Source organism: Embleya sp. NPDC127516 (genome assembly GCF_044765325.1).
Taxonomy (GTDB): Bacteria; Actinomycetota; Actinomycetes; order Streptomycetales; family Streptomycetaceae; genus Embleya.
Window position 1 is genome coordinate 1 of record NZ_JBIWJT010000021.1, and the last position, 57,671, is coordinate 57,671.

Consider the following 57,671-nt stretch of genomic DNA (forward strand, 5'->3'; position numbering starts at 1 on the left):
GCCAACGCACCCAACGCGACACCACCATCGGCATCACGCTTGAAATAGATGTTGAAGAACGCCAGGAACCGATGCCAGGCCACACCCATACTCGGCTTGAGTCCGATGGTGATCGCCCACGTCATCGAGATGACGATCTTGACCGTGGCGACGATGAAGATCAGGTTCTCCAGCGTGCCGTCGGAGAGGTCCGCGAACGCGACCACCAACGGGTAGCTCACCCAGTAGCCCGGCTCGTACGCGTCGACTCCCGCCAGCGCGCCCTCCAGGCCACGCAGCATCATGATGCAGACGCCCACCGAGCCGACCACGAACTCGACGAAGTACGCCTGGCCGAACCTGGACCCGGCGAACCGGCTCTTGCGACCGGGCCGGCGCGGATGGGAGGACTGCCGGATCGCGATCAGCACCAGGATGCCGACGATGGTCATCAGGCCCATGAACTCGGTGAAGACCTCGAACACGTCCCAGTGCCCGAGACCCCACAGCGCGAATTTTGGCGAGAAGAGTTGGCCGTACGCGTTCACCAGGGTCAGGATCAGCGCGCCGAACCCGACCATGACGAACCAGTGCGCGGCACCGACGATGCCCCAACGGAGCATCCGGGTATGCCCGATGGTCTCGGTGAGCATCGTGCGCAGACGCGTGCCGGCCGCGTTGGTCCGGCCGCGCACGGGCTGCCCGAGTTTGACGAACGAGTAGATGTAGGCGGCGGTGCGCCCGAGTAGGGCGAACCCGATCACGCTGATCAGCAGCGAGATCACGATCCCTGCGAGTTGCATGCTGTTCGGCTCCTCCGGTGGGACGTCCCTTCCGGGGCGTGTATCGGCCGACTGGGCAAGGCCGCTCGGGCGCCCTACCCATTGGTAACTTGACCACTGCGTCGATGATATCGGCCCGCCCGACACCGCCGACCTCGCGGGTTTCGCCCGCTTCGCCCCGACCGCGCCGCACGTTCCGATCCGACCGGCCGGCTCGCCAGTTGTGTGACGCACCGTCAGATCAGTCAGCATGCATGCTGCCATGTCGGAGCGTCGAAATCCGCAACAGGTCCCGGCATCGCGCCGTCGTCATCCGGGCACGGGATCGAAACCCTCGGCGCTCAACCGAACTGCGAGCGTCACATGCGATGCGCGTCCTCGGTCGGGTCGTGCCGATCGGTTCGAATTCGGGTTCGCGCCGAACCTGCTCCCGGGCGGCTTCGACCGGCTCCACCAGCGGGTATGGACGTGCACCGGGCACCGACCTCGGCACCGTCCCCGCATGGCCGCTCGCAAACGCTTGACCTGGCGGTCACTCCGAGAAATCGTGAAAGTGCGGAGCGATTCGGGTACTTCGCTCCGGCTCGTCCGATCTTCACGAGAAAGGGTCCCGAATGGCCGTCTCTCCCCCCGCTGATTGGACCACCAGCAGTTATTCGCAGCATCAGAATTGTGTGCAGTGGCGCAGCCCGGATGACGGGGACATCCGTGTCGCCGACTCCAAGGCCGGCCCCGACGGGCGGCAGATCCCGGTGGCACGAACCGCCTGGACGGCGTTCGTGGACGGACTCAAGCGCGCTTGACCCGAGGCCGTCGCCCGGGCGGGGGCACCCGCGCACGGGTGCCTTCGCCCGGGGTTCGCGAACGCTGCCAGTTCGGGTTCGCGCGTACGGCGCGCCGCTACCAGGCTTGCGCGGCGCGCCGCTACGAGGCTTCGTGCGCGGCGCGCCACTCGGGGGCGAGGACCGACCAGATCTCGGTGTCCTGGCGCACGCCTCGGTAGGGGTAGTTCTGCCGCTGGACTCCTTCGCGGCTCATGCCCAGGCGCTTGGCCACGTTGATGCTCGGGGTGTTCTCGGCGGGCACCAACCACTCCACCCGGTGCATGCCGCGTTCCCGGATCGCCCAGTCGATGATCACCCGGGCCGCGCGAGTGGCCAGCCCGCGGCCGGCGACGGTCGGTTCCAGCCAGCAACCGGCCTCGCAGTTGCCCGCGGCCACGTCGAAGGTCGGGAACAGCACGCCGCCCACGAGGAGTCCGTCGACCCAGATGCCATACACCCGACCGGCGTCGGCGGCGGTCTTGTCCGCGTAGCCCTGGAGCCACTTCCGGGCGGAATCGAGGTCTGCCGCGACGTCGGGCAGGCCGACGTATCGACCGATGAAATCCCGGCCGCGGTCGATGTGGGCGAGGAACTCCTCGGCCCGCCAGGGCTCCAGCGGCCGCAACTCGGCTCCGTCGCCCAGGGATAGCGCGAACATTCCCGTCCTTCCGCAATGACCGTGCAGGATCGCCGATCGATCATGCGGATTCTAGGACGATCTTGGGTCGGCTCGGACGGTTTCCACACCACGGCGTCACCGCAGACCGGCGCGAGCGCGGTGTTCCACGACCACACCGCGGCCGGAAAGTTGAAGGCGGAGATGACGCCGACCACGCCCAGCGGGTGCCACGACTCGGACAGCCGATGCCCGGGCCGTTCCGAGGGCATGGTGCGCCCGTAGAGCTGCCGGGAGAGGCCGACCGCGAACTCGCAGACGTCGATCATCTCCTGTACCTCGCCGCGCACCTCGGTCCGGATCTTGCCCCCTCCAGGGTGATCGGCTCGGCCACGTCCTCCCGGTGTTCGGCGAGCAACTCGCCCAGGCGTTTCACCAGTGCCCCGCGCACCGGGCGCCGGTGTCGTACGCCAGGTCTCGTAGGCCCGCCGCGCGGCCGTGACGGCCTCGCTCACCTGCTCCGGCGTCGAGGAGACGAGCCTGCGCAGCACGCCACCGGTGATCGGGGTACGCACGACCACGTCCCCGGCGTCGGGTCCGGGCGCGGCCCCACAGCGACGCAGGCACGCGTCGGCCCGTGCCCGCTGCGCCTCGGTGTCGGGGAGGCGGGCAGCGGAATCGGGCATGTCGTCTCCTGCTCGGGGCCGCGGCCGGTCGCGGCGTCGCGGGTGTGCGGGAATCACGCCGGTGCGGAGGGTGGCACCGCCAACTCGGTGCGGGCCTCGGCGAGGGAGGTGTCCCGCTGCGCGGCGTAGAGGTCGATCGGGTCCTGTACGGGTCGGCCGATGGTCTCCGCCAGCCAGGGCCGGTCGTAGTGCGTGCCGGAGCGGGTGGCGTCCCGAGTGCCCGCGTCGGTCAGGTTGGATTGGAAGATTCCGGCGGCGGAGCGAGGCAGGAAGTCCTCGTACACGATCGGCTCGGCCTCGATCCAGCCCTCGTCCAGGAGTGCGGCGAGGTCCTGCGGCGGCTGCCGCTCCGTCGGGCGACGCTCCGGTGCCGTCGCCCGGTAGGTGAAGAACGCCTGCTCGTTCAGGGCCAGTTCGCGCTCGGTGCGGGGGAAGCGCGCGGTCCAGACCGCACGCGCGAGCTCGGCCCGGTCCACCGCCGTGACCCCGGCGGCCCGCCGGTCGGTCTCGGTCATCAGGTCGTCGTACAGCGCCCGGCCGGTCGTGGTGAGCGCGATGCCGCGGGCCTCGACCTCGCCGAAGCGGACCCGCAGTGTCCCGAACTCCGTGCCGCCGTCGGCGCTGCGGAACCGCCGCTTCTCCTCCAGGGCCCGGAAGGAGGTCTGCCGCAGCAGCACGTCGGGGCCGTCCCAGCGGGGTGGGCCCTGGATCTCGTCGATCATGGTGATCCCGCGCCGGCCCATCTCCGCGTAGAGCCGGTCGATGTCCAGCACCCGCGGCGTGAGGTGGTTGATGTGCGTACCGGTCACCCCGCCGATGTCCGCGGCCACCGCGGACACCCGGGCCAGTTCCCGGTACCAGGCTCCGTCGATCGGGTCGGAGGACAACCGGAAGGCGTCCACGGCCAGGGCGAGGAAACGTTCGGCCGGCTCCGGATCGAGCCCGCCGTCGCGCTCGGCCCGATCCGCGAGTTCCAGGAGCTCGGCGGGAAAGAGTTCACGCCGGGCGAGGAAGGCTTCCAGACGTGTCTGGAGATCCTCGTCGAAGAAGCGACGATCGGCGCTGGTGAGCAGGGAGGTGAAGACCCGGAAGGGATTGCGCGCCAACTCCGCCGGTTCGGTCGGCCGAAACGCGGTGGACACCACCGGTACCGAACTGCTGCTCGCCTCGCGCAGGTCGTAGAAGCCGACGGGACGCATCCCCATCGCGCCGAAGATCGCCGCGACCTGCCGCAGTTCGCCGGGTGTGCCGACCCGGATCGCCCCGTGCCGCTCCGCCGCGACCCGCTCCACGCCGCCGAGTCGACCGGCGTCGCCGTCGACCCGCGAGACGTCCTCGTTGATCTCCGCGACGGCGGCCGACAGCGTGGTGTAGGCCGGGACTTCGGTCCCGTACATGTCCGACAGACGGCGGGCGAAGGCGGCCCGCAAGCGCCAGGCGGGTACGGTCCCCATGAGTGCTCCTCGATCGGTCGGCGGCCGGAGCCGGGTCGGCGTCGAGGTCGAGACCTCGCGCCGTGGATCATTCGACCTCCCAGTCGTACCCACGCGCCGGGCGTGCGCACTCCCACCATCTCGCCGCCACGCCCGCCCCGGCGCACGCCGCGCCCGCGGGCCCGACCGTGGTGCGCCGTCCGGGCGAAGCGATCGCGACGCGGCGGCTTCGCGGCGGATGCACGGCGCCGACACTGCACGGATTTGACAAGACACGGAGTGTGCGCTCCTACGCAACGATGATTTGTCGCTTCAGCGATGACCAGACAATCACCGAAGACCTTCGAGCAAGCAAAAACTCGCGCATCATCGATCAATTTCGCTCTTCAACGACCCGATGCTCCTGATCGGGCATCCGTCCACACTTCGGCAGGGTCGCTCGCAAGGGTGATGGTTCTCCTCGTTGGGATGAATACCCGGGGGTCGGCGTGTGCCGGGCACGAAAGCCTCGTTATCCGCTCCGAAGCCGATCCGCGACCCACACGCTTCGACAAGCACCCCCGGGGCCGGCCTGCGCACGCACCGACTTCGGCGGTCGTACGAACCAGGAGCCGATCACGCCACGCACGTCGAAATCCGCATCCGGCCCCGCCCCGCACGACGAACCACGGTCCGCCGCCATCCGGGCGGGCCGCATCCGTCCACGCCCCGTCGTCCTCGCGGCCATCGCCCTCGGCGTCGCCGGCGTCGGCATCGCCGTCGCCTGGACCCGAGCCGCCGGCCAACCGGGATCGGCCACCCTCGCGCTCGTTCTCGCCGCCGTCTCCCTCGTCGTACTCGCGCGCTCCGACCTGGGATCGACGCCGCCGCGGCTGACCGTCCAGGGTTTCCTGGCCATCGCCGTGGGGACCGTGCAGACCCTGTCCTTCCCGCCCGCGGCCGCGCCCTCCCGCGCCCTGTTGTGGCCGCTGCTCGCCTTCCTCGCGATCGCCCTCGCCATCACCGTCGGCGTAGCGGTCCGGCAACTGACCGTCCTCGCCCGCTTCGAGGGCGCGTGCGCGCGCCGGGTGCGCACGGCCCTGGACACGTGGTTGATCGGCGCCTCGGTGGTCGCCCTGGGCCAAGCCCTCGCCCGGCACTGCGCCGCCGGCGAACACCGACACGAACCCACCACGGTGACGTGGGTGATGGTGGGGTGGTTGTGCGTCGACATGCTGCTGTTCTGCCTGGCGCCGGTACTGTGCGCCCGGCCCGTGCGGGGGCGCCGAGCCGCCGCGACCCTGGTCGCGCTCGTACCCGCCGTGGTGATCGGCGTCGAGGGCCTCGACGCGCTCGGGCACGCGACGGCCACCTGCACGGATCGGCTCTCGGCGGCGACCCGGATCGCCGGGATGCTGATGATCACGTTCGGGGCCTGCCTGTGCGCCGGCACCCGAACCGCGATCACCGTACGCTGCCGGGCGGCCACCGGTGCGCTGACCGTATGCGTCCCGGTGCTCGCCTGCGTGGCCATCGTCTGTGCCCACACGCTCGCCGGCCACCGACCCGACCGGTTCACCCTGGGCGTCGCCGGCTCCATCGTGGCCGCGTTGTGGATGCGCCAATGCCTGACCCACGCCCGCAACCTGCGACTCGCCGAGCAACTCGCCGCCCGCAGGCCGCACATCCCGCGCCAGACGACCCGGCGAACGCGCTGACGGGCACCGCCGCCGAGTCGCCCCGAACACTCCGGCGCAACCGCCCGGGGCCGCCCGGCACGCGCCGGGCCGACATCCGCCGCCGCGCCTCGGGCCGGTGCGCACCCGCGAACGTCGACTCGCGAGAATGGGCGACCATGGCACCGAAGATCGAACTGCTCCTGCCCACCGCTGCCGACGCTCGGCTGCGCACCGAGGTCCATCACGTCTTCCACGACGTCGCGCGCCTCGGCGGCGCGATCGGCTACCTGACACCGCCGGCCAAGCCCGCCACCGACGCCTGGCTCGAGGACGCCCTCGCCGCCGTCCGGGCCGGCGACGCCGCGTTCATCGTCGCCCTGGTGGATGGCGCCGTGCGGGCGACCGGCCTGTGGCGGCGCAGAGCAGAGCCGGTCTTCGCGCACACCGCCGAGGTGGAGAAGGTGATGGCACACCCGGCCGGCCGCGGCCTGGGCCTGGGGCGCCTGCTGATGACGGCCCTGATAGACAACGCGCGCCGGGCCGGGATCGAGACCCTCGCGCTGGGCGTCCGGGGCAACAACCACGGCGCGATCGAGTTGTACGAGGAGCTCGGCTTCACCGTCTGGGGTCGCCTGCCCAACGTCATCGAGATCGACAACGAGCGCTTCGACGACATCCGGATGGCCCTCTCCCTCGGCCACGGCCCCGACGTCGTGCTGCGCGGCTCCACGCCCGGCGGACCGGGCTCATCACCCCGGCGCCCGCTCACCCGCTGAGCGACCCGAGACCACTGTTCGGCCCCGCCCGACTCGGGACGCCGCCGACTCCGGCTCGTCGTCGGCGCCGCGGAAAGCGGCGATCGTGCCCGGTACCGCCAGCGCGGGCGCGATCTCCAGGATGACGTCGGAGAAAGCCCGGATGCGTGTGTCCGCGTCGTCGCGGGAACGCCAGACCAGGCCGTGCTCGATCGGCGGCATGTCGGGAGCCGGGACGAAGCGGATCTCGGGGTGTTGGTACAACATCGGCAGTTGTGCGTCACCGGGCACCATCGCCCGCCCGGCGGCGACCTGCGCCAGCGCTTGCGGATACGTGGCGCACGGTTCGCCGCGCCGCCCGATCACCCGCCCGGCGGGGGTCCGGCGGGGCGTATGGAAGTCGGCCCAGGATCCGGGGACCGAGTCGGCCATCGTGACGAACGCCTCCCCCGCCAGATCCTCGAACGAGAGCATGTCGCGTCCCGCGAGGCGATGCTTCGCCGGCAGTGCCATGTACCTGACGCTGCGCGTGATCACCGGGCCGATCGTCAGGTCGGGCTCGTCGACCGGCAGCGTGATCAGCAACAGGTCGGCGTCGCCGTCGCGCAGTTGTCCCACATGGTGGTGCAGGAGGGTCTCCACGACGTGCACCGCGCAGTCCGGGTTGCGCCGCTCGAAGACCTCTCGCGCGGCGGTCACGAAGCGCCCGGCCTGAATGCCCATGAACCCGACGGTGAGCGTGCCGGTGATGCCCCGCCCGGCGAGTTCGGCGCGGTCCATCGCGCGCTGGATGCCCTCGTACAGCGGCACCAGGTCGTCACGCAGCCCGCGTCCGACGGTGGTCAGCTCGACCCGCCGACTGGTGCGTTCGAACAGGGTGACGCCGAGGCGCCGCTCGATCTTCTTGATCGTGGTGCTCACCTGGGCAGTGGACACATACAGGCGCGTGGCGGTGCGCCCGAAGTGCAACTCCTCGGAAAGCGTCAGAAATATCTCCATCTCCGCGCGTTCCATCGTCCCCACCCATTCCCCGGATCCATCACCTGACGTAGACAATCCTCCCGCATCGTTCACACAGCCTGAACAATGGGGCACCGGTCGGGAGGCAGGGGCGGCCGACGGTCACGGTGCTCGCGCGTTCGGGGTGCCCACCCGGCTCGCCGACGCGCCTCGACTCGGGTACGGGTGGTGGCGATCGGTACGGCGCCGACCCGGTGGGCGATCGGTCGGCTTCCGAGCGCCGTGCGGTAGCGCCGGTTCGTCTCCACGAGTTCCAGGCGCACGATCATGTCGGCGATACAGGCCGAGAGTTCGTGCACGGCGCGCTCCGGCCGAGCGCGGCACGCCGCGCCGCAGCGCTCCGGGCCGGTTTGCCGGCGCGCTCGGGAGGAGCGCGTGGGCGGGCGCCCGATCGGCTCCGGGGCACGACCCGTCGCCGACCGGGCATCCTCGACTACGCGAGCAGGTCCTCGTGGTTGTGCACCACCAACCAGGCCTGGTCGAACCGTCGCGCCACCGCCGTGTTGCGGATGTGTTCGGGGGGCGGCGTCGAGCCGTCGGCGGCGGAAGCGAAGTCGACCCGCAGGGTGTAGCGGGCCAGCGCGGTGTCGCCCCAGACGTCGATCACCTCGTCGCTCGCGTGGATCCCGGTGACCACGGGCGCGTCCGGGCCGACCGGTCGCGCGGCACGGATCCGGTCCAGGTCGGCCCGGCCGAAGAGGAGTTCCGGCGCGGCCGAGTCCCAGATGGTGGCGTCGGGGTGGATGCGGGCGTCGATCCGCTCGCGGTCGCCGGCCGTGAAGCCGGCGTAGATGTCGAGCAGGGCGCTCCACACGGCGGCGCGGTCCTCGGCCGACCCTGCGGGTCGGTGCGTGTCGCGCGGGGCGGCGTCGGTCATGGCACGAGTGTCCTTTGCGTCGGGGGTGGGTCGGGTCGCGGACGCGGCGACGGGTGGGGGCCGGCGAGGTGTACCCCCCGGACCGCGTCCCGCGACGGTCAGGCCGCCAGGTCCTCGCGGACGATCCGGCCGCTTTGCATGACGAACGACAACCGGCCGAGCGCCGAGATGTCGTGCAGCGGGTCGCCGTCGACGGCGATCAGGTCGGCGGTGAAGCCGGGCGCGACCTGTCCCAGGCGGTCCTCGGCCTTCACCAGTCGCGCCGCGGTGGTGGACACCGACTGGAGCACGCGCAGGTTGTCCAGGCCGCCCCGGGCCATCAGGAACATCTCGTACACCGCCGCCGGCACGCCCTCGACCAGGTCGGCGGGCGGGATGTCGGTGCCGTTGACCAGTTGTACGCCGGCCGCGACCGCGCGGCGGAAGCTCTCCCGATGCGGTTCGATCGCGTTCTGCGCGTTGGCGATCGAGGCCTCCTCGAAGCGGTTCTCCCGCATCCAGCCCTCCGAGTTGGTTACGCACAACGTCGGGGTCACGAACGCGCGCCGGTCGGCGAGCAGCCGCGCCGTGTCGTCGTCGAGCGCGTACGCGTGCTCGAAGGAGCGCACGCCCTGGGCCAGGGCCGCGCGGATCGCGGCCGACTCGCCGGAGTGGGCGACCACGTACGCGTCGTGCTCGTGGGCGGCCCTGACCGTGGCGGCGATCTCCTCGTCGGTCATCTCGGCGTGTTCGAAGTCCTCCCCCTCGCGCGCCAGACCGGAGTTGATGAAGATCTTCAGGTGGTCGGCGCCGGCCGCCAGTTCGCCGAGCGCGGCGCGGTAGAAGCCGTCCGGGCCGCTCGCGTAGGAGCAGTCCGCGCCCTCGCCGTGCCCGTGCGGTGTGGACAACGCACGGCCGGCGCCGAAGATCCGCGGCGCTTGGATCCAGCCGCGCCGCTGCGCGTCGCGCAACACCAGGTCGATCTGGTTCTGCTCGTGCACGCAGCGCAGCGTGGTGATACCGGCCCGCAGCGCGTCGTGCGCGCGCTGGGCGGCGCGGAACGCGGTCAGACCGGGCGACTCGTCCTCGCGCGTGTCGGAGAACGGGAAGACCACCGACAGATGCGAATGGCAGGAGATCAGCCCCGGCAGCAGGTACCGGCCGCCCAGGTCGTGCGCGTTCGCGTTCGGCGGCAGTGCGGCGCGTACCTCGTCGATGGTCGCGTCCTCGACCCGCACGCTGCGGTCGCGAAGCACCTCGCCCGTGACCACGTCGACGATGTGACAGTTGGTCAGCCACATGAGTGCGCTCACCCGACTTTCTTGAGGTTCGGCGCCAGGACGGAGCACGCGGCGCGCCGGCGCGGAAGGAACTCGACCAGCACGGGTTCGTCGTCCGCGCAGGCGTCGACCGCGATCGGGCACCGGGGGTGGAATCGGCAGCCGGCCGGCGGGAAGGCCGGGTCGGGCACGTCGCCGGGCAGGTCCACGGGCAACTCGCCGCTGCCGTCGGCGCGCGGCACGGCCGCGATCAGCGCCTTGCTGTACGGGTGGCGCGGCTCGGTCCAGACCTGGTCGGTGGGGCCGCTCTCCACGACGGTGCCCAGGTACATCACCGCGACCGTGTCGGCGATCTGCCGCACGATGGAAAGGTCGTGCGAGATGAACAGCAGGCCCACATTGCGCTCGCGGGCCAGTTCGAGCAGCAGGTTGGCCACCGACGCCTGCGCGGAGGCGTCCAGCGCGGCGATCGGCTCGTCGGCGACGATGCAGGTGGGTTCGGCGGCGAGCACCCGGGCGATGGCGATGCGCTGGCGCTGGCCGCCGGAGAACTCGTGCGGGAAGCGATCGGCGAACTCGGCCGGCAGGCCGACCCGTTCGAGCAGTTCGCGGGCCACGCCGCGGCCCTTGTCGCGGGTGCCGCCGGCCAGGACCACCGCGTCGGAGATCTGTTCGCCGACCCGGCGGCGCGGGTTCAGCGACGCGTACGGGTCCTGGAAGACCATCTGGAGGCCGCGTTGCCTCGTCGGGCGCGAGCGCAGTCCGAGTGGGGCGACCGGGCGTCCGTCGAACTCGACGGCGCCCGAGGACGGCTTGAGCAGGCCGACCGCGGCCTTGCCCAGGGTCGACTTGCCACAGCCGGATTCGCCCACCAGGCCGACCACCTGCCCCGGTTGCACCCTCAGGCTCACTCCGGCCACGGCGCGCACGGCGGGCCGACCCGGCGAACGGTAGGACACGCTCACTTCGCGCAGCGTCAGCCCGATGTCCTTGGAGGTGACGGCGATGGTGGAGGTGAGGGAGGACAAGGTCATCGGCTATCCACCTTCGAAGCGGCGACGGCGAGCGGGTCGATCGGGCAGGCCCCGGCGTGGGTGGGGGTCAGCGCCAGCAGTCGCGGGCGCTCCTGTCGGCAACCGTCCACCGCGTGCGGGCAGCGCGGGTGGAACGCGCATCCGCCGGGCGCCTGACCCAGCTTGGGCGGCGCCCCGACGATCGGCACGAGCGCCGCGGTGCCGCCGTCGGGGTGCGGCAGCGCGTCCAACAGGCCCCGGGTGTACGGGTGTCGCGGCTCGCGCAACACGTCCGCGCGCGGCCCGCTCTCCACGATCCGGCCCGCGTACATCACGCTCACGCGGTCGGCGAGCGCGGACATCACACCGAGGTCGTGCGTGATGATCAGCACCGACAGGCCGTTCTCCCGGCGCAGCCGGTCCAGCAGGCGCAGAATGCCGGCCTGGACGGTGACGTCGAGCGCGGTGGTGGGCTCGTCGGCGAGCAGCAGCGCCGGGTCGCAGGCCAGCGCGATGGCGATGGCGATGCGCTGGCGCATGCCGCCGGAAAACTGGTGCGGATAGCGGCGCAGCGCCCGCTCGGGGTCGGGGATGCGCACCGTGGTGAGCAGTTCCACCGCACGGGCGTTGGCCGCGCGTTTGTCCAACTTCTTGTGGTGGCGCAGGTGTTCGGTGAGTTGTTTGCCGATGCTCAGCATCGGGTGCAGCGAGGTCATCGGGTCCTGGAAGACCATCGCCACCCGGTTGCCGCGCAGGTCGCGAACCTGACGCGGCGTCATGGTCAAGACGTCCTGGCCCTCGACGAGCATCCGCCCGCTCGCGCTGCCGCCCTGGGGCAGCAGTCCGAGCAGGGCGAGCGCGGTCATCGTCTTGCCGGAGCCGCTCTCGCCGGCCAGGCCGACGATCTCGCCGCGGCCCACGGTCAGGTCGACGCCGTCGATGGCGCGCAGTCGTTCGCCGTCGGGTCCGGGCAGTTCCACGACGAGGTCGCGGATCGCCAGGAGCGGTTCGTCGTCGGCGACCGGCGGGGTCGGGGTGTCGTTCATGTCCGTCACTTTCGGATCGCCCGTGCCGTACGCGGGTCCAGCGCGTCCCGCAGGGTGTCGCCCAGGAAGTTGAAGGCGAGCACCGAGAGCAGGATGGCCGCGCCGGGGAAGACCGCGACCCACCACGCGTCGAAGTTCGCCGAGCCGGCGTTGACCATCGCGCCCCACTCGGCGGCGGGCGGTTGTGCGCCCAGGCCCAGGAAGGACAGTCCGGACAGCAGCAGTACGGCGTTGCCCAGGTCGAGCGCGGCGAGCACGGCGACCGGGCCGGCCAGGTTGGGGCGCAGGTCCACGGCCAGCACCCGCCACCCGGAGGCGCCCAGGAGTCGGTCCGCCTGGACGAAATCGGATTGGCGCAGGGTCAGCACGAGTCCGCGGACCACGCGGGCGTAGGTGGGCCAGCTCACGATCACCACCGCGAGCACGGCGTTGGTGAGGTTGGGGCCCAAGGCCGCGACCACGGCCATGGCCAGGATGATCGCCGGGAAGGCGAGCACCAGGTCGGCGCAGCGCATCACGACCATGTCGATCCAGCCGCCGAAGTAGCCGGCGACCGCGCCGAGCACGGTGCCGATGACCATCGCGAGCACGACCAGCAGCAGTGCCAGCGGGAGCGAGATGCGGGTGCCGTGGATGACCCGGGAGAGGATGTCGCGGCCGAGTTGGTCGGTGCCGAACCAGTGTTCACCGGACGGCGACTGGTACTTGGGCCATTTCTGGGCGAGCGGGTCCTCGGGCGAGATCACCGACGCGAAGATCGCCGCGATCAGGAAGACGCCGATGATGACCAGGCCGGTGATGGCCAACGGGCTGCGCCACGGCGACTTGCCGGGGCGGCGCTTGCGTCGCGGGGCGGGGTCGTCCGTGCCGGTGCGGTCGGCTCCGAGCCGATCGCCGAGGAAGAGGCGCGTGGCGTTCACGAGAGGCGAATCCTCGGGTCGATGACCCCGTAGAGCAGGTCCACGAGGAGGTTGATCACGACGTACACGACCGCGACGAACAGGCAGACGCCCATGATGGACGGCAGGTCCAGGTTGAGCGCGCTCTTGTACGCGTACTGGCCCAGGCCCGGCCAGGACAGCACGTTCTCGACCAGGACGGTGCCGGCGAGCATGCCACCGAAGGTGAGCCCGGCAACGGTCAGGATCGAGGTGAGTGCGGGTCGCAGCACGTGCCGGCGGATCACGGTGGACTCGGGCAGGCCCTTGGCCCGGGCGGCGCGGACGTAGTCGTTGCCGAGGGCTTCCAGGACCGCGGCGCGGGTGAAGCGGGTGAGCACGCCGATGTTGAACGCGGCCAGCACGCACGCGGGCAGGATCAGCCGGGAGAAGGCCTCGCCGAAGGTGCCCGTGTCGCCGGTGAGCAGCGAGTCGAGCGTGTACAGGCCGGTGATGTCCTGGGGTGGGATGGCGCCGGGGGACAGTCGCCCGCCGGCCTGGATCCAGCCGAGTTTGAAGGAGAACAGGTAGAACGCGACCTGGGCGAGCCAGAACACCGGCATGGACACACCCGCGAGGCTGACGACGCGGATGATCCGGTCCGGCCAGCGGTTGCGGGTGACCGCCGCGACGATGCCCAGTCCGACGCCGATCACCAGCGCCAACACGATGGCCACCAGGGCGAGTTCGAGGCTGGCGGGGACCCGGTCGGCCAGGTCGTCCCAGACCGGTCGGTGGGTCTGCTGGGAGGTGCCCATGTCGCCGTGCAGCAGGTTGTTCAGGTAGGTGCCGTACTGGGAGGGCAGGGACTCGTCGAGCCCGTTCTTCGCCTTGAACGCGGCGACCGCGGCCGGGTCGTTCTGGGCGCGGTCGCCGAGGTTGGCGGCGACCGGGTCACCGGGCACGGAGTGGGTGAGCACGAAGGCCAGGATCGTGATGCCCACGCACAGCAGCAGACCGACGGACAGCCGCACCAGCACGAAGCGGGCGAAGGGATGGGAGCCGCGCGCGGCCCGGGGGCCGGCGGCCGCACCCTTGCGGGGTGCGGCCGTCCGGGGGGTGCCGCGCTCGACCGTGGGGTCAGCCGAGCTTGTCGACATCGATGTACCAGATCGGGTTGTAGTGCAGGTTCTTCACCGAGTTGTTCGCGGCGATCACCTGTGCGGGCTGGAGGAGCGGGATGAACGGGCCGGTCTTGTTCATCGCTTCCTGGAGCTGCTTGTAGAGCTGGACGCGTTCGGCGTCGGAGGTGGCGACCTTGGCCCGCTGGGCGAGGGCACTTACCTCGGCGTTGCCGTCCGCCTTCCAACCGGCGCGCTTGGCGACCAGTTCACCCGGGGTGAAGGCGAGGTAGTCGCTGGCGTCCGGGTAGTCGGCCTGCCACCACCAAAGGCCCATCGCCTCGGTGCCGTTGCGGTAGGAGTCCAGTGCGGTCTGGGTGGGGGCCGGCTTGAGGTTGACGGTGATGCCGACCTCCTTGAGGTTGGCCTGGACCCGCGCGCCGAGGTCGCCGAAGTTTATCCCGTTGATGGTCACGTCGGAGGCGTAGTACAGGTCGACGCTGGGGTTGTTCAGGCCGGCCCGGGCCAACGCGGCCTTGGCGCGCGGGACATCGCGCACGATCGCCTTGGCCGGGTCGAGCGCGCCGGTGAAGAAGCCGGGCACGATCCCGGCGGCCTGCGCGGAACCGGCGCCGGCCACGTCCAGCAGGCTCTTGTAGTCCACGCCGTAGCGCACCGCCTCCTGGAAGTCCTTGTTGGAGGTGGTCGGCGAGATGGCCGGGTTGTCGTTGGTGAACAGGAACGCGGTGGTGGGCGTGGGCTGTTGCAGCACCTGCGCCTGGCCCTTGACCTTGACCGCCTGGTCCGGCGACATGTCCAGGGAGACCTGGCTCTCACCGCTGAGCACGTTCAACTGCTGGGTGTTCGCGGGCACGTTGCGCACCACGACCTTGGCGTACTTGGGCTTGGCGCCCCAGTACTTGTCGTTGCGGGTGAGGATGACCTCACTGCTCACGTCGTACTTGGTGATCTTGTACGGACCGCTGCCCTGCGAGTCGGTGTTGAGGAACTGCTCGGCCTTGTCGCCCTGGTCGGCGCCGGCCGCGTCGGTGCCGCCGTGCGCGGCGACGGTCGTGGAGTTGACCACGCCGAGCGCGGGGGTGGCGATGCGGAACGGCAGCGCGGGGTCGGCGGCCTCGGTGGTCAGCACCACCGTGTGCTCGTCCTTGGCGGTCGCGGTGACGCCGTCGAGCAGGAAGGCCGGGTTGCCCTTGAGGTTCTTGACCCGGTTGAACGAGAACACCACGTCCTTGGCGGTCACCGGCGAGCCGTCGGAGAACTTGGCCTCCGGGCGCAGCGGGAAGGTGAACGTCTTGGCGTCCGGGGCGACCTCGTAGGACGCGGCGAGCAGCGGCACCGGCTTGGTCACGTCGCCGCCCGCGAAGGTCAGCAGCGTGTCGTACACGGGACGGGTGACCAGGATCCCGGTGGGCTCGAACGTGCGGCCGGGGTCGGCGGTCTTGAGACTGAACGAGGTGTCGACGACGAGCGTGCCGCCGCCCTCCGCGTCGCCGGACTGCTTCTTGGCTCCGCCGCACGCGGCGAGCATCAAAGCGGCGGCGACGGTGACCGCCAGTGGGGCGGCGGCCCGGCGTACGGCCTTGGCCCGGCGACTGTCCCCGATGGGGTGATTGCCCTGCATGGCGCACCTTCCTCGAGCCACCCGATCGGCCGATGACGGAACCGAGTGTTTGATCTGGCTGAACGGTGGGCTCGAAAGTAGGCGTGGCCGAGCGTGATGGTCAATGACTTTCTCGGCCGTCTCGAAATTTGGGACCAAAGATCCATTCAACGTGATCGCACGTCCACGTGGAGCGACGATTTTTCGCCTTGATAACGGTTTGATGACTGCTCAGAGCCCTCTCGGGACCTCGCGGGCGTCATCCGGCGCACCCGTCGGCGGCGTTCACCGCAGTGCCCGGCCGGCGGGATCCACCCGGTCCCACCCCGGTGGCCATCACCTGGACGACACCGTGATCTTGACGGGGAGTCAGCTTCGTGCCTATGTTCGCCCCGAAGCGTTCAACCACATTGAACACGTCATGAAGCACAAGCCAGGATCCGCGAGTCGAGGGTGCTCGGCACCGGAGCGAACGGGGATCGGACCATGCTGGGTGACCGACTGCGCGAGCTGCGCCAGGCGCACGACCTGACCTTGCGTCAGTTGGCCGTCCAAGCCGGTATCTCGGCGGGCATGCTCAGTCAACTGGAGAACGGCGCCGCGGAACCGAGCCTGAGCACCCTGCGCAAGCTCGCCCGCGTCTTCGACACCTCCATCGCGACCCTGTTCGACGATCCGGACGTACCGCGCGTGGCCGTGACCACGCGCGAGCAACGTATGCGGCTCGGCGCGGCCCGCCAGCACATCACCTATTCCAGGCTCACCCCCGGATCGGGCGATCTCGAAGTGCTGGAGGCCGACATCGAGCCAGGCCAGGCATCCTCCGACGAGCCGTACAGCCATCCCTCCACGGAATGCGCCACCGTGCTCGCCGGACGGCTCGACGTCGAGGTGGACGGCCGCGTCCACCACCTCGAGGAGGGTGACGCGATCACCTTCGACTCGCGTCTGCCGCACCGGTTCGTCAACTCCTCCGACGCACCCGCGCGGCTGCTCGTCGCGGTGACGCCGCCGATGCCGTAACCGGCACCGCGTCGCCCGGATCCCGCGTTTGTGCCCCGAAAGGACCCAGGGCATGGATCGCACCACCGTCGACTGGCACGGCTACATACCGGCCGTGACAACCCCCTTCACCTCCCAGGGCGACCTCGATCTCGCGGCCTGGGACGAGCAGTTGGAGTGGTTCGCCGCCGAAAGCGTCGACGGCGTGATCATCGCCGGCACCACCGGCGAGTGGTACACCCTCACCGCGACCGAACGCGCCGCCCTGTTCACCCGCGCGGCCCGCCGGGTACGCGGCCGCTACACGCTGCTCGGCGGTTGCAACGCCTACACCGCGTCCGCCGCGATCGGCCACGCCCGCGCCGCGCGGGCGGCCGGCCTCGACGGCATCCTGCTCACCCCGCCGCCGTACGTGGTGCCCAACCCGCGCGAGACCGCGGCCTTCTACCAGGACGTCTCCGCCGCCGTCGACATCCCGATCTGCGTGTACAACTGGCCCCGCGGCACCGGCCTGGACCTGGACACCGACACCCTGTGCGCGCTGGCCGAGGTGCCCAACGTGGTCGCGATCAAGAACTCCACGGGCGACTTCGGCGCCTTCGTCAAGGGCCTGATCGCGCTGCACGACCGGGTGCGCTACTTCGGCATCACCACCGACCAGGTCGGGCTGGCCCTGATGCGCGGCATCGGCGGCGACGGCCTGATGGGCGCCGGCGCCGTACTCGGCCGCGACCACGCGGCCTTCTTCACCCACCTCGCGGCCGGCGACGAGGCCGCCGCGCTGGCCGTCGGCGCCCGCGACCGGGTGCTGATGCGAGCCTGGTTCACCGCCGACTACGGACCCCGCTTCGGCAGCGCGCCCGCCATCCTCAAGCACGCGCTGACCCTGCGCGGGGTGCCCGCCGGTCACCCCCGCCGCCCGCTGCTGCCGCTGAGCGTCGCCGAGGCCGAACAGGTACGGACCACCGTCGCCGAACTCGGACTCCTGGCCTGATGGACCGCACCGAAGTCCTGGTCGTCGGCGGCGGGTTGCTCGGCTGCGCGCTGGCCTACCACCTCGCCCGCGCGGGTGCCGACGTGCGGGTGATCGAGAAGGATCAGCTCAACCGGCACGCCTCCGGCCAGAACGCGGGCAGCCTGCACTTCCAACTCGAGTACCGGATGATCCAACACGGCCCCGCGGTCGCCGCGCGCGCCGCCGAGGCCCTGCCGCTGCATCTGGACGCCATGCGCTCGTGGGCCGCTCTGGAGGACGAACTCGGCGAACCGTGCGGCGTGCGCCGCGGCGGCGGCCTGATGCTCGCCGAATCCCCCGAGGACATGGCCCTGCTCGCGCACAAGGCCCACCTGGAGCACGCCCACGGACTCGACGTCGAACTGCTCGACGCGCGCGCCACCCACGAACGTGCCCCCTACCTCTCCGACCGGGTGATCGGCGCCGCCTGGTGCCCCGGCGAGGGCAAGGCCGACCCACGCCTGGTCACCCACGCCTATGCCCGCGCCGCCCGCCGGCACGGCGCCCGGATCGACACCGGCGTACGGCTGACCGCTCTGCGCCACGACGGGCGGCGGTGGCTCGCCGAGAGCACCGGCGGTCGCCGACTGGCCGCGAACGCGGTCGTGGTCGCGGCCGGCGTGTGGACCGGCGAGGTCGCCGCGATGGCCGACATCCGCCTGCCCGTGGTACCCGTCGCGCTCACCATGACGGTCACCGCCGCCGCGCCGCCGCTGATCCCGCACCTGGTCCAGCACGCCGGCCGCCGACTCTCGCTCAAGCAGACCCGCGAGGGCAACATACTCATCGGCGGCGGCCGGGCCGCCAAGTTCGTCCAGCACGCCGGTGCCCTCGACCTCGACGCACGCCCGGAACTGCGCCTGGACTCGGTGTTCGCCGGCGCCGACGCCGCCCGGGTGGTGCCGGCCGTACAGCGCCTGCCGGTGCTGCGCGTGTGGTCGGGCGCCACCTCGCTGGCCCCCGACCAGCTCCCGCTGCTCGGCCCCGTCCCCCGTCGTCCCGACTTCTACGTCGCCACCGGCGGATCCGGATTCACCCTCGGCCCCACCTACAGCCGACTGCTCGCCGAGCAGGTGCTCACCGGCAGCACCGGTCTGCCCCTCGACGACTACTCCCCCGCACGGTTCGGAGCACTGAACTTTGTCTGACCACCCGGCGCAGGTGTCCATCACGCTCGACGGCCGGCCGCACACCGTGCCGTCCGGCCGCTCGCTGGCCGCCGCCCTGATCGCCACCGACCGACCCGTCACCCGCTACGACCGGGCCGGCCGCCCCCGCGCCCCCTACTGCGGGATGGGCGTGTGCTTCGACTGCGCCGTCACCGTCGACGGCACCCCGCTGGTCCGGGCCTGCCAGGAACCCGTCCGTTCGGGCATGCGCGTGGACACCGGCCGCGGGGTGCGCGCGGGCACGCCGGACGAGAGCGACACGGACACGCGGAACGAAAACAGCACCGGCACGCCGGACGAGAGCGACACGGACACGCGCGACGAAAGCAGCACCGGCACGCCGGACGAGAGCGACACGGACACGCGCGACGAAAGCGGCCATGCAGCCGTCATGGGTGCGCGGGACGACGGCGACACGAAGACGCGGGACGAAACCGGCCGCGACGCCCGCGCGGACACGCGTGGCGACGCCCGCCCCGAGGACGTGTGATGAGCACCGTCGAACCGCAGGTGTTGATCGTCGGTGCCGGTCCCGCCGGGCTCGCCGCCGCGGTCACCGCCGCCCACCATGGCGCACAGGTGCTGGTCGTCGACGAACAGGCCCGCCCCGGCGGGCAGATCTGGCGCCGACCCGACCCCGGAGCGGGCGGCCCCGACCCGCTCGCCGGTCCCGCCTACACCGCCGGCCGCACGCTGCTCGCCCGGGCCGCCGCCCATCCGCGGATCACCTTCGCGCACGACACCACCGCGTGGGGCGTCTTCGGCACGCGCACCACGCCCGACGGCTTCGCCGCGCCCCCCGGTACGCCCGTGCCCGAGGGTCCCCGGGTCGCCGTGCACGGCCCCGCCGGAGTGGAAATCCTGCTCCCCCGGGCGCTGTTGCTCACCGCCGGCGCCTACGACCTGCCCGTGCCCATGCCCGGCTGGACCCTCCCCGGCTTCTTCACCGTCGGCGGCATCCAGGCCCTGCTCAAGGGCCACCGCACGCTCGCCGGGCGCCGCATCGTGCTGGCCGGCGCGCACCCGCTGCTGCTGATCGCCGGCGCGCAATTGGTCCGGGCCGGCGCCGACGTCGCCGAAGTCGCCTTCGCTCAGGGTCTGCCCGGCCCCGCCGAGCTGACCCGCGCACTCGCCGCACTGCCCGGCAACCGGGCCAGGGTCACCGAAGGTACGACCGCCGTGCGCACCCTGCGGCAGGCCGGCGTACCGATCCGCACCCACACCCTGATCCTGCGCGCCGAGGGCGCGGACCACGTCACCGGCGCCGTATTGGCCCGGGTCGACCGGAACTGGCGGCCCATACCCGGCACGGAACGCACCGTCGCCTGCGACACGGTCGGCACCGGCTACGGCTTCGTCCCCTCCACCGAGCTGGCCCGCCAGGCCGGGTGTGCCGCGACCTGGAACGGCCCGGCCGGCGGCTGGGTCCTGGTCCACGACCACGCCATGCGCACCACGCTCCCGCACATCTGGGCCGCCGGCGAACTCACCGGCGTCGCCGGCGCCGAACACGCGGTCGCCACCGGCAAACGCGCCGCGCTGGACATCTGCCTCAGCCTCGGCATCCTCACCAATGCCGACCACGATCGGGAACTCAGCGCCGTGGACCGTGAATTGGCCACGACCATGCGAATGGCCAAGCTGCTGGAATCCACCTGCGCCCCCGACCGCGCCGCGCTGAACGCACTCGCCGACGACGACACGCCGCTGTGCCGCTGCGAGGAGGTGAGCTACGGGCAGATCCGCTGCACCATGCGGGACAACCCCGGCCTGGGCACCGCCGACGCGGTCAAACTTCTCACCCGCGCCGGCATGGGCCCCTGCCAGGGCCGCATGTGTGGCCCCGCCCTTGTCGAACTCCTGCACCAGGAAACCCACATCCCCCGGGAAACCCTCGGCCCCTTCACCGCACGCCCCCCGATCAAGCCCCTCCCGCTCGCCGCCCTCGCCGAGGCCCACGCCACCACCACCCGCACGGCCGCACCGCCGATCGACACCGACACCGACATGTCCTAGGCACCCCGGCGTCAGCCCTGGACCTCTCTGCCGGAGTCGGACCAGTTGTCGTGCAGGCGGTCCAGGTACGAACTCGCCTGTGAACCCGGCTTCACACCGCGTGCGAAGGCCGGCATGCCGGCCGGTCGAGATCGCGACGGCGAAGGGGACCACCGGCTGCTCGCCGTCGAGGAGGTTCGGGGTGACAGACCCGGCCCACGTGCCACAGTTGGGCGAAGATCCGGCTTCCGGCGGCATGCACGGCCCGCGTGGTCCGGCGCCACCCCTCGACCTGCGCCGGCTCGGTCAGCCCCGGAACGCCGGGGCCGCCCTTGCCGGGCCGGTGCGGCCGAATTCCCTCGCCGACGATCAGGCCCGCGCCGGCGCGCCGGGTGTAGTACTCGGTCGTGATCGGGGTGGGCACACCGGTGTCGTCGTCGGCCCGCGCGGGATCATCGGCGCCATCGCCGCGCGGCTGGGCAGGCGCAGCGCGGGGCCGCGACAGAGCGCCGGCAGCGGGGACTTCACGGTCCTCCTCACGGCGCGGTGAGCGGCTCGGCCCGGTAGGCGCGGTGCAGCAGATCCATGAAGGCCGGCGACCCGGGCAGGGACACGTCGCCGATGCGGAGCACCTCGACACCCGGCGTCCACGAGTTCATCACCACGGCCGCGGTCAGTGTCGGCAGGTCGGCGGGCGTGATCTCGCGGACCCGTTGCGGCACTCCGAGGCGATCCAGTTGCCGACGGACGATGGCCATCGTGGTCCCGCCCAGCACCTCGGCCTCGGGCCAGATCACCTCGGCACCATCCCAGAACGCCAGGTTCCAGATCGTCGCCTCGCCGAGCCGGCCCCGCCGGTCGACGAAGGCGGCGTCGTCGAAGCCGCGCGTGACGGCTCGGCGCAGGTAGTGGGTCTTGGCCACCTCGCCGACGTGCTTGATCTCCGGGAGCACCCGCTCGTACTCGACCACGTCCAGCGTCAACGGCCCCGTCGGGCCGGTCGCGGGCGGGTCGACACGGACCAGCACTTCGGGGTCCGCGTCGCTCCCGGTCGCGGTGAACTCCCCCACCGGCGAGTACATCGTGGCCGTCAGCGAGGCGTCGGCCGGACCGGCCGCCAGCGCCGCGCGCAGGTGGGACCGTACCCGATCGTCGGACAGCGCCCGCCCGAACAGCCTCGCCGAGGCGCTCCGCAGCCGGCTCAGGTGCAGGTCGAGGCCCCGGATCCGGCTTCCGCGGACCTGCATGGCGGTGAAGTGGGCGTAGCCGGCGAAGGCCAGCGGCGCGAGTTCCTCGGCGGTCGCCGGCCGGCCGTTGCGGTGTGCGACGGGGGTCGCACGCACCGGTGGTGTCGTGCCGCCGGGTGTCATGTGCCGGAGGGTCTCGTTCTGGGGTGTCGTCGTGGCGGACGGCGCGGTCGGGACGGTGTCGGTGCTCATCTGAAGTCTCCCCGCATCGTGGTCGGTCGCCCCCGCCGACGGCTCGCTCGGAGGGGGTGGCCACGAGCCTGCCGCACCTCGGCCGGGTCACCCAGAGCCCTGTTCGGCTTACGACCGGTGGTCCTACCACTGGCAGGGTCAGGCTCGCCCACCCTCGTGGTCCTACCACCGGAGATAATGGGCGGCATGAACGATCGGCCCGACAACACGGCGGCGGAGGCGGCGGATCTCGGCGGCGAGCCGATCGATCCGCGTGCCGAGATCAGCGAATTCCTGCGCAACCGCCGCTCCCGGCTGCGGCCGGAGGATGTCGGCCTGACCGGCTCGACCGGGCGGCACCGGCGCGTACCGGGACTGCGCCGCGAGGAGCTGGCCCAGTTGGCCGGCGTATCGGTGGCTTACCTCACCCGGCTCGAACAGGGCAAGGGCCACAACGTGTCGGAGGAGGTGTTGGACGCGGTCGCCCGCGCCCTGCGGCTGACCGACGCCGAGCACGCGCACCTGAACCACCTCGTCCACTGCCAGCGCCGCAAGCGCACCTCGCCGCCGGAACGGCAACAGGTGCGTCCAGCGCTGCGGGGGCTGCTGGCCTCGCTGGAGACGGTGCCCGCGTACGTGACCGGGCAGCGCACGGACATCCTCGCCTGGAACCCGATGGCGGCGGCCCTGTTCGGCGACTGGGACCGGTTGCCGGCCCGGGAGCGCAACTGGGCGCGGCTGGTGTTCCTGCGGCCGGACCAGCGCGGGTTGTTCGTGGATTGGGAGGCCAAGGCCGCCGATATCGTCGGCGCCCTGCGGTTGGACGCCGGCTGCCACCCGGACGATCCGCAACTGTCCGCGCTCGTGGGTGAACTCTCGGTCAAGAGCGAGGAGTTCCGCTCCCTCTGGGCCAGGCACGAGGTCAAGGAAAAACACCACGGCGCGATGCACCTGCGGCACCCGCTGGTCGGCGACCTGGCCCTGTCCTTCGAATCCCTGCGCCTGCCCGACGACACCGAGCAGTCGCTGACGATGTACCACGCCCGACCGACCTCGCCCACCGCGGAGAACCTGCGCCTGCTGGCCAGTTGGGGCGCGGACACGGCGACCAGTGAAGAACCGGCACCGCGCTCCTGATTCCCCGCGGACATCCCGAGCCGGAGCCGACCGCCCCGGCCGCGGTGTGCCGTGAGCCGTGAGCCGTGGGAACCGGCCACCAGGACCGCGCCGAAGGCCGACTACCGGAGTCCGACCGCCGGTGCCGTGCCGAGCCGAATGCTCACCTGGGAGCCCACATCCCGGAAGCCCAGCGCGAGCGCCACTCGCTGGGATGGCTCGGGCCGCGCTCGCCATTGCGGAAGCAGGCCGGCGGCCAGGGCATGGTGCACCGCGGCCGATGCGACCGTCCGCGCCAAGCCGCGGCCTCGACTCCCCGGTGCCACCAACACACCGTGTTGCGCCACGGACCGGGGCCAGACCTCGTAGCCGGCCGCCGCAACCACTTCAACACCTTCACGGACCACGAAAACCGGGGATCTGACGTCCGCCAAACCACTCTCGTCCGCGTCCAGCGTGTCGACCCGGGCCAGGAGTGCGGTCATCTCGGCATCGTCGCAAGCCACTTCCTCGACTTCGGCGTCGCCACCGTTGGGCTGGAAAGCCGCGCGGTCCAGATACAGGAGCGAGGCCGGGCCCAAGAGGTCGAGAACGGGCAAAAGCCCCCGCAACCGGTCGGCGTCGACAACGGCGACGTCGTCCGCGACGTCGGTGGGCAGGCCGAGCGCCTCGGCGAGCACCTCGACCGGGCCCGCAGCGCCCGCCGACGCGCGTTCCGACAGCGCTGCGGATCGACGCGGGCCGACGCGGCGACAGCCAGGGCACGTCGGCGCTCGTAGGCGGCGCCGGAGGCGAACCGCGCCACGGACGCGCGCAGCCGGGCCACGCCTCCCGGCGGCGCGTCGGGCACGGACGGAACGGTGTAGGCGGGATCGGCCGGTACGACGGGACTTCGCAGGGTCATGGGCCCATCCTGACCTCGGGATGTTACGGCGCACGCCGAAGCTCAGACGGCCGATTCGACCGGTTGGGAGTGCGGTGGCGGACCGGGCGGCCGGGGCCGGCGTGGCGCCGCCGCGGCCAGGGCGGTGACCCGCTCGTGCACCCGCTCGACGTGGGCCGCGGCGTCCGGGCGCAGCAGGGCACCGCGCAGGATGTGGGCCTCGTTGCGATCGGCGACCGCGCGGGGGTGTCGGCGGACGAAGTCCAGGACGCGCACCGACGACGTGCTCAGGTGGGCCGGGTGTTGGGCGCCTCCGGTGTCCGCGCGCAGCATGTGCCGGCCGGCCGCCGTCACCGATGACATCCGCGGGTGGGGCTCGCCGGTGAGAGGTACGAAGGTCAGGACGTCCAGTTCGGGTTCCTGATACAGCATCAGCTCCGGCTCGGCGTCGATCAGGTCGCGCCAACGGCGGGCGCCGCGCAGGCCGGTCACGAGCACCTCGCCCAAGCCGTCCGTCGTCGGCGGCAGCGCGCGCAGGGTCAGCCACAGCGCGGCGGCCGGGCTGCCGGACCGGGCACGATCCGGGTCGAACACGCCGGGGAGTCGCCGCGCAACGGACCCGGGCTGCTCCTCACCGTCCTCGTCGCCGTCGCCGGCACGCACCAGCAGTACGCCGCACGGGTTCGGGTGCAGGCCCTGTCGGTGCGGGTCCACGAGCACCGAGTCGCAGTCGGCGATGGCGCGCAGGTGCCGGGCGGCGGGCGTGCCGCGAAGTTCCTCCGCGTCGGCCAGCAGGGTGAAGAACCCGCCGTAGCCGGCGTCCACGTGCACGCGCACGCCGTGCTCGTGGCACAGCGGCAGGATGTCGGCGATCGGGTCGACCGCCCCGAGCGTGGTGGTGCCGGCGGTGACCACGACCGTGCCGACGCGTTCCCTGCGCAGCACCGTCACCAGCGCGTCCGGGTCCATTCGGCCGGCGGTGTCGACGGAGACGGAGTACGCCGGAACACGCAGCAGCTCGCACATACGTTCGTGGGCACCGTATCCGTCGGCACTGTGCGCGATGCCGACCTCGGGGTGGGCCTCGCGGGCCGCCCGCAGGGCCTCCAGGGCGGCGATGTCGCCGCCCGAGGTGAGCTGCCCGTGCCACGTGGCAGGGCCGAACATCGCGGCCAGGCCGGCGACGACCTCGTCCTCCAGCGCGGCGGTGGTCGACTCGTCGTCGCACGCCCGATCCTCCGGATCGACCAGCGTGGCGGCCAGCAGACCGAGGAGCGCGGCCCGAAGCGGCGGCCGGACCAGGTGCCCGGCGTAGGCCGGATGCGAGAACGGCCGGCCCGCCCGCAGGTGCTCCGCCAGCACCGCGTGCCGCGAGTCGTCGCCGGCCTGCGCGTCGGCCCACGCGGACCACGTGTCGAATGCCTCGGTCAGCCGGCCACGGGTATCCATGATGTCCCTCCGGATGCAGCGGTTGACGGGGCGCCCGGCGGTTCGGCCGCCGCGCCACGCGCCCGTCGTCCACGCGTCGGGACAACCGCGCGAGGATCGGGTCGAGCGGAACGCAGAATGCCGCACTACCGGCGCAAACCGGACAGCGAGAGTTCCCGACCCGCCGGGCGATCATGCACACGCCTCGCACCCGGATGGCCGCCGACGCGCACCCGGCCGGCCGGCGGCCCATCCCCTCCCGGGCGCGCGGGTCGCCGGCCCCGCCCACGGCGTCGCGAGCGGGAAGTACCGGAACCCGGGACCTCGGTCCGGGCCGGTCGGTGGGGCAGGACTCGGGTCCGGGGTCGAGATCGTCAATGCGGCGGTCCGCACGGGCCGCCGAAGGCGGTGGAATGGAAGACGACTGCGTTCTCACGACGACCGCTCCTCGTCGACACGCGGCCGACCGGCCGAACGGCTCTCCTGTCCGTCGACCACCGACAACCAGCCAAGGAGGCCCGAGGATGGGGTCCGATCACCCGCCGGCGCTCCCGGCAGCGGCCGGCGACGGCACCACCGCGCGCCGACGCGCCGGGCGGTACGCGCGAATCCGGCGCGAGGTCACGGCCTTGTCCGCGCACCGCAACGAGCTGTTGCTCGCGATTGCCTCCGCCGCGCTGGATGTACTCGCGTACGTCACGGCCGAGGAGTTCGACCCCGCCCCGGCCTCGCTGGGCCCCGGGATCGCGCTGGCGATCCTGGGTTCCGCGTTCCTGCCGTTTCGCCGCCGGCACCCGCCGGCCGTGCTCGCCGCCGTGACGGTGGTGCAACTGCTCTTCACGTTGTTCACCGACGCGTCCGCGCACAGCTACGGCTGCGCGCTGATGATCGCGGTGTACACGGTGGCCCGGTATCGCCGCCCCCTCGACATCGGGCTCGCCGCGGCCGCGGCGATGACGGTCCAGGTGGTGCGGGCGGCGCGCGGCACGGAAGCCTTCGCGGCGACCGTCGCCGGGACCCTGGGGGCGACCTGTCTGGTGATCGCGGTGGGCGTCGGCACCGCCGCGTGGCAGCAACAGCTGGCCATCAACCGGAAGTTGCTCGCGGATCGGGCGGTGACCGAGGAACGGCGGCGGATCGCCCGCGAGTTGCACGACATCGTGGCGCACCACATCACCACGATGTATCTGATGTCGGGTGGCGCTCGCGCGACCTTGGACCGCGACCCCGAGACGGCCAAGGGGGCGCTGTTCACGCTGGAGCAGTCCGGCCGCACCGCGCTGGGCGAGATGCGCCAGTTGCTCGGTGTACTGCGCAGCACCGACGCTCCCGAGGAGGCGCCCTCCGAACCCCAGCCCGGCATGCGGGAGATCGATCGGCTGATCGTCGAGTCGCGCGCGGCGGGCCTGCCGATCGACTACGAAGAGATCGGCGAGCGGCGGCCGTTGTCGCCCGCGACCGGTCTGACGTTGTACCGGGTGATCCAGGAGGCGCTGACCAACACGCGCAAGCACTCGGGCGACGCGCGGGCGTGTGTGCGGGTGCGGCATCTGCCCGATCGGGTCGTGGTCGAGGTGGTCGACGACGGCGCGGGCGGTCGGTCGTCCTCGGCCGGCATCACCGGCAGCGGATACGGGCTGATGGGCATGCGCGAGCGGGTGACCCTGCACGGCGGCACCCTGGAGGCCGGACGCCGCCCGGAGGGCGGGTTCCGGGTCGTCGCCGACGTGCCGGTGCCCGGGAACGAGCGCGAGTGGGTCGGCTGAGGCCGGACGGCGCGCGCCCCGGACGGGACTCCGTCCATCCGGGCCCACCCGCCGGAGACGACCCGAGCCGGGCCGCTGCCGTCCGGTCGGTGTCATGGTTGTAGATGCCCAGCCCCACGGCGGCGCCCGCGACGCCGAGTCCGGACAGGAGCGCCCCGCGCCGTGAAAGCAGCCGCGGCCGCAGCACGACGGTCGATGCGAGGGCGTCCGTACCGTCGGCGAACGGCTGGAGGAGGCGCGCCACTTCGGCGGCGTCGCGCGGGCGGTCGGCGGGTTTCTTGGCCAACATCCGCAATACGAGCGCGTCCAGCGCGACGGGCACCTTCGGGCGGACCCGGCTCGGTGGCTCGGGCGCCGTCCGCAGGTGGGCGTACATCGGTGCCATCGGCTCACCGGTGCCGAACGGCTTTGTACCGAGCAGGGTCGTCAGTTCGTACCGTTGCGCCAGGTCCCGAGCCGTCATCCGCCTGGTTTCCCCCGTCCGCTCCCCGATCCGCCCAGCGGGATACGGGATACGGGCCGCATCCCATGGGGACCCACCGGCGCGGCACGAGCGGCGACGCCGGGTGCCCGGACCGGCCCGGTGTACTCGGCACCGCCATGCGAGGCCGCGGCGCGGGTACCCTCCTGGGAACTTCGGCGGATGGAGCGGGGCACCGCCGAACACCCCGTCCGGGTCGCCGGTTCGGCGGCACCGACCCAAGGAGATCGCACAGTGGACGCTGACGTCATCGTCGTGGGGGCCGGGCTCGCCGGTCTGGTGGCCGCGCACGAACTCACCGCGCGGGGAAGGCGGGTCGCGCTGGTCGACCAGGAGAGTCCGGCCAACCTGGGTGGGCAGGCATTCTGGTCCTTCGGCGGGCTCTTCCTGGTCGACTCGCCCGAGCAACGGCGCCTGGGCGTGCGGGACTCCTTCGAACTGGCCTGGAACGACTGGCGCGGCAGCGCCGGGTTCGACCGGCTCGACGACGAGGACGCCTGGGCGGTGCGCTGGGCCCGCGCCTACGTCGAGTTCGCGGCCGGCGAGAAGCGCTCGTGGCTGGCCGGGCTCGGCATCTCGTTCCTGCCCACGGTCGGCTGGGCCGAGCGCGGCAGCCTGCGCGCCGACGGGCACGGCAATTCCGTACCCCGTTTCCATGTCGCGTGGGGCACCGGCCCCGGGGTGTTGGAACCCTTCGTCCGGTTCGCCCGGCAGGCCGCCGCCGACGGACTGCTCACCTTCCACCACCGGCACCGGGTGGACGAGTTGATCATCGACGGCGGCGGCGCCCGAGGCGTGCGCGGTTGCGTGCTCGCCCCGGACCGCGCACGCCGGGGCATGCCGACCAACCGGGACGAGATCGAGGACTTCGAACTCACCGCCCAAGCGGTCGTCCTGACCACCGGCGGGATCGGCGCCGACCACGACCTGATCCGCCGCCACTGGCCCGCACGGCTGGGCACCGCGCCCGCGAGCATGGTCACCGGCGTGCCCGCGTACGTGGACGGACGAATGCTCGACATCGCCGCCGCCGGCGGCCTGCGGGTGGTCAACCGCGACCGCATGTGGCACTACACCGAGGGCCTGCGCAACTGGGACCCGATCTGGCCCGGCCACGGCATCCGGATCCTGCCCGGCCCCTCCTCCCTGTGGTTCGACGCACTCGGACGGCGGTTGCCCGACCCCTGCCTGCCCGGCTACGACACCCTGGCCACGCTCCGGCACCTGCGCACCACCGAGGACCTCGCGGGCCACGACCACTCGTGGTTCGTGCTCACCCAGAAGATCATCGAGAAGGAGTTCGCACTCTCCGGGTCCGAACAAAATCCCGACATCACCGGCAAGGACCGGGTCGGCTTCCTGCGCACCCGCCTGCTCGGCAAGGGCGCGCCCGCCCCGGTGGAGGCGTTCAAGCGGCACGGCGAGGACTTCGTCGTCGCCGACACACTGGAGGAGCTCGTCGCCGGGATGAACCGCACGACCCCCGAACCGCTGCTGGACCCGGCGCTGCTGCGCCGCCAGATCGAGGCCCGCGACCTCCAGATCGCCAACCCGTACGGCAAGGACTCGCAGGTCCAGGGCATCCACAACGCCCGCCGCTACCTCGGGGATCGGCTGGGCCGGGCCGCCGCGCCGCACCGCGTCCTCGACCCCGCGGCCGGCCCGCTGATCGGCGTCAAGCTGCACATCCTCACCCGCAAGACCCTCGGCGGCATCCAGACCGACCTCGAATCGCGGGCCCTGGGCCCGGACGGCCGGCCCGTCGATGGCCTGTACGCGGCCGGCGAGGTCGCCGGCTTCGGCGGCGGTGGCGTGCACGGCTACAACGCCCTGGAGGGCACGTTCCTGGGCGGCTGCCTGTTCAGCGGCCGCCACGCGGGCCGCGCCGCGGCCCGCGCCACCGCCACGTAGCACCGCGGCCGCGCCCGCCGTTCCCGCTCGCGACACCGGATGCTCGGCAGCTGCTCGACGTCGATACCCGAGGCCGGGGCGCGGCATCGGGCGCGCGACCGTGTCCCGGCCGGGTCGGCCGGGTGTCCTTCGCGACCGCCGGGATCCCGGCCGTGCACCGACGCACGGCCGTCCCGGGCTGTCCGGGACATGTTCGGGACGGGGCTCCGGCCTTCCTCGGACGCAGGGTTCACTCCCAGGATCGGCAACGCACGACCGACTCGTTCACCGATCCGGAGAACCCCATGACCTCGAAGACCCGAGACCTCGCATCGATGGCGCGCACCCCGCACGGCGCCTCCCACCCACCCGACCCGTCCGCCCCCGACGACGCGCGTCCACCCCACCGCGGGTGTCCGCCCACCAGAACCCGTCCGACCCCTCGTACATGTACCGGCGGCGTCCGCGGCATCGCGGGCGTCGTCGGCCGGGGGTTACCCGGGAGGCGCGGATGACCCCGGAATTCGGGCTCCTCGGCGGCATCGAGGTGCGGGTCGACGGAACGCCGGTCGATGTGGGCCACGTGCGTCAACGCTGCGTGCTGGCCGTGTTGTTGGTCGAGGCCAACCGCCTCGTACCGATCGAGCGCATCGTCGAGCGGGTCTGGGGCCACAGCCCGCCGCACCGGGCCCGCGAGACGCTCTACAGCTACCTGTCCCGGCTGCGCCGACGACTGGCCGTCGCGGAGGTACACATCGCCCGCCGTCCCGGCGGCTATCTGCTGGAGGCCGACACGTCCGCCGTCGACCTGCACCGCTTCCGCGACCTGGTCGCCCTGGCCCGGCGCACGGACGACGACGGCCGCGCCGCCTCGGCCTGGGCACAGGCGTTGGACCTGTGGCGCGGGGACGCCTTCACCACCGTCGACACGCCCTGGTTCAGCGCGCTCCGCGAGGCCCTGCATCGCGAGCGGTATCAGGCCGAGTTGGACCTCGACGACCTCCGCCTGCGACTGGGCGATCACGCCGCGATGTTGCCTCGGCTGGCCACCCGGGCACGGACGGATCCGCTGGACGAGCGCTTGGCCGGGCAACTCATGCTCGCCCAGTACCGCAACGGCCGTCCCGCCGACGCCCTGGCGCACTACCAGCGCCTGCGCCGGCGGTTGGCGCACGAGTTGGGCACCGACCCCGGCCGGGACCTGCGGCGGCTGCACCAGGGGATCCTCACTGCGTCGCCCGTCCTCGCCGTACCGGCGCCCGCCGACGCCGAGGCACCCCTACCCACGACCCGGACCCCGATTCCCCGGCAACTTCCCCCTGCCCCGGCGGTATTCATCGGGCGAGCCCGTGCCCTGGCCGACCTGGACCGGGCGCTCGGCGAGCCGCGTCGACCCGGCGATGCCGTCGCGATCGCGGTGATCGGCGGCTCCGGCGGCATCGGCAAGACCTGGCTGGCGCTGCACTGGGCACACCATCATGCCGACGCCTTTCCCGACGGACAGTTGTACGTCGATCTGCGTGGCTTCGTACCCAGAGGCCAACCCGTGTCGGCCGGCGTCGCGGTGGGCGGCTTCCTGGAGGCCCTCGGCGTCGACTCCGCGGCGATCCCACCGGACGAGGCGGGCCGCGCCGCGCTCTACCGCAGCCTGATCGCCGACAAGCGCATGCTGATCGTGTTGGACAATGCCCGCGACAGCGCGCAGGTCCGACCGCTGCTCCCGGGTGGGCCGTCCTGCGCGGTGTTGGTCACCAGTCGGCGCCGGCTCACCGGTCTGCTCACCGCACACGGTGGCCGGCCGCTCTCGCTGGAAGAGCTGGACCCGACCGAGGCACGGGAGTTGCTGCGCCGGCAGCTCGGCTCGGCACCGGACGCCGAGCCGGACGCTGTCGCCGCGCTCGTCGAGCACTGCGCCGGCCTGCCGCTGGCGCTCGGCATCGTCGCCGCCCGCGCCGCCGCCCGTCCGGGTCGCCCCCTGGCCGAGGCGGCGGCCGAACTGCGGGATCGCTCCGGCCGGTTGGACGCTCTGGACGTGGACGACCCCACCGCGGACGTGCGCGCGGTGTTCTCCTCCTCGTATCACGCGCTGGCTCCCGCAACGGCGCGCGTGTTCGAGTTGCTGGCACACGCGCCCGGGCCGGACATCGGCGTACCGGCGGCCGCCGCGCTCACCGGGCTCACCATGGCCCGTGCCCGGACACACCTGCGCACGCTGGAGGCGGCGCACCTGGTCCGCGAACACGTCGCGGGACGACACCGCCTGCACGGCCTGATCCGGCTGTACGCCATCGAGCGGGGTCGGCACGGCTCGACCGGGCAGCGGTGCGAGCCGGCGCTGCACCGACTGGTGGACTTCTACGTCGACACCGCACGCGCGGCCGATCGGCGGCTGTCCGCGTCGCGGCCCGCACGCTCGGCGGGCCGCCCCGAGGCGGCCGAGCCGGTCGTCTTCCGGAACGCTGCCGCCGCGATCTGCTGGTTCGACACCGAACACGCGTGCCTGCGGGAAGCGCACACCTTGGCGATCGAGCGCGAGTTGCCGCATCGGGCCTGGGAACTGGCGCTGTTCCTGGACACGTTTCACTGGCGCCTGGGCCATCTGGCCGAGCGACGCGAGATGTTGCGGGCCACGCTTGCCGCCGGTGTCCCGGACGACCTCGCCGCTCGCGCACACGCGCATCGACTGTCGGGCCGCGCGCACGTTCCGGCGGGCGAGCACACCGAGGCGCTGCGCCGGCTGCGGGAGGCACTCGCGCTGTCGGTGACGATCGGCGACGAGGCCGGGCGGGCGAACGCCCATCTCCTGTTGGCCGGGGCGTGGGAGCGGCAGGGCGACCACCGGCAGGCGCTGATACACGCGGAGCAGGGCCTGCGGATCCACCGGGCGCACGCCCAGGCGTGTCTGCGTACCCGGGGCCGGCCCGCGGATCCGCGCGGGGAGGCGGCGGCGCTGGGCGCGGTCGGCCGGTGCCACGCCCGGTTGGGACACACCCGGTTCGCCCGGGCCTACTGCGAGCGGGCCCTGACTCGTTGCCGGCTGCACAACTTTCCCGACGGCGAGGCGGACGCCCGGGAGAGTCTGGGCGGGCTCGCCGAACACGACGGGGAGTACGCGCTCGCGCTGGAGCACTACAGTCGGGCACTGGCGCTGCGCCGGCGACTCCTGGACGCCTTCCGCGAGGCCGACACGCTGGCTCGGCTCGGCGAGGTACACCTTGCCCTCGGCCGGATCCCCCAGGCCCACGACGCGTGGCGGCAGGCGTTGGGCCTGTACCGGACCCAACGGCGCAACGAAAGCGCCGACCGCCTCCGACATCGCCTGACCGACACCGCCTGACCGACCCGGGGCACGATCGCGGCCGACTCGCCGCGTACGCCGCGCGTGAGGCCCGGGAGGACCCGCGTGCCGCGGCGACTCCCGGGTCCGGTGTTCCGAACCCGCGCGACTCGTCCCGGCGTTCGCGTCGCACTACCCGGCGTCCGGACTCGAATCACCGACTCACCCGACCGTCGAAACGCCGGCCGCGGCGGATGCCCGCGCGGTGTCCGCCCGCCGTCCCAGCTCGTGCAGCGCCTGCCGGGCCACCGCGTCGCTGTGGCGCAGGAAGCCCGCGTCACTCCCGGGACGGGGAAAGTCGCCAGGATCGAGGAAGAAGCGGGCGGGGTGCACGCTGCCGTCGCGACGTTTGACCCGGTTCTCGATCGTGTCCACCATGCCGTTGGGATGCCGCGTGCCTCGTACCGGGTCGACGCGCGTCTGCTCGCGCAGTTCACCGCGTTCGATCAGCCGCACGAGCAGCGAGTCGTGCACTCGGCCCAGGTCCCGCCCCGGCAGTCGGGCCTCGATCAGCGCCCGGGTGCGCAACACCGTGTCCACGCTGGTGGAGCGGGCCTGGAACACTCCGTCGCGGACCGTGACCTCGAGCCCGGCGCCGATGGGGTGCACGATGCCGGCCCGGGTCAGGGCCAGGAGTTGTTCCAGGCGCGGCCCGGGCGGGCCGCTGGTGCGGGAGCGGCAGAAGTCGAAGAACTCGGGCAGTCCGTGGGTGGCCGAACGCGGCGAGAGTTTGCCGTCGCGCACCATCGGCCACAGTGCCTCGGCGATCCCCGAGAGCGCGTGATAGACGGCCAGATGCGCGCTGTGCCGAGAATCGCGCCCGCGTTCCACATCGGCGGCGAGATAGTCGATCATCCACCGCCGCAGAGCGCCGGTGTCGGCGAAACGGCGGCCGGTGAGCGGCCGATCGAGGCCTTCGAGGTCGATCCGGTCCCGCTCGTCGGGCACGGCCGCTTCGACGAGTTCCCGGTACTCGGGGGTGTTCCAGGCGACCCCCTCCAGCGCGGCGAGGAAGGCGCCGGGGTCGGTGGCCAGCCGCCCGGGATGCGAGCACGCCAGTTCGCGGTAGCCTGCCCACGCCAGTTCACGGGCGATCGACGGCCACAGGTCGGTGACGAAGTCCGGTACGCGCCCGCCCGATACCTCGGGCACCGGACAGCGCCCGACCCCCGGCAGCGGGCCGCGCAGGGTGTAGCCGAACTTCGACCGGTAGGGCACGCCCCGGCGGGACCCGGCGTGGATCACGGGTTCGCGTCCGGACGGCTCGTAGCGCAGTTCGCCCGAGACGTCGCGCCTGAAGCGCCCGCCTCTCCCCTCGGTCAGCAGCACCATCGTGTCGATGAACGCCAGACCGAGGCCGCGGACCAGCACGGGTTCTCCGGGGTCGATCCGGGACGCCGCGCTTTCCGGGTCGAAGGTGGTCGGCAGATAGGTGAGCCGGTGCCGCACGGCCTGTTCGGCCAACGCGTGCTCCTGCGGATACGGGCCCACCCGGAAGTTGCCCTGCGCGTGCACGACCACGTCCACCTCCAGCGGGTCGCGCCCCTCCAGCGAGATCCGCTGCCGCCCGGTGGGCAGGTCGCGGACGTCGAGCGCGGCCGCCGCGTGCACATGTACGCGCACGTCGGGCGCGGCGGCGGCCACGGTGCGGCGAAAGACCCAGGCCAGGTAGTCGCCGACCAGCGCGCGGGTGGCGAACCAGCCGTCGTGCACGCGGGCCGCCTCCGCGGGCGTGTTCGGGCCGGGCCGAAATCCGCGCGGATGCGGCTCCTCGCCCCGGGCCAGGTCGCGGGCCCACCGTGCCAGGGTCGGGCCCGGCACGATCGGGCCCCGGCACGTGACGCTCGCGTCGGTGAACAGCGTGCATTCGTCGGCTCTGGTGTTCGACCACAGCAGCGCGGACTGGCGACGGCGCCATACCCGCCCGCCGCCGGGCGGGTACGGGTCGATCACGTGGATGTCCGGGCGCAGGCCCGGCACGCACCGCGCAGCGTTCGCGACGATCCGCTCCAGGACCGATGTCCCGCGCGGTCCTGCGCCGATGATCGCGATACTCGGCACGTGCGCGCGGTCCGGCGCGTCTGTCATGGCGGCTCCTTCAGGCGATGAGCAGTTGGCGGGCGGCCAGGTCGCGGTACAGCGGGCTGGTGTCGACCAGTTCGTGGTGCCGACCGACCGCCGCGACCCTCCCCCGGTCCAGCACCACGATCCGGTCGGCGTCGACCACGGTGGCGAGCCGGTGCGCGACGATCAGCATCGTGTGCTCGGCGGATACGGCCCGGATCGCCTCGCGGAAGGCGAACTCGTTGCGCGCGTCGAGATTGCTGGTGGGCTCGTCGAGGAGCAGGATCGGCGGGGCGGTCAGCAGCGTGCGGGCGATCGCCAACCGCTGACGTTCGCCGCCGGACAGCAGCACACCACTCTCGCCGACCTCGGCGTCCAGGCCCAGCGGCGAACGTTCGACGATGCCGGCGAGGTTGACCGCGTCGAGGATCGTGAGCAGTCGCGCGTCGTCCGCCTCGGGCGCGGTGAGCAGCAGGTTGTCGCGGATCGTGCCGGCCAGGACCGGCGCCTCCTGCTCCACATAGCCCAGTCGCGCGCGCAGCAGGTCGCGCGGCAGCTCACGGATGTCGACCCCGTCGAGGCGGATCGCACCGGCGTCCACGTCGTAGAAGCGCTCCACCAGCGCCAGCACGGTGGACTTGCCCGCGCCCGACGGTCCGACCAGCGCGGTCCGGGTGCCCGGCGCGATGTCGAAGGAGACGTCGCGCAGCACCGGTTCGGCGGCGCGATAGCCGAACGTGACGTCCTCGAAGGTGATCACCGACGTGCCCGCGGCCGGCAGCGGGGCACCCGGGTGTTCGATCGTGTGGGCACGTGCCACGACCGGCCCGGTGGGCACCTGTGCGGACGGGATGGTGACGTGTGTGTCGCCGGCCGTTTCGGTGGGCAGGCGCAACACCTCCTCGACCCGTTGGATCGCGCCCAAGCCGGTCTGGAGCTGGGTGTACGCGGTGATCACCTGGCCCAGCGGGACGACCAGAAAGAACAGGAACAGCACGAACGCCACCAGATCGCCCACGGACAGCGTGCCGTCGGCGACCCGGGTCCCGCCCACGCCCAGCACCAGCAGGAACACGCCGTGCGTCGCGATGTGCGCGATCGGCGCGACCAGCGCCTGGAGCCGGGCCAGCCGCAGCCCCGAGGCGTAGGCCAGCCGGGCGCTGCGGTTTATCGCCTCGGTCTCGCGCTGCTCGGCGCGGGCGGCACGAATGGTGCGGACCGCGCCGATGGCCCGCTCCAGGCCGGAGGCCATCTCGCCGAGGCGGGCCTGGGCCTGCTCGGACACCGGGCGGGTTCGGCCGCTGATCAGCATCGCACCCAGCAGAGCCGCCGCCAGTCCACCGCAGGTGACCGCGAACAGCACGGGGTCCACCAACAGTGCCGCGGTGGCCGCGCCCAGGATCATCAGCCCGCCGGTGGCCAGTTCGAACAGGCCCGCGGTGACCACGAGTCGCAGCAGCGCGCTGTCCGCACCGATCCGAGACAGCAGGTCACCGGTGCGGAGCCGGTCGTAGTCCGCCACCGGCAACCGCAGCACGTGCGCGGTCAGCCGTTCGCGTACCGACAACACCAGCCGCTCGGCGGTGCGCACCAGCAGGTATTCCCGAATTCCGTTGACCAGTGCGGCTCCCAAGAGCAGCGCGCCCAGCACCAGCGCCGGGGCTACCGTCGAGCGGGATTCCTCGATCGCGGCGATCACCGATCGGATCAGCAGGGGTTGCAGCAGGGTCCCGGCCGCGGCGATCAGGGACAGGAGGCCGGCCACAGCCATCACGCCCACGTGACCGCGCAGGTACCGAAGCAGTTCCCGGGGCCCGACCCGAGGGGTCCGGCTCATCGCGGGCCCACCGCGAGGATTGGCATGGTCGATCCACCCGCTTTCGTCCCCAGGGAGCATTCGTCCGTTGCGTCACCGGCCGGGGTGCGTGATCGCTGGATCCCGCACCCCGACACGGTCACGCTTCGATCAACAACCCAGACTCGCCCAGCTGCACGCGCAGCAGACCGAGGTCCAGCCGCTCGCGAAGCCGTCCTCGGAGCCGATTTCGGACTGCATCTCCTGCAGTCCCAGCACGAAGTTCGACATGGGGTTCACCTCCCTCCGGAAATCGCGGTGATGGTGTCCTCGAACCGGTGTCCCGTCGTATCGGGGACCTCGGCCGAGAGTTCGGGGTGGGCGTTCGCCCAGGACGCGGAGCCGAGGAAGGGCAACAGCTCGGCGGTTCGTCCGGCAAGCACGTTGATCAGGCGCAACACACCTGCGGATCCGGTGGCCAGGTCGAGCGAGGCGCGCAGGTTCTGCTCGCCGGGGAAGACGAGGCCGTGCTCGTCGGCGAGCGCGTACAGGTCCAGCGCCGCGACACCCGCGTCGACACGCTCGGCGAGGTGCCCCCGGTCCGGTCGCGCGCCCGACTCGCGCAGCGCGCCGACCAGTCCGGCCCTGCCGTTGAACAACCCGGCGCCGACGCACACGTCGTCCGCGCAGGCCAGGGCCAGCGACGGTACGGCGGCGGCGATCCGGTCGTCGTGTTCGTGGCCCAGGATCAGGTCACCGACCAGTGCCACACCCGCGCTGCCGGTGGCCAGGTAGGGCAGGACCCGCCCGCCGTTCCTGACCTGGAGGCTGCCGTCGGGCAGGGATCGGCACTGGTCGAGGTCGCGGTGCAGTGCCGCGACGGCCGCTTGCAGCCAACGCCTTCGACCGGTGACCTCGAACATCCGGAGCAGGAACAGCGCGGGGCCGGTCCAGCCGTACATCAGGCCGCCGGAGAAGTTGTCCACGGCGTTCCCGGTCCGGTCGCGCAGTAGTGAGCCGGCCGCGGCGGCGTGCTCTCCGACGCCGAACACCCCTTGGCCGACGGCCGTTTCCACGGTCGCGGCCGATTGCTCGGCGTGCTCGAGCAGGTTCGGGTCGCCGGTTCTGCGATGGAAGTCCAGGCTGGAGAGTCCGATGCCGGCGAGTCCGTCGAACAGCTTGATGCCGTACACCTGCGGAGCGTGGATCAGGCACCGATCGTGGAACGCGAGGGCGGTGTCGGTGCGGCCCAGGTTGTACAGCACGTGGCAGATGCCGGCCGCGCCGTCGTAGAGGCCCAGGCGCGGCTCGCGGCCCGCGCCGAGGTCGCGTTCGAGCCAATCCGCGGCGCCCGCGAGTTCGCCGGCGCCCACGCCGGCGGTGTACAGCGTGTCGATCACCCCGGCCGCGCCGAACGCCATACCGCCGCCGCCGTGGAAGAACTGGTTGATGTCGCCCGGGAACAGTCGATCCCGCCGATCGAGCGTGGCTCCCGCACGGATGGACGCCGTCAGCGCACTCGTGTGCCGCTCCCAGGATCCGGCAACCTCCGTGAAGGCCAGCCGCGCGTCCGGTGGACGCAGTCCCGAGGCCGGTTCGACGGCGACGGTGAGCGCCCGGGTGAGCGGACGGACCACGTCGTCCGGGAGGCCCAGGCGCTGTTGCGCCTTGGCGACGAGCACGTGGGCCTTGGCCGGGCACAGCGCCAGCAGGCTGTTCAACGGCAGGTACAGGAACAGCCGGATCGCGTTGAGCGAGTACAGGTCGGCGGCCTCGCCGCGCAGCACGTCCGGGGCGGCGAACCCGGGGGCGCCCAGCGGGCGGGGTCCGGGCGTGCCTTGCGGCTGCGCCGCCTCGAAGTCGATCAGCGACACGTTCAGTTCGTCGTCGATCAGCACGTTGCCCGGATGCAGGTCGTTGAACAGGTATCCCCGGGCGTGCACGGCTCGCACCGTGCGCTCCAATCGCTCGAGGATGTGCTCGACCGTCGCCGCGTACTCCGCGGCCGAGCCGTGTTCGCCGGGGTTGTCCGGGCTCGGGTAGTTCAGCGTGACCCAGGTCTGCAACGAGATGCCCGGGACGTGGTCCATGGCCAGGAACTCGTGGCCGCCCAAGAGGTGGTAGTCGTGCGCGAGCGGGATACCGGCGATGCCCTTCAGATCGACCAGGACCGCGTGTTCGAGGCGCAACCGCGCGGGGGCGTCCCGACCCAGACGGTCCAGGCCGGCGTGTGGTCGGCCCTCTTTGAGCACCAGTTCGGCGCGGTCGTGGAAGCGGCGAACCCGGTAGACCCCGCCGCCGTTCGAGAAGTGCAGCGCGGAGAGCATCTCGTAGGGAAACTCCTCCGGTTGTTCACGACTGATCCGCGGCGTGGCCGAGGGGGCGAGGAAGTCGGGCATCTCGACCCACTCCGGCACGGTGAACCGAGGTTCGCGATGATCGGGCACCAGTACGCCGTCCGGCCGTTCGACGGCGGGCGTCCTCGTGCCGTCCTGCCCGTAGACGTGGCGCAGCGTGAATCCGCCGTAGCGGACGTACAACGGCCCCTCGTTCCAACGCAGATCGCTGAGGATGTACGGCCCGGGCGACCCGCCGATCGCGGCATCGAGGTCGACGAGGGTGCGGCGCAGCTCCTCGACATCCCTGGGGTAGAGGGTGAGGAACTTTCCGCTGCCCTCACGGGGGGCGTACTTCCCGTTCCGCGCCTGGAGCACCAGCGAGTTGGGCAGGAACTTGACCGCGATCACGTGCCGAAAGCAGTACGCGGTCACCTTCTCCAGCAGTTCGGCCGCGTTGTCGAGCGTGGCCGAGACGTGGATCTTCCAGCCCTGAGCGGGCAGTGGGGCCGCATCGGGCGGAGGCCGCAGGTGGGTCCACGGCCCCGCGGCCACCAATTCCCACCCGGGCGGGGTGTCGACGAGGGTTCGGTAGTCGAGTTGGCCGGCATCCGGCCGCAGCCGATCCGGAGAGTCGTAGAACCTCGGGTCCGCCAGACAGAAGGCCGGATACCGAACGTCCATCGGGGTCTCCTCTCGAACTTGGCGAGGCACGGGCAACCGGACGGGGCTCGAGCACCGGCGGATTGGTCGGCCCCGAGGGGCCTCGGCCTATCCGCCGGGTCGGCGCCGGAGCGACGGACACGACGATGCGGGATCGACCCTGAACAAACCCTGAACAGGCCTTGAGCAAAGCTGGAATCGGCTGGTCGGCGGGCGGGCGACCGGAGACGCACGGCCGTGCCGGGTGCAGGGTGCCCTGTGCCCGGTGCCCGGTGCCCGGTGTCGGGGTCGTCGCCGGCGGGGCGGGCATGCGCGAGCCCGGCCGGGCGATCCGCCGGGCCGGGCGCGTGGTTCAGGCTGCGGGATGGGCGATCCCGAGGACCGGCGCGACGCTCGGCCGGTCGTGGATCGTGCCGGGGATGGGGGTCGCCGGGTCGGCGGGTTCCGCAACGAACGGCCGATGACGGTCGATGCGCGAACTCACGGCCGGTTCGGGGGGTTCGGGCGTTTCGGGGACGAGGGCGGACACGAGGCGGCGCGGATCGGGCGGTTCGGTGGCCCCCAGCACACCGGTACCGGCCGCACACGCCGCGGCATTCGTGTCCATCCTCGTCCCAGTCGCCCCACCGGTGACTCGGCGTGCTCCCCTCCAGCCGCACGCGTGGCACGTTCGTACGGGCGACTCGCGCGATCCGCCTGACGCGGAACGCGCTCGCACCATCCTCGCGAGCATCGGGCGTCCGGCGATATCCCATATTTCTGGGAGCATTTGCGGGACTGCCCGGCGGCGGAACGCAACACCCGCGAGTAGATCACCACCCCCTCGATACGACCATACGATAATCCGACCACGCTGTGTCGTCGAACACATACTCGTGGTACACGCCGCAGGTCACGGGGTATGCCTTCGATCGACGTCAGTGTGCGCCTCGTGCCGGTCGCGAGGCGCACCCGGGGTGTGTGCGGGTCCACCGGAACGGGGCCCGCCACCCCGGCCATCGTGTGTACGTTCCGCACGGCGTGAAATGGGGGCGCCCATGGCCACATGGGACGACCTGATCGCACATCTGCAAGCCGTTCCCGAGGGTGTGTACGAGGGCTGGAACGCCCGGGATGGCTATGACAATCACACCAAATGGGGTCGGGAGTTCGGCGAGGACGGCGTCGCGTGGTGCGTCATCTTCGACTGGTGCATGTACAACGACGTCGGCCTGGCCCGGATCGTGCCCAAGGTCGACAACGTGTCCGCGTTCGCCGACTGGGCCCGCGGGCACGGCCAGTGGTCGGAGTATCCGAGTTGGGGGGCGTGGGTCGACTTCGGCAACGGCGCGCACACCGAGATCGTGGTGCGCTTCGACGACACGCACGTGTACACGAAGGGCGGCAACACCATCCCGACCGGCGGCGACGCGGGTCAGGGCAACGGCGTGTACTCGCATACGACTCGCCGCACGGACCCGAAGGTGACCGGCTATTTCGCGCCCCGCTTTCCCGACGGCTGCCCACCCACCGCCGACCCGCACGACCCGCGCGGCGGCGGTTCGGGCGGCGGGAGACCGACGGTCGACCTCGCGAACGTGCTCGACTCGGCCCGGCGCGACCCACCCGCGCCGCAGGGCTCCGCCGCGCACCGCACCGACGTGCTTCTGGTCGAACAGGCTCTCCAGGCCGAGGGGTTGCTCGCCTCGGGGCTGGTCGACGGATCCTTCGGCACGGCCACGATCCGCGCCTACGCGGCCTACCAGCGCCGCCTGGGCTACTCCGGCACCGACGCCGACGGCGTCCCGGGGCGGACCTCGCTGAGCCGACTGGGCAACCAACACGGCTTCAGGGTGGGCTGATTCCCGAGCCCCCACCAGCGACCACCGACCACCGCGGGTGGGCGTACGGCGCGCGCCGCCGCACGCCCACCCGACCCGCGCCGGCCGGCGAGGCGCCCGACCCCGGGCACCGAACCGGCCCGAGCGCTTGACCTGGAGCGCGCTCCAGGTTGTTGACTCCCGTTCGGGGCTCGGAGACCACGGGCCGAACCGGAGGGAAACATCGTGAAGTACCGCACCATCGGAACCGATCCGACCACCCGCCGCGAGGTGAGCGTGCTCGCCCTGGGCGCGATGCTCTTCGGCACCCGGACCGACGAGAAGACCTCCTTCGCCGTACTGGACCGCTACGTCGAGGCCGGCGGCACCTTCATCGACACCTCCGACAACTACGCCTACTGGGAGGACGGCGGCCAGGGCGGCCAGAGCGAGGCGCTGCTCGGGCGCTGGCGGCGCAGCCGCGGTGTCGGCGACGAGATAGTGATCGCCACCAAACTGGGCGCGGCCCCGCTCGCACCCGGCACCGGATTCATCGACAACCCCGAGGGGCTGTCCGCGAAGACCATCCGCGAGGCCGCCGAGCGCAGCCGGGAACGTCTGGGCGTGGAGCGGCTCGACGTGCTCTACGCGCACATCGAGGACCGGACCGTCCCGCTGCGCGAAACCGTCGAGGGCTTCGGCGCGTTGGTGCTCGAGGGTACGGTCGGGCTGCTGGGGGTGAGCAACCACGCCACGTGGCGCGTCGAGCGGGCCCGCGCGCTGGCGGCGGCGGCCGGCGTGCCCGGCTACGAGGTCCTGCAGTACCAGCACAGCCTGCTGCGCCCGCGCTACGACATCTCCGACGCGCTGTTCGAGGACGGCAGCCTCGGTCATGTCGGGCCCGATCTGCTGAGCTACCTGCGGGCCGAGCCGGACCTGACCCTGGTCGCCTACTCGCCGCTGCTCGGCGGCGCGTACGTGCGCGAGGACAAGCCGCTGCCGCCGGACTACGACCACCCGGGCACGCCGGCCCGGCTGGCGGTCCTGCGCGAGGTGGCGAAGGAGACCGGGGCCACGGTGAACCAGGTGGTGCTGGCCTGGCAGTTGGGCAGCGCGTTCCCGATCGTCCCGCTCGCCGGCGCGTCCTCGGTCGAACAACTCGATGAGAACCTGGCCGCGGTGGACCTGGAACTGACCCCGGAGCAGCGCACCCGACTGGACACGGCCCACTGACACCGGGCAGCCCGCCCAACCATTCGGGACCCTTATCGCGATCGCACCCGTGGCGTGCTGGTCGCACCGAACGAAGACGGAGCCCGGAATTGGGTCGGCCGAACGGATCCGCCCGGGCATCGGCTGCCTAGTCTGTGGTCCCATGACACATTCAGCCGCGCTGCCGTTCGGGACCCACGACTTCGTACTGCGCGGCGGGCGGGTCCTCGATCCGGAAACCGGGCTCGACGCGGTGGCCGACGTGGGAGTGACCGCCGGCATGATCAGCGCCGTCTCCCGGGAGCCGCTCCGGGCCCTGCGGACGGTGGACGTGCGCGGTCTGGTGGTCGCGCCGGGCTTCATCGACATGCACAGCCACTCGCACGATGTGGCCGGCCACCGCCTCCAGGCCCTGGACGGAGTCACCACCGCGCTCGACCTCGAGGCCGGCCTGTCGCCGGTCGAGGAGGGCTACCGGCAGGCCGCCGCCGAGGGGCGCCCGCTCAACTACGGCTTCTCCGCGTCCTGGTGCCAGGCCCGGATGACCGCCGTCGGCGGGCTCCCGCACGGTGGCGGCATCGCCGTCGCGCTCGCGCAGCTAGGCCACCCGGCCTGGCAGCTCGAGGGCGACGGCCGGCAGCTGGACGCGCTGCTCGAACTGCTGCGCCGGGACCTCGCCGCCGGCGCGCTGGGCATCGGGATCGTGGTCGGCTACGCGCCTCGGATCAAACCCGAGGAATACCTCGCCGTGTCGCAACTCGCCGCCTCCGCCGGTCGCCCGACGTACACGCACGCCCGGCAACTGATCGAGGTGGAGGAGGACACTCCCATCGACGGCGCGCAGGAGATCGCCCGCGCGGCGGCGGAGACCGGCGTGCACGCGCACTACTGCCACGTCCCGTCCACGTCGCTCCGGCACACCGACCGGGTGATGCGGCTGATGGAGGACGTGTGCGCCGAAGGCGGCCGGGTCTCCACCGAGGCGTACCCCTACGGCGCCGGTATGACGGCCATCGGCGCGTCCTTCCTGGCGCCCGAGAAGCTCGGCACGGCAAATATCAAACCCTCCGACATCGTCTACGCCCCGACCGGCGAGCGTCCGGCCGACGCCGCGCGGCTGCTCGAACTGCGGGCGGCGGATCCGGGCGGTCTGGCGATCGTGCACTTCCTCGACGAGAACGACCCGAACGACCGCGCGTTCGTGGACCGGGCGCTGCTGCATCCGGGCAGCGTGATCGGCTCCGACGCGATGCCGTTGACCTGGATGAACGGAACGGCCGACCCGATGGCATGGCCGCTGCCGCCGAACGTGGTCACCCACCCGCGCACGGCGGGCACGTTCTCCAAGGTACTGCGCCGCTACGTCCGCGAACTCGGCGCGCTCACCCTCATGGACGCCGTCGCACGCAGCAGCTTCGCGCCCGCGCGGCTCCTCCAGGACAGCGTGCCCGTGATGCGCCGCAAGGGCCGGGTGCAGGCGGGATGCGACGCCGACCTGATCGTCTTCGACCCCGACACCGTCTCCGACCAGGCCACCTACGAGCAGAGCACCCGCCCCTCCATCGGGTACGCGCACGTCCTGGTCGGCGGCGTCCCCGTGGTCCAGGACGGCGTCCTGTGCCTGGACGCCCTGCCGGGCACCGCCGTACGCGCCTGACCGAACCCGCCCACCCCGACGGACCGCGCCCTCGCCGAGGGCGCGGTCCGTAGGCTTTCCCGCGACCGGGGGACCGTCGTGCGATCACCCTCCCCGCACCGCCCCGGCGCACCTGCCCCGCCCTTTCGGCGGCGGGCAGGCGCTGCCCGGCAGGAGGGTTCGGATACCGGCTTCCGTGCGCCGCACGGCCCGGTGGTCGTGCCCCCGTATCGCGACGGTGGCGGTCAGCCGCCACCCGCCGGCGATCCGGCGGTGAGCGGCAGCGTGAGGTGGACCCGGAAGCCGCCTTCGGGGCGCTCGCCGGCCGACAACGTGCCGCCCAGGATCTTGGCCCGCTCGCGCATACCGATCAGACCGTGGCCGGGACCCGCGCTCGGACCCGATTCCGCCACCGGCCCCGGGCTCGGGCTCGGCCCCGGGCCGACTCGCGCCCGGACCGCGTCGCGGCGCGGACCGTCGTTGGCGATGCTGACGCTCAGCCGATCCGAGAGATGCCGGACCCGTACCTCGGCGCGGGTGGTCCCGGCATGCTTGACCACGTTGGTCAGCGCCTCCTGGACGATGCGGTAGACGCACAGTTCCAGGCCCGGGGCCAGGTGCTTGGCGACGCCCTCGGTGGTCAGGTCCACCACGACCCCGACCGTGCCCATCCGCTCGGCCAGATCCGCGAGTCCCTCCAACCCCGGCATCGGACCGGCCGCACCGTCGCCGCCGGTGTCTCCGGTCCGCTCGCCGTCGACCCCGCCGCCCTCGTCGAAGTCGACCCGGAGCAGCGCCAACAGGCGCCGCATCTCGTCCAACGCGTCCCGGCCCACGTCGCCGATGACGTCCAGCGCGGCGCGGGCCGCGCGCGGATCGGAGTCGAAGACGTACGAGGCCAGGCCCACCTGCACGGTGATCACCGACATGTGGTGCGCCACCACGTCGTGCAGTTCCCGGGCGATCCGCACCCGCTCGTCCACGATCGCGCGCCGGGCGCGCTCCTCCTGTTCCCGCTCCAGCCGCGCGGTGAGCTGGACCAATTGCCGATTGCGCTGCGCGAGTCTGCGCATCGCGTCGCCGATCACCACCGCGATCAGCGGTACCAGGACCGCCTGGGCCAGTACCAGCGCCGGCCCCAGCCGTCCCTGCGTGCCGCTGAACGCGACGACCCCGCCGACGAGCACGGCCCCCGCCGCGGCGACCCGCGGCGGTCGTTGACCGGCCAGGGTCACGAGCGCGATCACCGGCGCCCAGAAGTTCAGCGAGGGCTGATAGCCGGCGGCCAGGTACACCACGTACATCGACGCCGAGGCGATCAGCACCGGCACCGGGGCTCGCCGGCGCAGCGCGAGCGGCAGGCTCAGCGCGCAGGTGAGCAGGTACGCGGTGGTGTCGTAGCGCGCCCACCCGTCCGGGTGGAACTGCTGTCCCGCCACGCAGCCCGCCGCGGCCATCGCCACCGCCGCCACCACGTCCACCAGCCGATGATCCGGGCGCCATCGCACCGTGCGCGCGGATTCACCCGTGGGCGCGGCGCCCGCCGAGCCCCGTGGCAGGTCCCCGACCACCCGGCCTCCGGCTCTGCCGCCCACCGGCGGTACCCGTTCGCGCACGCTCTACCGACGCGCGACGGAGCCGACGATGGATCTCCCCTGGCCGGGCCCGACACCGCGCCCCGCGCGCGTGCCACCGCCGCCTACCGCACCCATCGCGGCTCCGTCTCCCCGTCGACCGCCCTGTGCCGTCGACCCCCGACAACGCTACGAATCCGGCGGCCCCAGGACATTCCCTCACCGGATGAGAAGCGAATGGAACTTCCGCGGTATACGCGGCGCCCGCTCCACCCACCGCGGTAGTCGCGCCCACCCGCCGGGCCCGGACGAGGATCGACACCGAGGCACCGAGGCACCGAGGCACCGAACCGCCCGGGCCGTGTCGGCGATTCCCGCCGCGTCCACTCGCTCGGAACCCGACGAGCCGGTCACTCCCGCGCGGTGCGTTGGAGCCAGCCGTGCGGGTTGCTGGTGACGCCGTACAACTCCAGGTCGCGGCGTGTGGTGAACGCGCCGCCCTGCTCGGTGGCCAACCAGTCGGTGACCGCGGGCACCACACCGCCCGGCATGCCGGGCGGACACAGGTCGGGGTCGTCGACGATGCCGTCCTCGACGACGAAGAATCCGCCGTCGGGGACCAGTCGGGCGAAGTTGCGCAGCGCGGCCGTCGTCGTGGCGTACTCGTGCAGCGTGTCCTCGACGACCAGGCAGCGGGCACCGGGTGGGACCTGGTCCGCGACCCGGTCGGCGACGCTCGGATCGGTGACATCACCGGCCACCAGGGTGATCTCGCGGGCGAAGGACGGGTCGGCGTCGTGCAGCAGGGCGGCGACGCGGTCCTGGTCCAGGTCCACCGAGATCACCCGGATCCCGTCCGGGACGCGACCGTAGCCGGCCTGGGTGCGCAGCCGGTCGCGGAACCACAGCGCCGAGCCGCCCAGGTGTGTGCCCAGTTCCACCACCACCTGGGCGCGCGAGGCCCACAACACGTGCTCGAACACACGCAGGTCCTCGGGGAACTTCTTGATCCGCAGCCCGGCGTACCAATCGCGGACGTGTTGGCGCCCGCGCGCCCGCCGGTACTCCAGGAGGCTGGCCCGGTGGTCGGCGGTGACGGTCGGCGGCAGTTGTCCGCCCTCGATGTGATCGGTGATGGTGATCCGCTCCTGTCCCGATGACTCGACGGTTTCGGGCGGCGGACCGGGCCTGTTCGGGTCGTTTCGTGTCTCCGCCATCCTTCCATTGAAGAGGCCGACCCCGGTTTCGGCAGCCGGAAGCGGGAAGTCGCGCCGTCGCCGGAGCGGGCGCCGCTCAGTCGGGCAGGATCGAGCGGTACCAGTCGATCTTGGCCCGCAGATGTCCCTGTTGGGCGCGCAGCAGCGCGATCTGTTCCTCGACCGCGTCGTCGTGCCGTTCCAGCAGCCCGATGCGCTCGGCCAGCGACTCCTGGTCGCCGGTGCGCGCCAGTTCGGCGTAACGGCGCATGTCCGCGATCGGCATGCCGGTGTCGCGCAGGCAGCGCAGTATGCCGAGCCATTGCAGGTCGTCCTCGGTGAAGCGGCGGTGGCCGCTGGGCGCCCGGCCCACGTCGGCCAGCAGGCCGATGCGCTCGTAGTAGCGCAGGGTGTCCAGGCTGAAGCCGGATCGCTCCGCCGTCTCGGCCGGGGTCAGGTAGCTCGTCGCGGTGCTGGTCATGACCGCATTCTGCCCGCCGTCCGCCTGACGGCGCGCTCCCCTTTTCGAGCCGGGCGGCGGCCTCACGCCGACGGCGCGCGCGTAGTGGCGGATTCGGTGGCACGTGTGCGCTGGGCGGGCTCACGGCGGCGCGGGTGCGCTGGGCGGGGTCCACTGCGGCGCGTGCGCGATGGGCGGGCTGACCCTGACACCGTGTCAGGCGCTGAGCTGGGCCGCATGATCGCCTACAACGGCTCCGGGCCGTACTGCTACACCCATTGTCTGCGCATGATGCTCGGCTCGTACGCGCCGGATCCGGCCGTGGTCGAGACCCTCACCGGGTCGCCCTTCGGGGTGCAACTGGTCGGCGGCGAAACGCCGTTCTTCGACCCGTTCGGTTGGGATCCGGAACTGGGACTGGCCGCCGCGGTCACCGCGCTGGGCTGGACCTGCGAGCGCGAGTGCGGCGGCACCGCGGACGAGGCCCTGGACCGGCTGCGGGCCGCCTGCGCCCGGGGCCCGGTCCTGGCCGGGCCGCTGGATCTCGGACTGTCGACGTATCGGCCCGGCACACCGGTGGCGGACGGCGGCGACCACTACGTGGTGGTGCCGGCCGCCGACGAGGACACCGTGCTCCTGCACGACCCGCAGGGGCACCCGTACGCCCGTTGCCCGTCGGGGAGTTCGCCGCCGCGTGGCGCGGCGCGGAGATCGCCTACCTGGATGAGCCGTTCGTGCTGCGCACGCGGTTCGTCCGAGTCCGCGAGGTCGCCGTCGCCGACGTGTTGCGCAAGTCGTTGCCCGCCGCCGCGCACTGGCTCGCCGGCCGCACGGACCTGCCCGTGCCGCCGGGCACCCTCGGCGGCGCCGAAGCGCTGCACGCGCCGGCCGAGACGGTGTCGCGCGGACTCGCCCCGGACGTGCGCACGCTGCCGGCGTCGTTCGCCGTCCGGGTCGGCGCGCGCAGGCTCGACGACGCGGCCGGATGTCTCGCCGGGCTGGGTCTGCACGAGGTCGCGCGGATCGCCGGCCGACAGGCCGCGTCGGTCGGGGCGTTGCAGTATCCGCTCGTGGTCGGGGACGACCGGGCGCCGGCGGCCGGCCTGCGCGAACTCGCGCCCACCTACCCGGAACTCGGTCGAGAGCTAGGGCGTGCCCTCGTCGGCTGAACCCGGGCCCGCCGCGCCGCCGACGACCGCGTCCCACGCCGCCATCGCGCACGCCGCGAGCCGCTCCAGGTCCGCGCGCGACGCGCCGTCGCGGGCCTGCACGGACATGCCCTGGATCACCGCGCTATAGAAGGAGGCAACGGTGGCGGCGTCGACGCCGGAGGGGACGTCGCCGTCGCGCACGCCCTGGCATAGTCTCCGCGTCAGGTCGTCGATGCCTTCCTTGCGCACGCCGGCCACGTGCTCGCGCACGGGCGCGTTCGCCTCGGAGCAGTTCGTCGCGCACAGCACGATCATGCAGCCGCGCGGCTTGGCCTCCTCGGTGTACGCCCGCGCGTTGGCGGCCAGCATCGCCGCGACGGCGGCCCGCGCGGTCGGCTCCTCGACCAGGGCCCGCGTCACCGTCCGGCCCTCGGTGTCGCCGTACAGCCGCAGCGACTCGCGGAACAGTTCCTCCTTGGAACCGAAGGCCGCGTACAGGCTGGGCGAACCGATTCCCATGGCCGACGTCAGGTCGGTCATCGACGTCGCCTCGTAGCCCAGATCCCAGAACACCCGCATGGCCCGTTCCAGGGCCGCGTCCCGGTCGAATCCCCTGGGTCGTCCGCGTCCGGCCAAGCCGGGCCACCGCCCTTCGCTCATCCATTTCTGTGTCGTTCGTTCAATATATGCCTTGACCTGCCCGGACGGCCCTGTGATTATTTCTGTGCCGATCGACACAGAAATCGGCGAACCGAAAAAGAACATCGACACGGAGTCGGGGGACGGGCATGCACGAGCCGACGGACGCAACGGGCGCGACGGGCAACAGGGCCGCGCTGATCACGGGTGGCAGCAGGGGAATCGGCGCGGCGATCGCCCGACGCCTGGCGCACGACGGCGTGGACGTGGCGTTCACCTACGTGAGCGCGACCGGCAAGGAGAAGGCCCAGGAGGTGGTGGCCGCCGTCGAGGCGACCGGCCGGCGGGCCCTGGCGATTCGGGCCGACGTGGCGGACGCCGACGCGGTGACCGAGGCCGTGGACCGGGCGCACGCCGAGTTCGGGCGGTTGGACATCCTGGTCAACAACGCGGGCGTCTTCCCGAACGGCCCGATCGAGCAGGTCGCCCTGGACGAGCTGGACCGCACGTTGGCCATCCACGTACGCGCCGCGTTCCTCGCCTCCCAGGCCGCGATCCGACACCTGCCCGAGGGCGGCCGGATCATCTCCATCGGCAGTTGCCTCGCCGACCGGGTGCCCTTCCCGGGCATCGCGCTGTACGCGATGAGCAAGGCCGCGCTGGGCGGCCTGACCCGGGGCCTGGCCCGCGAGCTGGGGCCGCGCGGGATCACCGCGAACGTGGTGCACCCGGGCTCGACCGACACCGACATGAACCCGGCGGTCGGCCCCGACGCCGACGCGCAACGCCAACTCAGCGCGCTGGGACGCTTCCTGGACCCGGAGGAGGTCGCCGCGACGGTCGCGTTCCTGGCCGGCCCCGGTGCCGGCGGCATCACCGGCAGCGCGCTGACCGTCGACGCCGGCTCCAACGCCTGACCCGGCCCGCCGCCGCGGGTCGCCCGGAGCATGTCCCCGGGCGACCCGCGTGGCCGGTGTGGCCCGCCCGCGCGGCCCGCCCGCGTGGCCCGCTGCCGCCGGACGAGCGGAAGCCGCCCGGTCACGGGGACTTGCTGTAGCCCAACGCCTCGACGATGCGTCCGTCGCGGATGTGCATCAGATTGACGCCCGCCACCCACGCGGACCCCGCGTGCGCGTCGCCGAACACCTCGTTCACCTCGCCCCCGCCGAAGTACACGTTCCAGCGGATCACCGCGCGATCCCCGAACACGAACACCTCCTGGGGCCGGAAGGCGGTGTTCGTGTCGGCGGCCAATTCCTGCCAGAAGCCCAGGCACGCGTCCAGCCCCTCGTACCGCGTGCCCTCGGGCGCCGGCTGCACGCTCACCATCACGCACTCGTCGGCGACCAGACCGGCCAGGAGCGTCGGATCGTGCGCGGTGAACGCCTCGTTGAACCGCTCGATGACCTGAGCGGTCGTCATGGTCCCGGCGGTCCCGGCGGTCTCGCCGGACGTGCCGGTCCCGGTCGTCCCGGCGGTCCCGGTCGTGGTCTCGATGGTCGTCGTGGTCCGCGACATGGTCGTGTCTCCCGTGTGTGTTCCGACGAGTTCTCCCGAACTCGTCGACGATGTCCGGCCCGCCGGTCTCGGCGGCGCCGTGGGAACGATCTTGCGACCCTCGCGGGGACCGGACAATTCCCGGCAGGGAATGACCGGCAGCCCGCTCGGATCCCGCGGTCACCCCGGACGGCGTCCGATCGTCGTCGAGGGCGCGGCCGCAACGTCGGCCATCCGACCCAGTGATCGCGTCACGGCACACGACGGGTCACCCTTGACCATCAAAACCGATCACCATATGGTTTTTGAACCGGGCAGTAGCCCGGACTGCCCCGGGACCCACCGATCGGAGTCGCCATGGCCGCGCACGACCTCACCCTGACCGACAAGGCCGCGTTGACCAGCGGCCTGGGCCAGATGACCACCAAGGCGATCGAGCACGCGGGGATCCCGTCGATCACCATGTCCGACGGCCCGCACGGGCTACGCCTGCAACGTCCCGATCGCGAGCCGGGTCAACTCGACCTGAGCCCGGCCGCCCCCGCGACGTGCTACCCGCCGGCCGTCGCGCTGGGCAGCAGTTGGGACATCGAACTCGCCCACCGCGTCGGCGCCGCGCTCGCCGTCGAGGCGGCCGCGCACGGCATCGGTGTCCTCCTCGGCCCCGGCATCAACATCAAGCGCTCGCCGCTGTGCGGGCGCAACTTCGAGTACTTCTCCGAGGATCCGACGCACTCGGCCGAATTCGGCGGCGCCCTGGTCCGCGGCCTCCAGGAGCACGGCACCGGAGCCACCCTCAAGCACTACGCGGCCAACAATCAGGAAACCGACCGCATGCGGGTCAGCGCCGACATCGACGAGCGCCCCCTGCGCGAGATCTACCTGCGCGCGTTCGAACGCGTGATCCGCCGCGCTCGGCCCTGGGCGGTGATGTGCGCCTACAACGGCGTCAACGGCGTGACCCTGTCCGAGAACACTCGGCTGCTCACCGACATCCTCCGCACCGAGTGGGGCTTCGACGGCCTGGTGATGTCCGACTGGGGCGCGGTGCGCGATCGGGTCGCCGCGCTGCGCGCCGGACTCGACCTGGAGATGCCGCCGACCGGCGGGCGCACCGACCGCGAGGTGGTCGCCGCCGTCACCGCCGGCGAGCTCGACGAGGTCGTGCTCGACCAAGCCGTCGAGCGGCTCGTGCACTTCGCCCACCTGGCCGCGCGACCCGCCGGCGACGGCTCGACCGCGCCGTACGACGAGCACCACCGACTCGCCGGCGAGGTCGCCGACAACTGCGTCGTGCTGCTCCGGAACGAGGGCCCGCTGCTGCCGCTCGACCCCGCCTCGGGCAGCGTCGCGGTGATCGGCGAACTCGCCCGCACCCCGCGCTTCCAGGGCGGCGGCAGCTCCCAGGTGACGCCCACCCGGGTGGACGTCCCGCTCGACCACATCCGCGAACTCGCCACCGGCGCCCGGGTCGACTTCGAGCCCGGCTACCCACTCGCGGACGGCCCCGAACCCGACGCCGACCCGGTCGGGGCCGCCGACCGCGCGGTCCGCCTCGCCACCGCGAGCGACACCGTCGTGCTCTTCCTGGGCCTGGCCCAACAGGACGAGTCCGAGGGCTTCGACCGCGACCACATCGACCTGCCCGCCGAGCAACTCGCGCTGCTGGAGCGCATCCTGGCGGTCAACTCCCGGGTGGCCGTGGTGCTCTCCAACGGCGGCGTCGTGCGCACCGCGCCGTGGCACGAGCGGGTGCCCGCGCTCGTCGAGGGCTGGCTGCTGGGCCAGGCCGGCGGCGGCGCGCTCGCCCGCGTGTTGTTCGGCGCGGTCAATCCCTCCGGCAAGCTCGCCGAGACCATCCCGCTGCGCCTGGAGGACTCCCCCAGCTTCCTGACCTTCCCCGGCGCGGAGGGCCACGTGCGCTACGGCGAGGGCGTGTTCGTCGGCTACCGGGGCTACGACGCGGCCCGCCGCGAGGTCGCGTTCGCGTTCGGCCACGGCCTGTCCTACACGACCTTCGCCTACCGCGACCTGACCGTGGCGCCCACCGCCGACGACACCGGGTTCGCCGTAAGGGTCACCGTCGCCAACACCGGCGACCGCGCCGGTCGCGAGGTGGTGCAGGTGTACTCCTCGGCACCCGCCGGCTCGACGGTGGAGCGGCCGATCCGGGAACTGCGCGGCTTCGCGTCGGTGCGTCTGGAGCCGGGCGAGAGCCGGGAGGTGCTGGTCGAGTTCGACCGCGCGGACCTGGCGTACTACAGCGTGCGCAACGACGGCTGGCGGGTCGAGGGCGGCACCTACCGCATCGAGGCCGCCGCGTCCTCTCGCGACATCCGGCTGTCCGTCGACCTGGCCGTCACCGCCGACGACGCCGGCGCCGAATTGAACGTGCACAGCACGCTGGGCGAGTGGCTGGCCCACCCGGTGGGCGGCCCGCTGCTCCTGGAGCGACTGGCCCGCGCGAGCTCCGACCTCACCTCACGGCTCGCGGAGGACCCGATGTTGCAGCGCGCCGCGCACAACGTCCCACTGGAGGTGGTCGCCGACTTCGCCGGCGGATTGATCGGCCGCGACGAACTGGCGGTACTCGCCGAGCGGGTCGCGCAGGCCGCGGGCTGAGGTCGGACCCGAGCCGACCGGCGGGTGCGGTGCCACGAGGACGCCGCACCCGCCGGGCCCGAATCCGGCTCAGTCGCGGCCCGTCGCAGCGGGTGCCGGCGCCGGCTCCACCAGGGTCAGGATGTCCTTGATCGCCTGCTCCATGTCGATCGAGCGGTCGTTGAGCCACTGCAACTGGATGCCGTCCGCGACCGCGATCAGCAGCACCGCCAGCCGCTCCGGCGGAATCACACTGTCGATGGAACCGTCCTCGACGCGCGATCGCATCGCGGCCAGCACCGACTCCCGCGAGCGTGGATAGCGCTCGGCGAAGAACGCGTGGGCCGGATGCTCGGGATCGCTGCCCGCCGCGGCCATCGACACGTAGAGCTCGATCAACCCGGCCGCGCGCGCTCCCGCGCGGACCATCTCCAGATGCGGATCGGGCCCGTCGTAGTCCTCCCACAACCGGCGGTTCTCCTCGTCGCGGGCACGGAGCACCTGCGTCAGCAGGTCCTCCTTCGACGCGAAGTAGTGCATCAGGCCCGGCAGGCTCAGGTTGCACCGCGCCGCGACCTTGCGCAGCGACGTACCCCGATAGCCCTCCTCGGCGAAGACCTCCAGGGCCACCCGCAGGATCTCCCGCCGTTTCGCCTCGCCCTTCTCGTACGGGCCGCGTTTCGCCATGTAACCCACCTTAGTCCGCGCCCACACCCCGGCCGCCGGGCCCGGTGGGAGTGACACAAAGGCAGTCGATCGGATGGTGTGCCGGCACACGCCGTTGCGGCCGGCGGCGGGGACTCGTTGATCCGTCATGACCACATCCACGTCGCTCGACGAGGCATTGGGCACACTCGCCGGCGCGATCGAGGAGATTCTCGACCTCCTCGACCCCACCCCCACCCCCGAGGGCGAGCGGCTACCCGCTCGCCCTCGACCGATCCCCGACGGCCCCGATCAGGCCGTACCGATACTGCACCTGGATCCCACCATCGACCCGGACGCCCTCGTCCACGCCCTGCGGCACGCCCTGCACCACTGACCGCCGGCCGGGCAGGTCGCGAAATCGCCTCGCCGAGGCGAGCCGCGAGAACCGCCGTCGCGCCCGCCCTCCTCGCCGATGGGCGACGAACAACCCACCTCTATGCGCGAGTTCACGAGACCCCGACGGCGGATGCCGGTACCGCGGCCCTCGCCGGTTCCGGACCGAACCGCGCTGTCACGCACAGGAAGGCCACCCCGAAGGCCACGTCACAGGACGAACGCAACAGCTCGAAGCCGTCGGCAGCGGTGGGCGACCACGGCGCAGAGCGTGCCCAGCACACCCACAATGACGATGGTCAACGTCCCGCCGATCCCGGGATCGAACAAGCCGGTCACTCGGGTGGGCAACCCGCGCACCGACTGATTCGCGGCGTTCTCCACCCGGCCGACCCGCTCGGGGGTGACGACCCGGTCGGTCCGGAACCGCCGGGCGGCCCCGGGCAGCACCAGTGCCGACAGCGCCACCGTCGCACCCGCGGTGGTGATCGCGGTGACGCCTACGCGGCGGCGTCCGGTGCGCAGGAGGTAGACGATGAACACGGCCTGAGCGACGTCGCCGGGAGCGGGCCCGGGCCCGGACGGCGGGTGCGCGAACCCGCTCTGACACGCCGCCATGCGGCAAACGAGTGAGGGTCGACGTCCGAGGGGCGGTCGTGTTGTTCCCTGGTAGGGCACCCACCGTGCACGTCGCGCGGAACGTACGCGCGCCGTTCGTCGGTTCGTCCCCCGTTCGTCCGCCCGTTCAGGAGATCCCCGTGGCCATCGCTCCCGGCAAGCTGTCCGACCCGGCCGTAGGCGCCTTCGTCGCCGCCGTCAACGCGCACGACCGGGACGCCTTCGCCGCGCTCCTCACCGCCGACGCGACGATGTCCGACGACGGTTCGGACCGCGACCTGCACGACTGGGTGGATCGGGAGATCTTCTCCTCCAACGGCCACATGGACGTGGTGACCGAGTCCGCCGGCGGCCACGCCCTGATCGTGGGCTACCGCAACGACACCTGGGGCGAGATGCGCACCGCGTGGCGCTTCACCGTGACCCCCGACGGCCGCATCAGCCGCTTCGAAACGGGCCAGGCGTAGCCCCACCGGGTCCGCACCCGTCGCGGACCGTCCCGCGGACCGATCACGCGTCGAGGAACAGGCCACAACCGCCCGCCCGACACCGCTCGATCCACGCCGCCGGATCCCACGACTCGAAGGACTCCAGTGCCGAGCCGACGAACCGCTCGAAGGTCGACGGCCGGGGGAGATGCGCCTTCGCACCGCTGGGAACACGACGGTTCCACTTCCGGGCCGGTGCCACATGCTCCTCGTCGGGCCCACCCGTCGGCGCCGCCCGGAGCGCGCACTGGTACGGACTCGGGCTGCCGGGCGAGCCCGCACCATTGCGCCGCCTGCCGCTGCTCGCGCTGCCGGATCCGCCCGGCCCCCGGTCGTGGGGGCACCGGCACCCCTTCCCTCCTCATCCGCGCGGGGCCTCCGGAATTCAGGACTCGCAATTCGGATTCGGATTCGAGGCCCGGGCGGCCCTCTGCCCGGCCCCGGGCCCGAGCCCCACGGCCGGGGCTCCGCGTCGTCAGGCCCGCACGGTGGGCAGCACGAGCAACTCGGCGAGGTTGACGTGTGCCGGAGCGGCGACGGCGTACACTGCGCCGCCTGACCCGCCCGACCGCGCACCGCCGGCCCCGCGCTCGGCGGGCCGGCAGCCTGTCCGCCGCACCCCCGGCCCGGCCCTGACGTCGACCACGGTCCGCGCGGGTCAACCCAGTTCGCGGAACCAACGGACGACGGCGGCGGTGCCCAGGCGGTTGGAGTCCGAGTGCGTCACCTCGGGGCCGAAGCGGGTGACCCGAACGTCCGCCCCGGCCGCGCGCAACGCGGCCCGGCAATGCGCCGTGTTCGCGGGTGCGGCCTCCTGGTCGTCGACCGCCACGTACAGCCGTACCGGCACCCCCGGGCGCCAATTCGTGCACACCGAGTCGGTCTCCCGCAGCGCGGCGGCGAACGCGCCGGTGGGTCGCTCCAACAGGGCCCGCCCGGGTCCGGTGAGCAGGGCGTCGATGTTCTCCGGGGTCCCCCGCAAGACCTCGGTGGGGGTGTGCGAGCCGTCCAACAGGCCCTCGATGGTGTCCGCGTACAGCGGCTGGAAGACGTCGGCCGGTCGGTCGTAGACGTGGTGCAGGCGGTTGTAGGAGACCAGTAGCAGGCTCGCGTAGATCACGCTCGCCTTCTCGTCCAGGTCGCCGCGCAGCAGCGCGGGCAGTTCGGCGCGGCGGAAGTCGTAGGCACCGCTGATCGGCGCGATCGCGCCGACCCGGAAGAACGCGTCCGCGCCGGACCGGAGCGCACGGGCCAGTCCGAGTGCGGCGGAGGCGCCCTGGGAAAACCCGCTGACGTACACCTCCCGTTCCAGACTTCGTCCGCGCGAGTCGGCGAACGACCTTGCCGCGCGCAGCAGATCGAGCGAGGCGGTGGTCTCCGACGGGATGTCCATCCACGGGTGCGGGCCCGGGCCCTCGCCCTGACCGAGGTAGTCGGGCATGGTGGCGGCGAATCCGGCCGAGGCGAACGTCAGCGCGGGCGCGATGCCCCACGTGTCCTCGGCGGTGGACGGCGCGTCGCGCCGGTACAACTCGGTGCCGTGCGTGAACGACACCACGCGCAGTCGTCGATCCGCGCTCGCCGGAAGCGCGAACAGACCGGTCGCGGTGGTGGGTCGGCCGGTCGCGTCCACGGTGCGGTAGACCAGCCGGTACAACGTGACGTCGTCGCGGACGGTGCCCGGATCCCAGCGGTCGTCGCGCAGTTCCTGCCGGGCCTGCCCGGCGGTCACGGTCCGCAACTCGACGAAGTCCACGAGCGTGCCGCGCCCGAGCCGGTCGACGGCCGCCTGCGACGCGGCAGGCGTGGCGGGCGCGGCAGGCGCCGCGGCCC

At 72.4% G+C, this 57,671-nt stretch carries 45 protein-coding genes and 2 pseudogenes (1 of these 47 running past the window's edge); 20 read left to right on the plus strand and 27 right to left on the minus strand.

The features are described from left to right. Positions 1 to 782, minus strand: a pseudogene (locus ACIRL2_RS33725) (Fe-S oxidoreductase); the annotation flags it as partial. A 593-nt stretch (positions 783 to 1,375) separates the two neighbouring features. Here ACIRL2_RS33725 and ACIRL2_RS33730 point away from each other — a divergent pair. Further along, entirely contained in the window at positions 1,376 to 1,564 is a 189-nt protein-coding gene (locus tag ACIRL2_RS33730; protein WP_395870020.1) for a DUF397 domain-containing protein, read from the plus strand. 121 nt (positions 1,565 to 1,685) lie between these two features. Here ACIRL2_RS33730 and ACIRL2_RS33735 read toward each other — a convergent pair whose 3' ends face one another. The 3 genes and pseudogenes from ACIRL2_RS33735 to ACIRL2_RS33745 all read right to left on the minus strand — a co-directional run bounded on the left by ACIRL2_RS33735 (position 1,686) and on the right by ACIRL2_RS33745 (position 4,341). Then, on the minus strand, positions 1,686 to 2,243 hold the full coding sequence (locus tag ACIRL2_RS33735) for a GNAT family N-acetyltransferase (protein ID WP_395870022.1): 558 nt from the start codon (positions 2,241 to 2,243) through the stop codon (positions 1,686 to 1,688). A gap of 77 nt (positions 2,244 to 2,320) precedes the next feature. Then, positions 2,321 to 2,887: pseudogene (locus tag ACIRL2_RS33740) on the minus strand (aldehyde dehydrogenase family protein); the annotation flags it as partial. A gap of 53 nt (positions 2,888 to 2,940) precedes the next feature. Continuing rightward, the gene (locus ACIRL2_RS33745) at positions 2,941 to 4,341 is read right to left on the minus strand and encodes a 2-oxoadipate dioxygenase/decarboxylase family protein (protein WP_402237236.1); all 1,401 of its coding nucleotides are present in this window, start codon (positions 4,339 to 4,341) and stop codon (positions 2,941 to 2,943) included. 467 nt (positions 4,342 to 4,808) lie between these two features. Here ACIRL2_RS33745 and ACIRL2_RS33750 point away from each other — a divergent pair, with 467 nt between their 5' ends. Both ACIRL2_RS33750 and ACIRL2_RS33755 read left to right on the plus strand, forming a co-directional pair. After that, complete coding sequence (locus tag ACIRL2_RS33750; RefSeq protein ID WP_402237238.1) at positions 4,809 to 6,017, plus strand: hypothetical protein; 1,209 nt, start codon at positions 4,809 to 4,811, stop codon at positions 6,015 to 6,017. A gap of 137 nt (positions 6,018 to 6,154) precedes the next feature. Further along, positions 6,155 to 6,754, plus strand: a complete 600-nt coding sequence (locus ACIRL2_RS33755; RefSeq protein WP_395870026.1) for a GNAT family N-acetyltransferase — start codon at positions 6,155 to 6,157, stop codon at positions 6,752 to 6,754. On the opposite strand, the gene ACIRL2_RS33760 is transcribed toward ACIRL2_RS33755, so the two are convergent. The 8 genes from ACIRL2_RS33760 to ACIRL2_RS33795 all read right to left on the minus strand — a co-directional run bounded on the left by ACIRL2_RS33760 (position 6,728) and on the right by ACIRL2_RS33795 (position 15,589). Then, positions 6,728 to 7,732, minus strand: coding sequence for a LysR family transcriptional regulator (locus tag ACIRL2_RS33760; RefSeq protein ID WP_402237241.1), 1,005 nt, complete (start codon positions 7,730 to 7,732; stop codon positions 6,728 to 6,730). The genes ACIRL2_RS33755 and ACIRL2_RS33760 overlap by 27 nt on opposite strands. A gap of 454 nt (positions 7,733 to 8,186) precedes the next feature. Then, positions 8,187 to 8,630, minus strand: coding sequence for a DUF4440 domain-containing protein (locus ACIRL2_RS33765; protein ID WP_402237244.1), 444 nt, complete (start codon positions 8,628 to 8,630; stop codon positions 8,187 to 8,189). Positions 8,631 to 8,728: 98 nt separating this feature from the next. Continuing rightward, positions 8,729 to 9,922: an amidohydrolase family protein gene (locus ACIRL2_RS33770; protein ID WP_402237247.1), complete on the minus strand. Its 1,194-nt coding sequence runs from the start codon at positions 9,920 to 9,922 to the stop codon at positions 8,729 to 8,731. Further along, a complete protein-coding gene (locus tag ACIRL2_RS33775) occupies positions 9,919 to 10,923 on the minus strand; it encodes an ABC transporter ATP-binding protein (protein ID WP_402237250.1) in 1,005 nt (334 codons plus the stop codon). Before ACIRL2_RS33775 ends, ACIRL2_RS33770 begins: the two co-directional genes overlap by 4 nt. Beyond that, positions 10,920 to 11,948, minus strand: a complete 1,029-nt coding sequence (locus tag ACIRL2_RS33780; protein ID WP_402237252.1) for an ABC transporter ATP-binding protein — start codon at positions 11,946 to 11,948, stop codon at positions 10,920 to 10,922. Before ACIRL2_RS33780 ends, ACIRL2_RS33775 begins: the two co-directional genes overlap by 4 nt. A 5-nt stretch (positions 11,949 to 11,953) precedes the next feature. Next, on the minus strand, positions 11,954 to 12,868 hold the full coding sequence (locus ACIRL2_RS33785; RefSeq protein ID WP_331770472.1) for an ABC transporter permease: 915 nt from the start codon (positions 12,866 to 12,868) through the stop codon (positions 11,954 to 11,956). Beyond that, positions 12,865 to 13,986 (minus strand): ABC transporter permease, encoded by a 1,122-nt coding sequence (locus ACIRL2_RS33790; protein ID WP_395870035.1) that lies wholly within the window; start codon positions 13,984 to 13,986, stop codon positions 12,865 to 12,867. Before ACIRL2_RS33790 ends, ACIRL2_RS33785 begins: the two co-directional genes overlap by 4 nt. Further along, complete coding sequence (locus ACIRL2_RS33795) at positions 13,967 to 15,589, minus strand: ABC transporter substrate-binding protein (protein ID WP_395870036.1); 1,623 nt, start codon at positions 15,587 to 15,589, stop codon at positions 13,967 to 13,969. Before ACIRL2_RS33795 ends, ACIRL2_RS33790 begins: the two co-directional genes overlap by 20 nt. A gap of 465 nt (positions 15,590 to 16,054) precedes the next feature. Between ACIRL2_RS33795 and ACIRL2_RS33800 the strand changes: the two genes are divergently transcribed. From ACIRL2_RS33800 to ACIRL2_RS33820, 5 genes are read left to right on the plus strand one after another with little or no spacing between them, the layout of a single operon-like run. Continuing rightward, positions 16,055 to 16,591 carry an XRE family transcriptional regulator gene (locus tag ACIRL2_RS33800; RefSeq protein WP_331770475.1) on the plus strand — a complete coding sequence of 179 codons (537 nt, stop codon included), beginning with the start codon at positions 16,055 to 16,057 and terminating at the stop codon, positions 16,589 to 16,591. A gap of 52 nt (positions 16,592 to 16,643) precedes the next feature. Beyond that, positions 16,644 to 17,564 (plus strand): dihydrodipicolinate synthase family protein, encoded by a 921-nt coding sequence (locus ACIRL2_RS33805; RefSeq protein ID WP_395870038.1) that lies wholly within the window; start codon positions 16,644 to 16,646, stop codon positions 17,562 to 17,564. After that, positions 17,564 to 18,733 carry an NAD(P)/FAD-dependent oxidoreductase gene (locus ACIRL2_RS33810; protein WP_402237257.1) on the plus strand — a complete coding sequence of 390 codons (1,170 nt, stop codon included), beginning with the start codon at positions 17,564 to 17,566 and terminating at the stop codon, positions 18,731 to 18,733. The genes ACIRL2_RS33805 and ACIRL2_RS33810 overlap by 1 nt, the downstream gene beginning before the upstream one ends. Next, positions 18,726 to 19,244, plus strand: coding sequence for a (2Fe-2S)-binding protein (locus ACIRL2_RS33815; RefSeq protein ID WP_402237260.1), 519 nt, complete (start codon positions 18,726 to 18,728; stop codon positions 19,242 to 19,244). Before ACIRL2_RS33810 ends, ACIRL2_RS33815 begins: the two co-directional genes overlap by 8 nt. Beyond that, positions 19,244 to 20,770 carry an NAD(P)/FAD-dependent oxidoreductase gene (locus ACIRL2_RS33820; protein WP_402237263.1) on the plus strand — a complete coding sequence of 509 codons (1,527 nt, stop codon included), beginning with the start codon at positions 19,244 to 19,246 and terminating at the stop codon, positions 20,768 to 20,770. The genes ACIRL2_RS33815 and ACIRL2_RS33820 overlap by 1 nt, the downstream gene beginning before the upstream one ends. Before the next feature lie 91 nt (positions 20,771 to 20,861). Here ACIRL2_RS33820 and ACIRL2_RS33825 read toward each other — a convergent pair whose 3' ends face one another. After that, positions 20,862 to 21,389, minus strand: a complete 528-nt coding sequence (locus ACIRL2_RS33825) for a hypothetical protein (protein WP_402237265.1) — start codon at positions 21,387 to 21,389, stop codon at positions 20,862 to 20,864. Continuing rightward, a complete protein-coding gene (locus ACIRL2_RS33830; RefSeq protein WP_402237508.1) occupies positions 21,286 to 22,119 on the minus strand; it encodes an aminotransferase class IV family protein in 834 nt (277 codons plus the stop codon). The genes ACIRL2_RS33825 and ACIRL2_RS33830 overlap by 104 nt, the downstream gene beginning before the upstream one ends. Before the next feature lie 255 nt (positions 22,120 to 22,374). On the opposite strand from ACIRL2_RS33830, the gene ACIRL2_RS33835 reads away from it, so the two are divergent. Beyond that, complete coding sequence (locus ACIRL2_RS33835) at positions 22,375 to 23,304, plus strand: helix-turn-helix domain-containing protein (protein WP_402237266.1); 930 nt, start codon at positions 22,375 to 22,377, stop codon at positions 23,302 to 23,304. A gap of 101 nt (positions 23,305 to 23,405) precedes the next feature. On the opposite strand, the gene ACIRL2_RS33840 is transcribed toward ACIRL2_RS33835, so the two are convergent. Both ACIRL2_RS33840 and ACIRL2_RS33845 read right to left on the minus strand, forming a co-directional pair. Beyond that, a complete protein-coding gene (locus tag ACIRL2_RS33840; protein WP_402237268.1) occupies positions 23,406 to 23,963 on the minus strand; it encodes a GNAT family N-acetyltransferase in 558 nt (185 codons plus the stop codon). A gap of 266 nt (positions 23,964 to 24,229) precedes the next feature. Continuing rightward, entirely contained in the window at positions 24,230 to 25,615 is a 1,386-nt protein-coding gene (locus tag ACIRL2_RS33845; RefSeq protein WP_402237271.1) for an aminotransferase class V-fold PLP-dependent enzyme, read from the minus strand. 503 nt (positions 25,616 to 26,118) lie between these two features. Here ACIRL2_RS33845 and ACIRL2_RS33850 point away from each other — a divergent pair. The 3 genes from ACIRL2_RS33850 (at position 26,119) to ACIRL2_RS33860 (ending at position 33,068) form a co-directional block, all read left to right on the plus strand. Continuing rightward, on the plus strand, positions 26,119 to 27,360 hold the full coding sequence (locus ACIRL2_RS33850) for a sensor histidine kinase (protein ID WP_402237273.1): 1,242 nt from the start codon (positions 26,119 to 26,121) through the stop codon (positions 27,358 to 27,360). 715 nt (positions 27,361 to 28,075) lie between these two features. Then, a complete protein-coding gene (locus ACIRL2_RS33855) occupies positions 28,076 to 29,752 on the plus strand; it encodes an FAD-binding dehydrogenase (RefSeq protein WP_395870053.1) in 1,677 nt (558 codons plus the stop codon). A gap of 490 nt (positions 29,753 to 30,242) precedes the next feature. Then, entirely contained in the window at positions 30,243 to 33,068 is a 2,826-nt protein-coding gene (locus ACIRL2_RS33860; protein ID WP_402237276.1) for a BTAD domain-containing putative transcriptional regulator, read from the plus strand. 162 nt (positions 33,069 to 33,230) lie between these two features. On the opposite strand, the gene ACIRL2_RS33865 is transcribed toward ACIRL2_RS33860, so the two are convergent. The 3 genes from ACIRL2_RS33865 to lanKC all read right to left on the minus strand — a co-directional run bounded on the left by ACIRL2_RS33865 (position 33,231) and on the right by lanKC (position 39,947). Further along, entirely contained in the window at positions 33,231 to 35,156 is a 1,926-nt protein-coding gene (locus ACIRL2_RS33865; RefSeq protein ID WP_402237279.1) for an FAD/NAD(P)-binding protein, read from the minus strand. 10 nt (positions 35,157 to 35,166) lie between these two features. After that, positions 35,167 to 36,969, minus strand: coding sequence for an ABC transporter ATP-binding protein (locus tag ACIRL2_RS33870; RefSeq protein WP_402237282.1), 1,803 nt, complete (start codon positions 36,967 to 36,969; stop codon positions 35,167 to 35,169). Positions 36,970 to 37,223: 254 nt separating this feature from the next. Then, complete coding sequence (gene lanKC, locus ACIRL2_RS33875; protein ID WP_402237284.1) at positions 37,224 to 39,947, minus strand: class III lanthionine synthetase LanKC; 2,724 nt, start codon at positions 39,945 to 39,947, stop codon at positions 37,224 to 37,226. A gap of 1,016 nt (positions 39,948 to 40,963) precedes the next feature. Between lanKC and ACIRL2_RS33880 the strand changes: the two genes are divergently transcribed. The 3 genes from ACIRL2_RS33880 (at position 40,964) to ACIRL2_RS33890 (ending at position 44,594) form a co-directional block, all read left to right on the plus strand. Continuing rightward, a complete protein-coding gene (locus ACIRL2_RS33880) occupies positions 40,964 to 41,767 on the plus strand; it encodes a peptidoglycan-binding protein (protein ID WP_402237287.1) in 804 nt (267 codons plus the stop codon). A 204-nt stretch (positions 41,768 to 41,971) separates the two neighbouring features. Beyond that, a complete protein-coding gene (locus ACIRL2_RS33885) occupies positions 41,972 to 42,958 on the plus strand; it encodes an aldo/keto reductase (RefSeq protein WP_402237290.1) in 987 nt (328 codons plus the stop codon). Positions 42,959 to 43,100: 142 nt separating this feature from the next. Further along, complete coding sequence (locus ACIRL2_RS33890; protein ID WP_402237293.1) at positions 43,101 to 44,594, plus strand: amidohydrolase family protein; 1,494 nt, start codon at positions 43,101 to 43,103, stop codon at positions 44,592 to 44,594. Positions 44,595 to 44,818: 224 nt separating this feature from the next. Here the strand turns inward: ACIRL2_RS33890 and ACIRL2_RS33895 are convergent, their stop codons facing one another. From ACIRL2_RS33895 to ACIRL2_RS33905, 3 genes are all read right to left on the minus strand, one after another. Next, a complete protein-coding gene (locus tag ACIRL2_RS33895; RefSeq protein ID WP_395870070.1) occupies positions 44,819 to 46,054 on the minus strand; it encodes a sensor histidine kinase in 1,236 nt (411 codons plus the stop codon). A 503-nt stretch (positions 46,055 to 46,557) separates the two neighbouring features. Further along, positions 46,558 to 47,364 carry a CmcI family methyltransferase gene (locus ACIRL2_RS33900; RefSeq protein WP_402237296.1) on the minus strand — a complete coding sequence of 269 codons (807 nt, stop codon included), beginning with the start codon at positions 47,362 to 47,364 and terminating at the stop codon, positions 46,558 to 46,560. Between the two features lie 76 nt (positions 47,365 to 47,440). After that, positions 47,441 to 47,824: a MerR family transcriptional regulator gene (locus ACIRL2_RS33905; RefSeq protein ID WP_395870074.1), complete on the minus strand. Its 384-nt coding sequence runs from the start codon at positions 47,822 to 47,824 to the stop codon at positions 47,441 to 47,443. A gap of 647 nt (positions 47,825 to 48,471) precedes the next feature. On the opposite strand from ACIRL2_RS33905, the gene ACIRL2_RS33910 reads away from it, so the two are divergent. Continuing rightward, positions 48,472 to 48,972 (plus strand): hypothetical protein, encoded by a 501-nt coding sequence (locus ACIRL2_RS33910; protein WP_402237298.1) that lies wholly within the window; start codon positions 48,472 to 48,474, stop codon positions 48,970 to 48,972. Here ACIRL2_RS33910 and ACIRL2_RS33915 read toward each other — a convergent pair. After that, a complete protein-coding gene (locus ACIRL2_RS33915) occupies positions 48,949 to 49,590 on the minus strand; it encodes a TetR/AcrR family transcriptional regulator (RefSeq protein WP_402237511.1) in 642 nt (213 codons plus the stop codon). The two genes, ACIRL2_RS33910 and ACIRL2_RS33915, sit on opposite strands and share 24 nt — an antisense overlap. A 152-nt stretch (positions 49,591 to 49,742) precedes the next feature. Between ACIRL2_RS33915 and ACIRL2_RS33920 the strand changes: the two genes are divergently transcribed. Beyond that, entirely contained in the window at positions 49,743 to 50,510 is a 768-nt protein-coding gene (locus ACIRL2_RS33920; protein ID WP_402237301.1) for an SDR family NAD(P)-dependent oxidoreductase, read from the plus strand. Between the two features lie 121 nt (positions 50,511 to 50,631). Here the strand turns inward: ACIRL2_RS33920 and ACIRL2_RS33925 are convergent, their stop codons facing one another. Beyond that, positions 50,632 to 51,111, minus strand: a complete 480-nt coding sequence (locus tag ACIRL2_RS33925) for a nuclear transport factor 2 family protein (protein WP_402237303.1) — start codon at positions 51,109 to 51,111, stop codon at positions 50,632 to 50,634. 336 nt (positions 51,112 to 51,447) lie between these two features. On the opposite strand from ACIRL2_RS33925, the gene ACIRL2_RS33930 reads away from it, so the two are divergent. After that, positions 51,448 to 53,712, plus strand: a complete 2,265-nt coding sequence (locus tag ACIRL2_RS33930; protein ID WP_395870080.1) for a glycoside hydrolase family 3 C-terminal domain-containing protein — start codon at positions 51,448 to 51,450, stop codon at positions 53,710 to 53,712. A gap of 69 nt (positions 53,713 to 53,781) precedes the next feature. On the opposite strand, the gene ACIRL2_RS33935 is transcribed toward ACIRL2_RS33930, so the two are convergent. After that, positions 53,782 to 54,378: a TetR/AcrR family transcriptional regulator gene (locus ACIRL2_RS33935; protein WP_395870081.1), complete on the minus strand. Its 597-nt coding sequence runs from the start codon at positions 54,376 to 54,378 to the stop codon at positions 53,782 to 53,784. A gap of 127 nt (positions 54,379 to 54,505) precedes the next feature. Between ACIRL2_RS33935 and ACIRL2_RS33940 the strand changes: the two genes are divergently transcribed. Beyond that, positions 54,506 to 54,733 carry a hypothetical protein gene (locus ACIRL2_RS33940; RefSeq protein ID WP_395870083.1) on the plus strand — a complete coding sequence of 76 codons (228 nt, stop codon included), beginning with the start codon at positions 54,506 to 54,508 and terminating at the stop codon, positions 54,731 to 54,733. 209 nt (positions 54,734 to 54,942) lie between these two features. Here ACIRL2_RS33940 and ACIRL2_RS33945 read toward each other — a convergent pair whose 3' ends face one another. Further along, complete coding sequence (locus tag ACIRL2_RS33945) at positions 54,943 to 55,350, minus strand: glycosyltransferase 87 family protein (protein ID WP_402237307.1); 408 nt, start codon at positions 55,348 to 55,350, stop codon at positions 54,943 to 54,945. 140 nt (positions 55,351 to 55,490) lie between these two features. Here ACIRL2_RS33945 and ACIRL2_RS33950 point away from each other — a divergent pair, with 140 nt between their 5' ends. Beyond that, on the plus strand, positions 55,491 to 55,817 hold the full coding sequence (locus ACIRL2_RS33950; RefSeq protein WP_331770504.1) for a nuclear transport factor 2 family protein: 327 nt from the start codon (positions 55,491 to 55,493) through the stop codon (positions 55,815 to 55,817). 679 nt (positions 55,818 to 56,496) lie between these two features. On the opposite strand, the gene ACIRL2_RS33955 is transcribed toward ACIRL2_RS33950, so the two are convergent. Continuing rightward, positions 56,497 to 57,671, minus strand: partial view of a lipase gene (locus tag ACIRL2_RS33955; protein WP_395870086.1) — the 3' portion only. Its footprint extends 154 nt past the window's final position; only the last 1,175 of its 1,329 coding nucleotides appear in the window; the start codon falls outside the window, past its right edge — the gene reads right to left on this strand; it ends in the stop codon at positions 56,497 to 56,499.

Coding starts and splice junctions, on each gene's coding strand:
- ACIRL2_RS33730 (WP_395870020.1), top strand. CDS start 1,376: ATGGCCGTCTCTCCCCCCGCTGATTGGACCACCAGCAGTTATTCGCAG.
- ACIRL2_RS33735 (WP_395870022.1), bottom strand. CDS start 2,243: ATGTTCGCGCTATCCCTGGGCGACGGAGCCGAGTTGCGGCCGCTGGAG.
- ACIRL2_RS33745 (WP_402237236.1), bottom strand. CDS start 4,341: ATGGGGACCGTACCCGCCTGGCGCTTGCGGGCCGCCTTCGCCCGCCGT.
- ACIRL2_RS33755 (WP_395870026.1), top strand. CDS start 6,155: ATGGCACCGAAGATCGAACTGCTCCTGCCCACCGCTGCCGACGCTCGG.
- ACIRL2_RS33760 (WP_402237241.1), bottom strand. CDS start 7,732: ATGGAGATATTTCTGACGCTTTCCGAGGAGTTGCACTTCGGGCGCACC.
- ACIRL2_RS33765 (WP_402237244.1), bottom strand. CDS start 8,630: ATGACCGACGCCGCCCCGCGCGACACGCACCGACCCGCAGGGTCGGCC.
- ACIRL2_RS33775 (WP_402237250.1), bottom strand. CDS start 10,923: ATGACCTTGTCCTCCCTCACCTCCACCATCGCCGTCACCTCCAAGGAC.
- ACIRL2_RS33780 (WP_402237252.1), bottom strand. CDS start 11,948: ATGAACGACACCCCGACCCCGCCGGTCGCCGACGACGAACCGCTCCTG.
- ACIRL2_RS33790 (WP_395870035.1), bottom strand. CDS start 13,986: ATGTCGACAAGCTCGGCTGACCCCACGGTCGAGCGCGGCACCCCCCGG.
- ACIRL2_RS33795 (WP_395870036.1), bottom strand. CDS start 15,589: ATGCAGGGCAATCACCCCATCGGGGACAGTCGCCGGGCCAAGGCCGTA.
- ACIRL2_RS33800 (WP_331770475.1), top strand. CDS start 16,055: ATGCTGGGTGACCGACTGCGCGAGCTGCGCCAGGCGCACGACCTGACC.
- ACIRL2_RS33805 (WP_395870038.1), top strand. CDS start 16,644: ATGGATCGCACCACCGTCGACTGGCACGGCTACATACCGGCCGTGACA.
- ACIRL2_RS33810 (WP_402237257.1), top strand. CDS start 17,564: ATGGACCGCACCGAAGTCCTGGTCGTCGGCGGCGGGTTGCTCGGCTGC.
- ACIRL2_RS33820 (WP_402237263.1), top strand. CDS start 19,244: ATGAGCACCGTCGAACCGCAGGTGTTGATCGTCGGTGCCGGTCCCGCC.
- ACIRL2_RS33830 (WP_402237508.1), bottom strand. CDS start 22,119: ATGACACCCGGCGGCACGACACCACCGGTGCGTGCGACCCCCGTCGCA.
- ACIRL2_RS33835 (WP_402237266.1), top strand. CDS start 22,375: ATGAACGATCGGCCCGACAACACGGCGGCGGAGGCGGCGGATCTCGGC.
- ACIRL2_RS33845 (WP_402237271.1), bottom strand. CDS start 25,615: ATGGATACCCGTGGCCGGCTGACCGAGGCATTCGACACGTGGTCCGCG.
- ACIRL2_RS33850 (WP_402237273.1), top strand. CDS start 26,119: ATGGGGTCCGATCACCCGCCGGCGCTCCCGGCAGCGGCCGGCGACGGC.
- ACIRL2_RS33860 (WP_402237276.1), top strand. CDS start 30,243: ATGACCCCGGAATTCGGGCTCCTCGGCGGCATCGAGGTGCGGGTCGAC.
- ACIRL2_RS33865 (WP_402237279.1), bottom strand. CDS start 35,156: ATGACAGACGCGCCGGACCGCGCGCACGTGCCGAGTATCGCGATCATC.
- ACIRL2_RS33870 (WP_402237282.1), bottom strand. CDS start 36,969: ATGAGCCGGACCCCTCGGGTCGGGCCCCGGGAACTGCTTCGGTACCTG.
- lanKC (WP_402237284.1), bottom strand. CDS start 39,947: ATGGACGTTCGGTATCCGGCCTTCTGTCTGGCGGACCCGAGGTTCTAC.
- ACIRL2_RS33880 (WP_402237287.1), top strand. CDS start 40,964: ATGGCCACATGGGACGACCTGATCGCACATCTGCAAGCCGTTCCCGAG.
- ACIRL2_RS33890 (WP_402237293.1), top strand. CDS start 43,101: ATGACACATTCAGCCGCGCTGCCGTTCGGGACCCACGACTTCGTACTG.
- ACIRL2_RS33900 (WP_402237296.1), bottom strand. CDS start 47,364: ATGGCGGAGACACGAAACGACCCGAACAGGCCCGGTCCGCCGCCCGAA.
- ACIRL2_RS33905 (WP_395870074.1), bottom strand. CDS start 47,824: ATGACCAGCACCGCGACGAGCTACCTGACCCCGGCCGAGACGGCGGAG.
- ACIRL2_RS33920 (WP_402237301.1), top strand. CDS start 49,743: ATGCACGAGCCGACGGACGCAACGGGCGCGACGGGCAACAGGGCCGCG.
- ACIRL2_RS33925 (WP_402237303.1), bottom strand. CDS start 51,111: ATGTCGCGGACCACGACGACCATCGAGACCACGACCGGGACCGCCGGG.
- ACIRL2_RS33930 (WP_395870080.1), top strand. CDS start 51,448: ATGGCCGCGCACGACCTCACCCTGACCGACAAGGCCGCGTTGACCAGC.
- ACIRL2_RS33935 (WP_395870081.1), bottom strand. CDS start 54,378: ATGGCGAAACGCGGCCCGTACGAGAAGGGCGAGGCGAAACGGCGGGAG.
- ACIRL2_RS33940 (WP_395870083.1), top strand. CDS start 54,506: ATGACCACATCCACGTCGCTCGACGAGGCATTGGGCACACTCGCCGGC.
- ACIRL2_RS33945 (WP_402237307.1), bottom strand. CDS start 55,350: ATGGCGGCGTGTCAGAGCGGGTTCGCGCACCCGCCGTCCGGGCCCGGG.